Origin of the sequence: Cypionkella psychrotolerans, assembly GCF_001294535.1 — a bacterium.
Classification (GTDB): domain Bacteria; phylum Pseudomonadota; class Alphaproteobacteria; order Rhodobacterales; family Rhodobacteraceae; genus Cypionkella; species Cypionkella psychrotolerans.
Map to the genome: position 1 here is coordinate 112,147 of NZ_LGIC01000073.1, position 55,135 is coordinate 167,281.

A 55,135-nucleotide genomic window follows, 5' to 3' on the forward strand; every position below is an offset into this window, starting at 1 on the left:
TGTGACGGCGAGATTGTCGAGGTTGCGGGGCAGGTTCGGGACGCGTTTGCGCGGGGCTTGAGTTTGGCGGTGGCGGCGCGGGCTAAGGTGGTCTGCGGGTCGATCACGGCGGCGAATGCGGCGGTGGCGGCGGATGCTGCAGCGTTTGTTTTGGTGGTGTCGGATCGGGTGGCAGCGGGGCGGGGGTTGCGGATTTTGGGCGGGGTGACGCTGGGGGGCGATCCGGTGGAGCCGGGGTTGGCTCCGGTGGCGGCCATTCGGGCGGTGTTGGATCGGGCTGGGGTTTCGGCTGAGAGGGTGGCGGTGGCGGAGATTATGGAGGCCTATGCGGTGCAGGCGATGGCTTGTGTGAGCGGGGCGGGGTTGGATGTACGCCGCGTCAATATCGGCGGCGGGGCGCTGGCGCGCGGGCATCCGATTGGGGCCTCGGGGGCGGTGCTGGCGGTGCGGTTGTTTTATGAATTGCAGGCCGGGATTGGCCTTGCCGCGATCGCAGCGGCGGGGGGGATTGGGACGGCTTTATTGGTGGAGAGATAGGTGTGTCCACGCGTGGACAGAGAGGCGGATTATGTGATTTCAATGGGTTATGGGGGGATCATTAGGGTTTTGTTAAGCTATTCACTTGCGCCATGTAGCTATGCTGGTACGGGAGTTTATAGCCTGATCTGAGTTTGTGGTGGGCAAGGCAAGCCCGAATCAATGCGTGCCTCGTCCCATGATTTTTGACAGAGCGCCTAAAGTGGTATCCGTTTTATCTGACCCAGAAGCCTCACAATGCGCGCAGCAGTTGGCGCGCAGGTCTTGGCGCGCAGTGTATGGGTCAAGATAAACGAGAAACCGCTCTAGGCATTGGCCACGCGCTTGGTGCTGGCTTGCGGTGTCAGGGCGAACCAACCCGGCGTGGCGTCAATCACCGCCCAAAGTTTTTCGGGGATGGCGAGGGCGGTGACGTGCTGGGGGTCGAGCGTGGTTTCGATCTGATCGGCGGGCCCGGTTTCAGCGAGTTCGACCCAATCGGGGTTCATGACCAAGCCTTGACCGACAGCCGCGACCGAGAGGCCGAGGGCCAAGGCTTGGCTGGCCTGTTCGGGCGTGCGCAAACCGCCCGCGGCGATCACCGGAATTCTGCCAGCGGCACAGGCTGCAACGCGCGCGGCAATCGTCTCGCCATTTGGATCGTTCATCGGGCGGTCGTTCAGCACGCTGGCGAGCGAGGTATGGATATAGTCGATGCCAGCGGTGATCAGATGATCCAGCAGCGCAAGGCTGTCGGTGACGCCGTAGTCATTCTCACCGGGTTCTTCGGGCGAAATCCGGTAGCCGAGCACGAAGAGGCGCGGGGCGTGGGCGGCGATCACGCGTTTGACCTCGGCCACCACCGACAGGGCAAAGGGCATCCGGTTTGCGAGAGAGCCTTGCCATTGATCGCTGCGCGGGTTGCTGGCGGGCGAGAAGAAATTCTGCAGCAAAAAGCCGCGTGCGCCGTGCAACTCGATGCCGTCAAATCCGGCCTCAATCGCGCGGCGGGTGGCTTGGCCGAAGGCTGCGATCAGGTCGTGGATTTCGGACTCACGCAGGGTGCGCGGCGTTTGCGTTGGGGCGAAGGGGGTGGGAGGGGCGAGGATGGCGCTGTTCGGCGTCAGGTCGGGCAGAGCTTTGGCCCCCGCATCGAACAGTGGCAGGGGCAGGCCCGCTGCCACTTTTGGTAGCCTCGGCCAGCTTCTTCAGGCTTGGCAGATAGCTGTCGTTGGTGGCGGCAAATTCGTGGCTGAAGCTGATACCGTTGGGCGTGACTTGGGTGCAACCGGTGATCACCAGACCGACTGCGCCTACACGGCGGCGGTAATAGACCGTCTCGGCGTCGGAAATCGTCAGATCGGGATTGGCGGCCCAAGTGGTCATCGGGGCGATGGCACCGCGGTTGCGCAGCGGCAGATTTGCAAGATGAAGCGCGTGGAAGAGCGGAGCGGCAGACATTGGAACCTCTTGGGCTGGTTTGGTTGAGGGCAACATAGACAGGCTGCGCTATGCGGATTGGCTGTTGAATATTGGCTGCGGTTAGAAGCGCTATTTCTGAATGGCGATGCCGAAGGACAATCTCAGCGATCTGCGCGCGTTTATTGCCGTGGCGCAGCTGGGCAGTTTTACCAAGGCGGCGGGGTTTGATGTCTCACAATCGGGGCTGAGTTCTACGGTGCGACTGCTGGGGGAGCGTTTGGGGCTGCGGCTGTTGGCGCGCACCACCCGCAGCGTGGCACCCACCGAGGCCGGGCAAAGGCTGATCGACCGGCTGGGGCCGCTGTTTGAGGATTGAGGCGGCGTTGAGCAGCCTGAAGGCGTTGCGGGCGCGGCCTGCGGGGAAGGTGCGGATTAATTCGGTGGAACATGCCTCGCAGGCGATTTTATGGCCCTCGCTGCGCGGGGTGATGGCGGAATATCCCGATATCGAGATTGAAATCATTGATGATTATCGGCTGGTGGGCATTGTGGCGGGGCGGTTTGATGCGGGTGTGCGGTTGGAGCAGCAGGTGGATCAGGATATGACCGCGCTGCGGATCGGGCCGGATTTTAGGCAGGTGATAGTCTGTGCTCCGGGTTATGTGGCGGCGCGTGGGCTGCCTCAGGTGCCGCAGGATTTGTTGGCGCATGACGCGGTGATGCTGCGCCTGCCCAGATCTGGCGGACTTTATCCGTGGAGTTTCGCACGCGATGGCCAAGAATTGACGGTGCGGCCAAAGGGCCGGGGGATTTTTAACACGGTGGCGCTGCTGCAGCAGGCGGCGATGGATGGTTTGGGTTTTGTGTCGCTGCCCGAGGATCTGGTGGCGGGGTTGATCGCCGAGGAGCACTTGGTGCGGATGCTGGCCGACTGGTCACTGCTGCGGCCGGGGTATCATTTGTACTGCCCAAGCCGCAGGCAACCCTCGCCCGCGTTTGCGATCGTGCTGGAGGCGTTGCGGCGGTTTCGCGGCTGAGGCGAAGGCGATTTTCGCGCGAAAATCAGGGGGCGTTCCCGCCCCCTCGGCCTGCGGCCCCACCCTCCTTTGGGATATGGGGGGCGGGACGAATTGGTGGGGGATTTGGTTTGGCGGTTTGGCGCTGTCACAGGTGTTTGGTGCGGCTTGGGGCCGGAAGTATCGCTGTGGTTGGTGGGGAAGCGGCGCAGATAGGCGCGCGCGGCTGGACGCGCGCGTCAGGCGGGTTTGAAACGAGCGGTGAGGATGACTGCGCCTTCAATGACCGCAACGCATACCCCAATGGCAGCTATGAGGGCGGCGTTTGTGGAGAGCACGGCTGCCAGCAATGCCCAAAGCGAGAAGACGACGGGCAGTTGGATGAAGGCGAGGAGAACGCTCATGAAGATTGCACTGGCACGCGACAATTTCAGCTTGCTGCCGCAGTTTGAGCAGGTCGTGCCGCCGCAATAGGCCTCCATGCGGTGTTTTAGGGTAAGGCTGCGCTGCTGGCAGTTTGGGCAGGCGCTGAAGCCTGCAGGAAACTTTGGCAGGGTTGGTTTGCTCTTGCGCGATTAAATCTGAAATGTGGACTCACAGTTGCAGAAATCTCCAATGCGGTGGGTGGTCTAGCATATCTGCGTTTGACCACAGCGCTCTGGTGCGAGGCCACTGGCCGCTTGCAGCAAGGTGAGGTCTGCGGCCTGACGCGCGCGTTCTTGCTGGATCAGCGGATGCGAGAGCAAGCGGGTTTCGGCGTCTTTGCTGTCTGGGAAGCCAAATGCCTCGATTGCGAGCTTGTCGGTGGCCTCGTAGCTGCGGCGCGCGGCCCAAGCAGCTTCTTGCGGGGTTGGATCAAGAAAACACTGCAACGCGTAGATAGTTGCCACAATGGCGTCTTCGCACAATGCGGCGGCTTGGCCGGGAATGTCGAAGATCAGCTCCATCATGGGGTCTAGCTGGGTCAGCATCGCCTTGACCTCGGCGCGGGCTGCGTGGGGCATGTATTGCGGTCAACAGGCCTTTGGTACGGGATTGGACAATGTGCAGGGCTGACGGATCAAGGCTTTCCGTCGTTGTGGCAAAGGCTTGGTATGATTTTATCAACCTTGCGGCAGCAGCCAATGCAAAGCTTACGCGTTGGGCACTTCCGAGCGTTTCCAGCGCGGCAAGGTTTAGCTTTTCATCATATCTGAGCAAAGCGACCTCGGTGTGGCAGCAAGCGACGGGGTGTATCCCGCCGCTCTGGTTCCGGCGCTAAGATCTACCCACGCGACAGCAGGGCTTCGGGGCGCATTTGGGCGATGGATTTGGTGATCAAAGCGGCGAGGGTGGCTTTGATCAGATCACCGGGCAGGAAGGCCACGGCAGCGAGAGCCATGTCGGGCAACGGTTTGTTCAGCATGATCGCCATGCCGGGGATGCCGAAGGCATACATCACGATGATACCGCCCAAGATGGCGCCTGCGAAGGCCGCCGGGAACAGTGCCAGCTTGGTGTTCTGGGTGATCAGGCCTGCAACAAAGGCGGCAATCGGGAAGCCGACGATATAGCCGATGCTGGGCGTCTGGATTTTCTGCCATGTCGTCATAAAGCCGGGAAACACCGGCACGATCAGGCCGACCACAAGGAACAAAATCACCGCCAGCGCGCCACGTTTGGCCCCCAACATGGTGCCGCACAGCATGATCCCCATGCTTTGCGCGGTGATCGGCACGCCTGCGGCGAGGTCCACTTTTGGCACCAGGCCCAAAACTGCGATCAAGGCGGCGAAAAGGGCGATGTGGGTGAGGTTCTTTTCCATTCGGGCTCTCCTGCTTGCGTCGCGGCAGTTAGGCTGCGGCTCTGGCAAAGGGCAACTGCTATTTTTGGACAGCCGGGTTCGGGGGTTGTCGGACATGGGGCGCTGAAATCTTGGTGCGGGCTGGGGTTCAGCCGAGGCCACCACGGGCGCGCAGAGCCTCGGCGGTGTGGGTCGCATCATCGAGGGCGGCGAGGGTGGTGGGCAGGAAGATCCGCCAGCCGGGGCGTTTGGGGGATCTGGCACGCCAGCTTTCCGTGATTTGTTCGGCGCGCATCAGCATGGTGGGGATGAAGCGGATGGTGAGGCCGATGGCCAGCGCGAGGGTTTTCGGGGCGATGATCGGGCTGAGCGGGCGGGCGAGGGTTTCGACGGTGCGGGTCATCTCGGTCAGTTTGCTGGTCATGGTGACGAAATTGGCGGCAGCGACGCCGATGATCATTCGGGTGATCAGGGTGATGCCAGCGGGGTCGCGCAGCCAGAGGTGCCAGAGTGCAAGGATCAGGATCAGCGGGATCAGGGGGCGGAGGTTTTTCAGGCTTTGCAGGGCGAATTTTGGCCCGCAGGACAGAATCAGGCCGGCGATGGGCGGGGCGATCAGCCATGGCTGCGGGGTGGCGAACAGCCCCACGGTGAGTGCCACGAAAGCGGCCATTTTGACGCTCGCGGGGATGCGGTGGGCGTAGGTCTCAATCGGGGAGGTGAGTGTCAGCATCTTGCTCTCCCAGTGTGGCCATCTCGGCGGTGAAGGCTTGCAGGGTTGGGCCGGGCGGGCCGTCGGCGCGGATTTCTCCTGCGTCGAGCCAGAGCACGCGGTCGCAAAGGGCCACGGCGGCGGGGTCGTGGGTGATGGTAATCAGGCGCTGCGGCAGGGCCGCGAGGCGGCGGGCGAGGCGGATTTGGGTGGGTAGATCAAGGCCCGCGAAGGGCTCATCCAGCAGGATCGTGCTGGGCTGCATAAGCAGGATCGAGAGCAGGCAGAGATAGTGGCGCTGGCCTTGGGAGAGGGTATGGGTGAGAGCTTTGGCCCAATGGGCGCGGGATTCTTGGGTGAGAAGCTGGGTGACGGCGGCCGCGGCTTGGGGTTCGGTTTGGCCTTGCTGGCGCAGGCCGAAGGCGAGTTCCTCGGCGACGGTGGGGAACAGGATCTGGTGGTCGGGGTTCTGGAACAGGATGCCGAGGCGAGGCAGGATGGCTTTGCGGTCGCTGGGATCAAAGCCGTCGATGCGGACGCTGCCGGTGGTGGGGGGGATCAGGCCCGCGATCAGGCGCAAGAGCGTGGTTTTGCCCGAGCCGTTGCGGCCGATGATGCCGATGCGTTGTTCGGTGAGGGTGAGGGAGAGGTTCGATAGGATGGCTTTGCCGCCGAGGGTGACGGCGGCTTGGATGAGGGTGATGCCTTGGGTGGTGGTCATGGATGCTCCCTGCTTCGGGAGGGTGATAGCGCGGGGCGGGGGAGGGGGGAAGGGGGTGAGGGTATGGCCGGGGGTGTCCACGTGTGGACAGGGGGGCGGTTTATGGGGAATCAAAGGGTTAGGCGGGTGGGAGTTAAGGATTGGTTGGGATTTGTCGTAGGCTGGTGGGCGCGGGATAGGGCAGAGTGACGGGTGGGAACGTCTGCCGGGTTCGGCATTCATTGGAATTGACACGGTCGGCAGATCTCAAATAAGTTGTATTATGCAACTTTATGGGATTGCCCTATGCCCAACGCTCCGGTCGCGGACTCTGTCGAAGCCATCCGCCGCGCGGCGCGGTTGCTGGTGCGAGAACTTGGGTTCATGGGCGGGGATTTCGCGGGGGGCGATCTGTCGCCCTCGGCGGTGCATGCTTTGATCGAGATTGAGGCGAGTGGGGTGACGGCTGGCGGGGTGACGGCTGGCGGGGTGACAGCGCGCGATCTGGGGTTACGGCTGCATCTGGAGAAATCCAGCGTCAGCCGGATGCTGCGCAAGCTGATTGCCGGGGGCGATGTGGTGGAGCAATCCGCCGAGGATGGCCGGGTCAAAATCTTGGCGCTGACCGAGGCCGGGCAGCGGCGGGTTGCGGCGATCCATGCTGTCGCGCGGGCGCAGGTGTCGGCTGCACTGGCGCGAATGCCACCGGGGCAGGATCGGGTGGTGCTGGAGGGGTTGCGGCTTTATGCCGAGGCCTTGGGCGCGCCTGTGCCGCCTGCGCCTGCGCCCGCGCTGCCTGCGGTCGAGATTGTCGAGGGCTATCGCTGCGGGTTGATCGCCCGGATCACCCAGATGCACGCGCTGTATTACGCGCAAAACGCGGGCTTCGGGCTGCGGTTTGAAGCGGTGGTGGCTGGCGGGCTTGCTGGGTTCAGTGATCGGCTGGACAGCCCGCGCAACGCGATCTGGGCGGCGCTGCGGGACGGCGAGATTGTGGGTTCCATCGCGATTGACGGCGAAGATCTGGGCGGCAACCTCGCGCATCTGCGCTGGTTCATCACCGATGCGGCGGTTCAGGGCACGGGAGCAGGCCGCAGGCTGTTGGCGGCGGCGCTGGGCTTTGTCGATGCGCAGGGGTTTGAGGCGACGCATCTGTGGACGTTCAGCGGGCTTTCAGCGGCGCGGCATCTGTACGAGGCACATGGGTTTGAGTTGGTGGAGGAGAGGCCGGGGCAGCAATGGGGCAAGGAAGTACTGGAGCAGCGGTTCGTGCGGAGGGGGAGATGAGGGGGGCGATTTGGTGAGGATGGGGGTAGATGGTGCAAATGATAGTTTTGCAATGTGGGCAAAGCTGGCATTGACGAAAAATGGGTTTCAGGGGACTGTCCGAGATCATGCAAAAGATCCTATGTAACTGCGTCCAAAACGCACCCGAAAGGCCAGAATATGCTACGGCCTTAAAGGCTTTGCAGCCTGTCTTGTATGATTTACCGCCTGTGATAGTTGCAATCGACGGCAAGTCTGGCGCTGGAAAGACTACCTTAGGTCGCTTCTTATCGTGGCGCTTCAACGTATCACTGCTTGAGTCCGATCTTTTTCTTATTCGGAGCGAACAGAAAATTAGTTATAGATATGATGATGTTAGGAATGTGATCCTGGCCAGATTAGACGGAAATAGGCCTATTATCGTCGAGGGTATCGTCGCTTTAGCTCTGCTGAAGGACACAGGTTTTGATCCAGAATTCCACATCCGTGTCGAGTGTGTGGAAGCTGATGTATCTGACATGGAGGAGTCGTGGGTTGGATACGCTGCCGAATGGCCAATGCAAGACTCACGATGCTTGGTTCTAGAGCTTCCAGTATTGCATGAAGCGCCCGACGAAACCCCCGGCGATTGTTGTTAGTGTTGTGCCAGCATTGGTCTGATTCAGGGCGCCTATTGGCAGCGCGTCACTTTCGGGACGGATCCTGAGTCCAAACCAAGCGAGCAAAACGAAATGGGCCGGAACGCTTCCGCGCCCCGGTCCAAAACATCTAACGAAAATCGGACCTTGACCAGTCCCGCTTACCCGACCCGCGCCGCCGCCACCGCCGCTTCCAGAATATCCATCGCCTCGGCGAAATGGGCGTCCGGGATGGTGATCGGGGCCAAGAACCGCACGACGTTGCCGTAGACGCCGCAGGTCAGCAGGATCAGGCCGCGTTTTTGCGCCTCAACCCGGACGCGGGTGGTGAAGCCTGCGTCGGGTTCGTGGTTGGTGGGGTTGGCGAATTCGACGGCGACCATGAAGCCGGGGCCGCGGATGTCCACGATCTCGGGGGTGACCGAGCGGATGGCTTCGAGGCGCTGTTTCAAACGACCCCCGAGTTCATTGGCGCGGGCGCAGAGTTGTTCTTCCTCGATCACGTCCAGCACGGCATTGGCGGCGGCGATGCCGATCGGGTTGCCGCCGTAGGTGCCGCCCAAACCGCCGGGGTGGGCAGCGTCCATCAGGCTGGCTTTGCCAGTGAGGGCTGCCAGCGGCAGACCGCCCGCCAGACCCTTGGCCATGGTGGTGATGTCGGCGCTTACACCGGACTGCTCCATCGCGAACATGGTGCCAGTGCGGGCAAAGCCGGTTTGCACTTCATCGGCGATCATCACGATGCCGTTGTCGTCACACAGCTTGCGGACGGCACGGAGCAGGTCTTTTGGCGCGGGGTAGAAGCCGCCCTCGCCCTGCACGGGTTCAAGGATGATCGCGGCGACGCGGGTTGGGTCGAGATCGGCCTTGAACAGCTTGGTGATGCCCGCCATCGCATCATCGGTTGTGATGTTGTGGATCTCTTGTGGGAACGGCACATGGTAGACATCGGGCATCATCGCGCCGAAGCCTTTTTTGTAGGGATCAACTTTGCCGGTCAGCGACATGCCGAGCAGGGTACGGCCATGGAACGCGCCGCCAAAGGCGATGATGGCGTTGCGGCCCGTGGCGATGCGAGCGACTTTCACCGCATTTTCAACGGCTTCGGCACCCGTGGTCACGAACACGGTTTTCTTCGGGAAATCACCTGGGACAAGGGCGTTCAGACGTTCGGCCAAGCGCACATAGTTCTCATAGGGCAGAACTTGGTGGCAGGTGTGGGTGAACTTCGCCAGTTGTGCGGTGACGGCGGCCATGACTTTCGGGTGGCAATGCCCGGTGTTGACCACGGCGATGCCCGCGGCGAAGTCGATATAGCGGTTGCCCTCGATATCCCAGACTTCGGAATTCAGCGCGCGATCGACGTAGATCTCGGTTTGCACGCCCACGCCGCGTGAGATGCTATCGGTGCGGCGGCGGGCGATTTCGGCATTTTTCATGGTGTTTTCCTCGGTAGGGGGCGCCCGGTTGCGTCGTGTGGGGCGGCGGATATCTTGGCAGTATTTGATCAAAGAATTGGGCGTGCGGCAATCGGCCCAGCGATGGTTTCGATAAGTCCAGATTGAGGGCGGGTTCAGTCCAGTCTGATTGGGCTTTTTGGTGATTCATCTGTTGTTAACCCTTGCCATTGCAGACTGCGAATCGTGAATGCGGCGAGGCGTAGATGGCGACGGGTCTGAACACACACCATAACCCCAGTTCCGCACCCTCGGACGCGGACCCGATGGCTTGGCTTCGCCTCATTCGCTCGCGTCGTGTGGGGGCAGTGACGTTTCATCGGCTGGTGGCGGATCATGGCGGGGTCGAGGGCGCGCTTGCGGCGCTGCCGGGGATCGCGCGGGCGGCGGGGGTGGAGGAGTATAGCCTGTGTCCGCTAGAGGTGGTGCGGGCCGAGATGGCGCAGGGGCGGCTTGTGCGGGCGCAGTTGCTGCTGTGGGGGCAAGCGGGCTATCCTCAGGCGCTGATGGATTTGGCGGATGCGCCCCCGGTGCTATGGGCGCAAGGTGATGTTGGCCTGCTGGCACGGCCGATGGTGGCGCTGGTGGGGGCGCGGAATGCCTCAAGTCTGGGGCTAAGGATGACGCGGCGGTTGGTCGAAGGGCTGGCGCAGGCGGGGCAGGTGGTGGTCTCGGGCCTTGCGCGCGGCATTGATGCCGAGGCGCATCAGGCGGCGCTGGAGACTGGCACGGTGGCGGTGCAGGCGGGCGGGGTGGATGTGATCTATCCGGTCGAAAATACCGAACTCGCGGTGGCGATTGCAGCGCGGGGTTGCCGGATTTCGGAACAGCCGATGGGGCTGGTGCCGCAGGCGCGACATTTCCCGCAACGAAACCGCATCGTGTCGGGGCTGGCGCGGGCGGTCGTGGTGGTTGAAGCGGCAGCACGCTCGGGCAGCTTGATCACCGCGAAAAACGCCTTGGATCAAGGGCGTGAGGTGCTGGCGGTGCCCGGCCATCCGTTTGATGCGCGCGCTGCCGGATGCAATATGTTGCTGCGCGACGGCGCGGTTTTGGTGCGATCCGCGCAGGATGTGTTGGAGGCGATTGGGGTGCAGGGGCATTTCCTGGCGCAAGTGCCACTGCCCGTTGAAGCGGTTGCTGTGCCTGATCCGCTGCCTGGCCCAGTGCCGCAGCGACGTGCGCTGGCTGATATTGCCGCCGTGCACAGTCAGATCTTGGCGCGACTTGGCCCCAGCCCCTTGGCTGAAGATCAACTGATCCGCGATCTGGCCTTACCGCCGGGGATGCTGTCGCCCGCCCTGATCTCGTTGGAGCTAGAGGGGCGGATTTTGCGGCAATCCGGAGGGTTGCTCAGTCGGGTAGATTGAGCGCTTATCGCTCCCTTGCGGGCGCTCTGCACTGCGGGTTTCATCTTGGCTCAAATATCCCCGCCGGAGGCTTGCTACGTCCGTGTCGGATGCCTCCGGCGGGGATATTTGAGCCAAGATGAAAGCGATAAGTACCCGCAAGCAAGCAACGCGCGCGGGCTTTGCCAATCGCCCCGGTTGACATCCCCGCACAAACCCCCACATGGTGCCTCGCCGCACATATGCCTGTTTTCAAGGGAATTTCATGCCCGTTGTCGTTGTAGAATCGCCCGCTAAGGCCAAGACAATTAACAAATATCTTGGCTCGGACTATGTGGTTTTGGCCTCTTACGGCCATGTGCGCGACCTGCCGCCGAAGGATGGTTCTGTCGATACCGAGAACGGATTCGACATGCTGTGGGAGGTGGCGGCCGACAGCAAAAAGCACATTCGTGCGATTGTTGAAGCGCTGAAAACCGACGATACCCTGATCCTCGCGACCGACCCTGACCGTGAGGGCGAGGCGATTTCCTGGCATTTGCAGGAGGCTTTGGCGAGCACGCTGAAGAAGGGCAAGAAAGTGTCTCGGGTGACGTTTAACGCCATCACCAAGGAGGCCGTGACCGAGGCGATGAAGCATCCGCGTCAGGTCGACCAACCCTTGGTGGACGCCTATCTCGCGCGGCGGGCTTTGGATTATCTGGTGGGCTTCACGCTGTCGCCGGTACTGTGGCGCAAACTGCCGGGCTCGCGTTCGGCGGGCCGCGTGCAGTCGGTCTGCCTGCGCTTGATCGTTGAGCGTGAGATGGAGGTTGAGGCGTTTCGGGCGCGGGAATTCTGGTCGGTTTCGGCGGTGCTGAACACGCCGAGAGGGCAGGAATTTGAGGCGCGGTTGACGGTTCTGGGTGGCCGGAAACTGGACAAATTCGACATTCCGACGGTGGAAGCGGCGGAGTTGGCGGTGCAAGCTGTCACTTCTCGAACATTGAGCGTTTTGTCGGTTGAAGCCAAGCCTGCCTCGCGCAACCCCTATCCGCCATTTATGACCTCGACCCTGCAACAGGAAGCCAGCCGCAAATATGGCATGGGCGCGAAGGCCTGTATGTCGGCGGCGCAACGGCTGTATGAGGCGGGCCACATCACCTATATGCGGACCGACGGCATTGATATGGCGCCGGAAGCGGTGACGGCGGCGCGCGCGGAAATTGGTAAACGCTTTGGTCCGGCCTATGTGCCGGACGCGCCGCGGATCTATAAGAACAAGGCGAAAAACGCGCAGGAAGCGCATGAATGTATTCGCCCGACCGATATGGGCGTCGCTCCGGCGGAGTTGCGGTTGTTGGAACGCGATCAGCAGAACCTGTATGAGTTGATCTGGAAGCGCACCATTGCCAGCCAAATGGCCGGCGCGCGGATGGAGCGGACGGTGGTGGAAATCGGCAGCGCTGATGGCCAAGTGGGCCTGCGCGCCAATGGCCAAGTGGTTCTGTTTGATGGATTTTTGAAGGTTTACGAAGAAGGCCGCGACGACGAAGACGAAGACGAGGGCCGTCTGCCGCAGATCATGCAGGGCGAGGCTGCTGCGCCGAAAAAGGGTGGCTTTGAGGCGGCGTTCAAAAAGCAGGCCGATGCTGCAGGCAAGGATGATTTCGATCTGATCGAGGCGAAATCGGCTTTACGTCGGGTGCCTTCGGCGGTGATCAGCCCGGATGGTGCTATTCTCGCCAGCCAAAGCCACACCCAGCCGCCGCCGCGTTATACCGAGGCGACTTTGGTGAAGCGGATGGAGGAGTTAGGGATCGGGCGGCCCTCGACCTATGCTTCTGTGTTAACGACGATTGTGGATCGCGAATATGTCCGCAAAGATAAGAATCGGCTGTTCCCCGAGGATAAGGGGCGCTTGGTGACGGCGTTTCTGACGAACTTTTTCCGCCGCTATGTCGAGTACGATTTCACCGCCGATCTGGAAAGCCAGCTGGATGACGTCTCAGTCGGTGAGCGGGACTATAAGGAAGTTCTGGCGCGGTTCTGGCGGGATTTCTCGGCGGCGATTGCCGAGACGGCGGATCTGCGTATTGGCGAAGTGCTGGATAAGATTGATGATTTCCTCAGCCCGCATCTGTATCCGTTGCGCGAAGATGGCTCTGATCCCCGGATTTGCACCAGCTGCGGCACCGGGCGGCTGCATCTGAAAACCTCGCGGTCTGGCGGGGCGTTTATCGGTTGTGGCAACTATCCAGAGTGTCGCTATACCCGTCCGATCTCGGGCGAGGAGGGTGGCTCGGTGGATGGCCGGGTTTTGGGCGTCGATGCCGATGGCGTGGAAATCAGCCTGCGCGCCGGGCGGTTTGGGCCCTATGTGCAGAAGGGCGAGGCGACTGAAGAAGCGCCGAAGCCGCCGCGTGCCAGTCTGCCGAAAGGGTGGGAATCGGGGGCTTTGACGCTGGAGCGGGCGATTGAGCTGCTGTCGTTGCCGCGCCAGATCGGGCCGCATCCCGAAGATGGCGTAATGGTGGAATCGGCGATTGGGCGGTTTGGGCCTTATGTCAAACACGGCACGGTCTACGCCAATATCCCGGATGTTGAGGAAGTCTTTACCATCGGGATGAACCGGGCGGTGGAAGTGCTGGCGCTGAAGGCGGCGGGGCGGCGTGGCGCTGCGGTGGCGGAGCCGCTGCGGGCGTTGGGCGAGCATCCTGACGGTGGGCCGGTGCAGGTGATGCCGGGGAAATATGGGCCCTATGTCAAATGGGCCAAGGTCAATGCGACCTTGCCGAAGGAGTTGACTCCCGAAGCGGTGACGCTGGAGGAAGCCCTTGCATTGATTGCAGAAAAGGCTGGGAAGTCGGGCAAGAAAGCCCCTGCGAAGAAGGCGGCTGCGAAGGCTCCGGCAAAGGCTGCGGCGGCGAAAAAGCCTGCGGTGAAGAAGGCTGCGGCTAAGGCCCCGGCGAAAGTGACGGCCGCGAAAAAGCCTGCGGCAAAGAAAACGGCGGCCAAGGCCGCCGCTTCTGAGGATGTTTTAGACAGCTGATCTAAGCGCGCGGGTTGATGAGTTTGGCCATCAATCCGGCGGCTCGGATCACGCCGATATGGGCACCGTTTTCGGTGACGTTCAGTTCCGGCTCGTCATTGCACAGCCGGGTCATCACGGTTTTGACGGGCATTTCGCAGTCAATCGACGCGCCGTCACAAGAGCCCGCCTGCATCACATCCCGCGCAGTCAGCACGCCGAGCGGGTTCATATGCGCCACAAAATCAGCCACATAGTCGCTGACCGGATTGGCGATGATCTCCCGCGCGGTGCCGATTTGCACGATGCGGCCACCCTCCATCAAAGCGATGCGGTTGCCGAGTTTGAAGGCTTCGTCCAAGTCGTGTGACACAAAGATGATGGTGCGTTTCAGTTTGGCTTGCAAATCAAGCAGTTCGTCTTGCAACCTGGCGCGGATCAGCGGATCGAGCGCCGAGAACGGCTCGTCCATCAGCAGGATCGGGGCTTCGGTGGCGAAGGCGCGCGCAAGGCCGACACGTTGCTGCATCCCACCAGAGAGTTCGCCAACTTTGCGCTCGGCCCATTGCGACAGGTTCACCAACGCCAGTTGTTGGTCAACCTTGGCGCGGCGTTGATCGACGGATTGCCCTGCGAGTTCAAGGCCTAAGCCAACATTATCCCGCACAGAGCGCCATGGCAGCAGGCCAAATTGTTGGAACACCATGGCGATTTTTGACAAGCGCAGCCCGCGCAGGGATTCGCCTTTGGCCTTGGTGACAGAGACCATTTTCGCGCCGTCCCAGACCCGGACTTCACCGCGCACGACGGGGTTCAGGGCGTTGACGCCGCGCAGCAAAGTGGATTTGCCAGACCCGGAAAGCCCCATCAAAACAAGGATTTCACCCTCGGCCACCGACAGCGAGCAATCGTGCACACCAAGGATCTGCCCGGTCTGGGCCTGAATATCACCGCGCGACATGCCCTGATCCATCAGGGGCAAGGCGCGGTCGGGGTGGTCGCCGAAGACAATGGAGACGCGATCAAATTCTACTGCATTTACCATGGCTTACACCTTGCGCTGGAAGGTGGCGCGCAGAGCGATGGCGACCACGACGATGACGAAACCGGACTCAAAACCCTTGGCAGCGTTGACGGAAGCCAAGGCGCGCATCACCGGCACGCCCAAACCGTTCGCGCCGACCATCGAGGCGATCACCACCATCGACAGCGACAGCATGATGGTTTGGTTCAGGCCCACCATGATTTGTGGCAACGCCCAGGGCAGTTCGACCTTCCACAGCCGCTGGCTGGGGGTGGCACCGAAGGCGGTTGCGGCCTCTAACAAGGCAGTGGGGGTGGAGGCGACGCCAAGCTCGGTCAGCCGGATCGGCGCGGGGAGGACGAAAATCACCGTGGCGATCAGACCGGGGACCATGCCGATGCCGAAGAAAATGATCGCGGGAATCAGGTAGACGAAGGTTGGCAGGGTCTGCATCAGGTCCATGACGGGCGACAACGCGGCGTTGAGTTTGGCGTTATGGGCGCAGGCGATGCCGATGGGCACGCCGATGGCCATGCAGACGGCGCAGGACGACAGGATCAGCGTCAGGCTCTCGGTGGTTTCTTTCCAGTAGCCTTGATTGACGACGAACAGAAAGCCAAGCCCGACGCCGACGCAGATTTTCCAATTGCGTTGCAGCACCCATGCGAGGGCCACAAAGATCGCGATGATGACGATGGGGTGAGGTGCTTGCAGCAACCACAGAAAGCCGTTGATCAGGCCTTCAAGAGCATCGGCGATAACGTTGAACACCGCGCTGAGATGGGTTTTCATCCAGACGAAAACCGCGTTTGCCCAGTATCCGATTGGAATCTTGTAGTCAGAGTCGCCCGTCAGCCAGCCTAGAAGTTCCATTCACCGTCCCCGTGTTGGATAGAAAAAGGCCCCGATCTTCCGCCGGGGCCTTGGTTTCGCTTATTGCAGAGCGGCCGTGACAGCGGCTTTGGCATCGCCACCGTCTTTGGTGGTGACACCATCCAGCCAGGGGCCGATCACATCGGGGTGGGCGGCCAGCCAGGTTTTGGCAGCCTCGCGCGGGTCGGTGCCATCATTCAGGATCGCGCCCATGATTTCGTTTTCCATCGCCAAGCTGAACGACAGATTCGACAAGAGTTTGCCGGTGTTCGCGCATTCTGCGACGTAACCCGCGCGGGTGTTGGTGGCGACGGTGGCACCGCCAAGGTTCGGGCCGAAGAAATCATCGCCGCCAGTGAGGTAGGTCATCTTGAAATTGGCGTTCATCGGATGCGGTTCCCAGCCGAGGAAGATGATCGCTTTGCCTTCATTATCGGCGCGGGCGACTTCGGCCAACATGCCTTGCTCGGAGGATTCCACCAGTTCGACCCCGGCGGCTTTCAGACCGAAAGCGTCTTTGTCGATCATATCAAGGATCAGCTTGTTGCCGTCATTGCCGGCCTCAATGCCAAAGATTTTGCCTTCGAGATCAGCGCTATGCGCGGCGATGTCTTTGAAATCCTTGATGCCGAGTTCAGCGCCTTTGGCGTTGGTCGCAAGGGTATATTTCGCGCCTTCAAGGTTGGTGCGCACGGTATCGACGGTTTTGGCATCGCGGTAGGGGGCGATGTTGCTCTCCATCGTCGGCATCCAGTTGCCGAGGAACACGTCAACGTCGCCGGACGCGAGGCCTTCATAGGTCACCGGAACCGACAGCACTTTGGTTTCGGTCTCATAGCCCAAAGCCTCTAGCACCAGCGAGGTGGCGGCGGTGGTGGCGGTGATGTCCGTCCAGCCGACATCCGAGAAGGTGACTTTATCGCAGCCCGCCGCGAAAGCGGAGCCAGCAAAGGCGAAGGTGACGGCGGACGCGAGCAGCGTCGATTTAAGAGTCATGTTGGGCTCCCTGTTTTTGTTGATTGACGAGTCAATAAACTTCAAGCTAGCTGCCTTTGGCAAGCATTATTATCAAGGGCCGCATCATGCCGAAGCTTGGAATGGAGCCTATCCGAAAGGCGGCGCTCGTCAAAGCCACGATTGTCGAAATCGGGCGGGTGGGGTCGTTGGACGTGACGGTCAGTCAGATCGCCAAACGCGCGGGGATGTCCTCGGCGCTGGCGCATCATTATTTTGGGTCCAAGGAGGAGATGTTCTTGGCGGCGATGCGGCACATTCTGACGCTGTATGGCGCCGAGGTACGCGGGGCTTTGGCGCTGGCCGAAGGGCCGGAAAGCCGGTTGCGCGCGGTGCTGGCGGCGTCGTTTAGCGCGGCGAACTTCCGGCGCGAGGCGGTCGGGGCTTGGCTGAACTTCTGGGTTTTGGCGCAGACCGTGCCCGAGGCGAAGCGGCTGTTGAAGGTGTATCAGGGGCGGCTGAGGTCGAACCTTTTGGCGGGGTTGCGGCCTTTGGCGGGGGATCGTGCCGAGCCGATCGCCGATGGTCTGGGCGCGTTGATTGACGGGCTCTACCTGCGCGAAGTGTTAAAATCAGGGCCACCGGATCGGGAGGCGGCCATTACTACTGCGTTGAATTATCTCAATTCTAAGTTGGAAGGGGCGCGCCCATGATGGCACAGCCAAAGGCCAGTCATTTCATAGATGGCGTCTATGTCGATGATACTGCGGGTGCGGTGATCGAGGTGATTTACCCGGCCACCGGGGCGGTGATTGCGCGTCTGCACGAAGCGACGGCGGCGGTCATCGAGCAGGCTTTGGCAAGTGCGGCGCGGGCGCAAGCTGCGTGGGCTGCGACGCGTCCGGTCGAACGCGCGCGGATATTGCGGCGGGCGGCGGATTTGATCAGGCTGCGCAACCCTGAACTGGCGCGGCTGGAGACGTTGGATACGGGTAAGCCCATTCAGGAAACGCTGGTCGCCGATTGGCCCTCGGGCGCGGATGCATTGGAATATTTCGCAGGGCTTGCCCCAAGCGTGGGCGGTGAGACAATCCCGTTGGGGCGCGATTTTGCCTATACGATCCGAGAGGCTTTGGGGGTGTGCGTTGGGATTGGCGCGTGGAATTACCCCAGCCAGATCGCCTGCTGGAAGTCGGCTCCGGCCTTGGCTTTGGGCAATGCGATGGTGTTCAAGCCATCGGAAGTCACGCCTTTGGGGGCTTTGAAGCTGGCGGAGATTTTCATCGAAGCGGGGTTGCCTGCGGGGCTGTTCAACGTCGTGCAGGGGCGCGGGGCGGTGGGCTCGACCTTGGTGTCTGATGCGCGGGTGGCGAAAGTCTCGCTGACCGGATCGGTGTCGACCGGGCGGAAGGTTTATGCGCTGGCGGCGCAGGGCGTGCGGCATGTGACGATGGAATTGGGCGGAAAGTCTCCGATTCTGGTGTTCGATGATGCTTCGGTCGAGGATGCCGTGGGGGCTGCGATGCTGGGGAATTTCTATTCCGCTGGGCAGGTGTGCAGCAACGGCACACGGGTGTTTGTGCAAAAAGGCATCAAAGCTAAGTTTCTGAAAAGGCTGGCGGAACGTACGGCGGCGATCCGGTTGGGCGACCCGTTGGATGAAGCCACACAGATGGGGCCGCTGGTGTCTGGGGCGCAGCTTGCGAAGGTGCTCGGCTATATCGAGACGGCTAAGGCCGAAGGTGCGACTCTGATTTGCGGCGGCGGGCAGGCGGGGGTTGAGGGCGCGTTTGTATTGCCCACCGTATTCGCGGATGTGACCGACGCTATGACGATTGCGCGGGAAGAAGTGTTCGGCCCGGTGATGGCGGTGCTGGATTTCGACAGCGAAGACGAAGCGGTGGCGCGGGCCAATGCGACCGAGTTCGGCCTCGCGGCGGGGGTGTTTACCGCCGATATCACGCGGGCACATCGGGTGATCGGCGCGTTGCAGGCGGGGACGTGCTGGATCAACGCATATAACTTGACTCCGGTCGAGATGCCGTTTGGCGGATCGAAGCTGTCGGGTGTGGGGCGTGAAAACGGCCATGCGGCGGTGGAGCATTATTCACAGCTGAAAAGCGTCTACGTCGGCATGGGGCCGGTGGACGCGCCTTACTAAGCGCGCCCCGACGCGCCTCCCAACCGCCCACCCCGGCGCGTCGGGGCGCTGTGGTGGTGCGGGTTTAAATGAAAGATGCGCCCGGTTCGGTCGGGCAGGAGAGAGATATGACGGCGGAATATGTGATCATTGGATCGGGGTCAGCGGGGGCGGCGATTGCGTATCGTTTGGCCGAGGCGGGCAAGCGGGTGGTGGTGATCGAGCAGGGCGGCAGCGATATCGGGCCGTTCATCCAGATGCCTGCGGCGCTGTCTTATCCAATGAATATGGGGATTTACGACTGGGGGTTTCAGTCGGAACCCGAGCCATACTTGGGCGGTCGGCGGTTGGCGACGCCGCGCGGCAAGGTGATTGGCGGCTCATCCAGCATCAACGGTATGGTCTATGTGCGCGGCCATGCGCGGGACTATGACACTTGGGAGGAGATGGGCGCGCAGGGCTGGTCCTATGCCGATGTGCTGCCCTATTTCCAGCGGATGGAGACTTGGCACGGCGAGGCGGATGGCGCGGCCTCGGGCGACGCGGCGTTTCGGGGCTCAAACGGCCCGCTGCATATAAGCCGGGGACCCCGGAAAAACCCGCTGTTCAACGCTTTCATCGAGGCGGGGCGGCAGGCGGGCTACCCGGTGACCGAGGATTATAACGGTCAGGCGCAGGAAGGTTTCGGCGCGATGGAGGCGACGATCTTTAAGGGCGTGCGCTGGTCGGCGGCGAATGCTTACCTGCGGCCCGCCCTGAAAACCGGGCTTGTGAAGCTGGTGCGCGGCTTTGCGCGCCGCGTGGTGATCGAGAATGGCCGCGCGGTTGGGGTTGAGATTGAGCGCGGCGGGGTGGTGGAGGTTATTCGCGCTAGTGTCGAGGTGATCGTGTCGGCCTCTTCGATCAACTCGCCGAAGATCCTGATGCTGTCGGGGATCGGCGATGCGGCGGCTCTGCGCGCGCATGGCATCGAGGTGGTGGCGGATCGGCCCGGTGTTGGGGCGAATTTGCAGGACCATCTTGAGATCTACATGCAGTTTCAGGCCGCCAAACCGATCACTTTGTATAAATACTGGAACCTGTGGGGCAAGGCGCTGATCGGGGCGCAGTGGTTGTTTACCGGCAAGGGCTTGGGCGCGTCGAATCAGTTTGAATCTTGCGCGTTTATCCGCTCGAAAGCCGGGGTGGATTACCCGGATATCGAGTATCATTTCCTGCCGATTGCGGTGCGCTATGATGGTAAGGCGGCGGCCGAGGGCCATGGTTTTCAGGTGCATGTCGGGCCGATGCGATCCAAGTCGCGTGGGGCTGTGACGTTGCGCTCAGCCGATCCGAAGGACGCGCCGAAGATCCTGTTCAACTATATGTCGGACCCATCGGATTGGGAGGATTTCCGGGCTTGTGTGCGGCTGACGCGGGAGGTGTTTGAACAGCCTGCGATGCGAGAGCATGTGAAGGCGGAGATTCAGCCGGGGGCTGGGGTGCAGACGGATGCGGAACTGGACGCCTTCCTGAAAGAACATGTCGAGAGCGCCTATCATCCTTGCGGGACCTGTCGGATGGGCCGGCGGGATGATCCGCTGGCTGTGGTCGATGAAGAATGTCGGGTGATCGGGGTGGAGGGGCTGCGGGTGGCGGACAGCTCGATCTTCCCGCAGGTCACCAATGGGAATTTGAACGGGCCGTCGATTATGACCGGGGAGAAGGCGGCGGATCATATCTTGGGTAAGCGTCTGGCGCGGTCGAATTTGCAGCCAGTGATCAATGAGAATTGGCGGGTGTCTCAGCGCTGAGGTCCCGGCGTGGACCGATTTGACTGTGTTTATTTATCAAAGGGTTAGATTTTTGGCTTAGGCCTTTCTTAACTGTTGGGGCTTGATCAAGGTCAAAGCTGTGGCGTGGCGTTAAGCCTAAGCTGGGGTAGTAATAACAGGAGAGACCCGATGACGCATACCCCGCATGGCTTGGCCGCCGAGTTCCCGGACTTCGCTGTGAAGATTTCCGCGATGAAGGAGAAAGACGCGCATTTTGCCAATCTGGTGGCCGAATATGACGCAGTAAATGGCAAGGTGCATCGCGCAGAGGCGCGGCTGGATCTGTTGACCGAGGCTGAGGAAGAAGTTCTTCGCAAGCAACGGGCGGCGCTGAAGGATCATGTCTGGATGCATTTGAAGGGGTGAGCGGGCTTTTAGATTTAGCAAAGGCGGGCTTTGGCCCGTCTTTTCATTTGGGGCCTGCCGATACGGCGGGGCGGTCTTGGCCGCCATCGAGGCGGCACGCGACCGCCGCTGCCGCGCGGTGAGTTTGAAATGGTGCGTTTTGGTTTGCTGTTGATGCCTCCGGCGGGGATATTTAAGCCAACGTGAAATTCTAGGTATTTCATCTTGGTCTAAATACTCCCCGCGGAGCGTTCAACATTTCTGCCCGTGCTGCGGTTAGGCTTAGTCGGCGATGTCGTAGGGCAGCAATCCGCGTTTGTCGGGATCGACTTTCAGGCGGCGCTCTAAGGGCGGCACCGAGCGTTGGTGGCAATTTTGCCGTTCGCAGATCCGGCAGGAGATGCCGATCGGCTCGAAGCGGCCCTTCAGGTCTAAGCCATCGGAGTAGACGAGGCTGGAGGCGTGGCTGATCTCACATCCCAGACCAATGGCGTAGCGGCGGACGGGGGCGAGGAAGGCTCCGCCGGGTTTCGAGACATCGCGGGCGAGGCAGAGGTAGCGCACGCCGTCGGGGGTTTCGGCCAGTTGGCGCAGGAAATGGCCGGGGGTCTCAAAGGCGCGGTGGACGTTCCAGAGCGGGCAGGCGCCGCCGAAGCGGGCGAATTGCAGGCGCGTGGCGGAGTGGCGTTTGGTGATGGTTCCGGCCTGATCGACGCGGACGAAGAAGAACGGAACACCTTTCGCGCCGGGGCGTTGCAGAGTGGAGAGGCGGTGGGCGACTTGCTCGATGGAGGCGCCGAACTGGTCGGCTAGGCGTTCGAGGTCGTGGCGGGTGGTTTGGGCGGCCTCCAAGAAGGCGCGGTAGGGCATCAGGGCAGCGCCGGCGAAATAATTCGCCATGCCGATTTTGGCGATGTCGCGGGCTTCTGTAGTTTGAAATTGCGCGAGATCGAGAGTGGCTTCGATCAGCTCGTTCTGGGTTTGCAGGGCGACTTGGTAGAGCAGTTGAAAGCGCTGGGTGGGGCTTGCGGCGCGGGCGGAAAGCGCAAGGGTCCGGGTGGTGGGGTCAAAGTGACGCAAGGGGCCAGTGTTGGAAAATTGAACATTGATACCGCGTTTGTTGAGCGCCTCGGTTGCGATGATCAGGGCGTCTTTCCCGATACATGCAGCGGTTATGAAATGTTCGGCGGCGCGGTCGACGGAATCGACGTAATTGTCGCAATAGTGAAAGAAATCGCGAACCTCCTCCCACGGGGAAGCGCGCAGGGCGGTGTCTTCGCGGCCCAAAGCCTCATCCAGCGAGGCAAGGCGTTCGTGGCTTTGGCGGTAGGCACGGTGCAGGTCGAGAAAGGCGCGGGCGAAGGCCGGGGCGTTGGAGGCGGCGAGGCGGAGATCGGCCAAGGGCGGGGTGGTTTTGGCGAACACCGGGTCGGCGAGGGCCTCGCGCATATCTGACACCAGCCGTTCGCCTTCGCCTGCGTTAAGTTCAGTGACGTCGAGGCCGAATTCTTGCGCGAGCGCGAGGACTACGGTGGCGGAAACCGGGCGGTGGTTGTTCTCCATCTGATTGAGGTAGGGCAGCGAGACGCCGAGTTTATCCGAAAAGGCGCGTTGGGTCAGGCTGAGGCGGCCACGGAGTTCGCGGAGTTTGGCACCTGCGTAGAGTTTTTGGATGGCCATTGCGCACTCCTTTGCAAAGCCCAAGGTAGGCTTTGCAAAGTCAGGCGGTCAAGCGGCAATCCCTAAGCTGCGGGCGCGGCGAATGACCGCAAGGATGCAGAGAGTGGAGAGTACGGAAGAGGCCAGCATCAACAGGATCAGCGGCATTTCGGTGGAACCGGGGGGCAGCACGGCTCCGGCCAAGGCGGCAAGGGCGGCACCGCCGCCAACCATGATCGCACCGCCCAGGCCCGAGGCGGTGCCTGCGAGGTCAGGGCGCACCGAGAGGATGCCCGCGTTGGCTGAGGGCAAAGCGATGCCATTGCCGAGCCCCATGGTGATGGTCAGGCTGAAGAAAACCACGGCGCTGGAGAGGTTCAGCGCGGCGACGAGCGCCAGCAGCGCCATGCCGAGCGTGGTGACAGTGGTGCCGATCAGCACCATTTTGTTCATGCCTAGGCGCACCGAATAGCGGCCGGCGAAGAAGTTCCCGGCCATGTAGCCGACGGCGGTGATGGCAAACAGCAGGCCGATACGGGACGAGGTGAGGTGGTAGACCTCGGTTCCGACATAGGGTGCGCCGCCGAGGAAGGCATAAAAGCAGCCCGAGGAGAAGGCGGCGGCTCCGCAATAGCCCCAGAAGCGGCGCGATTTCAGTAGGCTGGGGTAGCTGCGCAACTGATCCTTGAACGACCGGCGTTGCAGGGTGGCGGTCTCGCCCAGATCGGCCCAGCAGAGGGCCAAGACGATCAGACCGAGGCCGAGCAGCAGGCCGAAGTTGGCTTGCCAGCCGAAAGCCTCATCAAGGATACCGCCGATCACTGGGCCAATCATCGGCACCAGCGACATCCCCATGGTGACATATCCGATCATCGAGGCGGCCTCGGCGTCTGACACCATATCACGCACGACGGCGCGGGACAGCACCATGCCTGCGGCGATCACCGCTTGTGCCATGCGGAAGATTAGGAAAGTGGTGGCATTGGCAGCGGTGAGGGTGCCGACGGTGGCGATCAGGAACAGCACCAGCGCAATCAGGATGGTGTTGCGGCGGCCGTAGCGGTCGGAGATCGGGCCGATCAGGATTTGCAGCACGGCGGAGAGCGCGAGGTAGAGGGCTACGGAGAGTTGCATCAGCGCGTAGGGGGCGTCGAAATAGGCGGCCATGCCGGGCAAGGACGGCAGGAAGATGTTCATCGTCAGCGCCGAGAGGCCCGCGAGCAGGGTCAGGGTGAGAATTTTCGGCGGGGTTTGGCGGTTGAGGAAGATCGCCTTGGGGTGGGGCATTCGGGGCTTTCTGGGGTAGTGCGTGCGGATAGCGCGATGCCTCCGGCGGGGATATTTGGGCGCAGAGGATGAGCTAAGAGCGCGGCTTTAGGGAGGGCTCAGCTCCATTTGTGGAAGATGAAGAACGCGCCCAGTGCAATAAAGGCGAAGCCGAGGGCGTGGTTCCATGTCAGCGGCTCTTTCAGGTAGAACACAGAAAACACGGCGAAAACCGAGAGGGTGATGACCTCTTGAATGGTTTTGAGCTGGGCGCCGTTGTAGATGCGGGAGCCTACGCGATTGGCGGGGACCATCAGGCAATACTCGAAGAACGCGATGCCCCAAGAGATGAAAATCACCGTGATCAGCGCGGTGGATTTGTGCTTGAGGTGGCCATACCAAGCGAAGGTCATGAAGATGTTAGACAGGGTCAAGAGGCCGATGGTGATGAGAGGGACGGGAAGGGTGGGCATGGGGGGTCTCGGATGCAAATTCTGCTGGTCGGGGAGGTATATAGAACAAAAACCAAGTTTGCCATCAATGACGGTATTTGAGGCAGTTGGTCGCCACAGGCGTTTCTTAGGGTGCGGGTCGTGGGCTTAGGTGCCTGCACATATCAGTTTCGACCCTATAGCCGGTGTGCGGGTCTGCGTAACCAAGGCTGTGGGAGGGGGCTTTGGGAAGGCAATCGCGCCGCGAAAAAGTGACTGCACTTGCGCAAAGCGCCGCTGGGTCGGGTGAGGATGCAAGGAAATCGCTGCATTCCGGCGCGTTTTGCGCTAGGATTGCAAAAAAACAAAACGAGCAGGACTGATAAAATGACCCTCATCCGAACCGCGCGGCATCTTTTCGGTGCCGGTTTCGCACTCGCGCTTCTGGCAAGCTGCGGGCATAGCGAACTCGAATGTATGGAGCGGGCGATGTATTTCGAATCCAACCGCTCCAGCCGGGATGGCATGGTTGCGGTGGGCAGCGTGGTGATGAACCGCGTCGAGTCGGGGAAATATCCGCGCAATGTCTGTGGCGTGGTGGGGCAGCGCAAGCAATTCGCGCCGGGGGTGATGAGCAAGCGCATGAACACGCGCACCGCACCGCAGCTGCGCGACGCGGCGGAGTCGGTGTTGCTGGGCGAGCGGCATCCGCTGATCGGCCGCGCGCAGTTTTTCCATACGGCAACCTACAAGGCAGGCTACAACAACATGCAGTATGTGCTGACCACCGGGGGCAATGCGTTTTACGAACGCGTCGATCCGGCTTTGGTCACCCAGCCACTGCCATTGCCGCCGATTGAGGGCATTACCGGGAAGTGATGAATTTGCAGATTTGCAATTTGCATTTCTGACGCTTCACTGAGTTTGCATATTTTCGATGTTGCGCTTTGCGGGCGGGTTGTGGGGCGCTATGCTGGCCGCGATTTGAGGGGGAGCCTGCGATGAAAGATATCCTGCAACAGTTGGAAGACCGCCGCAATGTGGCGCGTTTGGGCGGCGGGCAGCGCCGGATTGACGCGCAGCACGCCAAGGGCAAGCTGACCGCGCGCGAGCGGATTGAGCTGTTGCTGGACGAAGGCTCGTTTGAAGAATTCGACATGTTTGTCGCCCATCGCTGCACCGATTTCGGCATGGAGGCGGATCGTCCGGCGGGGGATGGCGTCGTGACCGGCTGGGGTACGGTGAATGGGCGGATGGTCTATGTGTTTTCGCAGGACTTTACGGTGTTTGGCGGGTCTTTGTCGGAAACCCATGCGCAGAAGATCTGCAAAATCATGGATATGGCGATGCAGAATGGCGCGCCGGTGATTGGGCTGAATGACTCGGGCGGGGCGCGGATTCAGGAAGGTGTGGCCTCACTCGCGGGCTATGCCGAGGTGTTTCAGCGCAATGTGATGGCGAGCGGTGTGGTGCCACAGATTTCGGTGATCATGGGGCCTTGCGCGGGCGGGGCGGTGTATTCGCCGGCGATGACCGACTTCATTTTTATGGTGAAGGATTCGTCATACATGTTCGTCACCGGGCCGGATGTGGTGAAAACCGTGACCAATGAGGTGGTGACGGCGGAGGAACTGGGCGGAGCATCGACGCATACCAAGAAATCTTCGGTGGCGGATGGCGCGTTTGAGAATGATGTCGAGGCTTTGGCCGAAGTGCGCCGCTTGGTGGATTTTCTGCCGCTGAACAATCGGCAGAAGGCTCCGGTGCGGCCGTTCTTCGATGATCCGGCGCGGCTGGAAGCGAGCCTTGATACGTTGATCCCGGAAAACCCGAACCAACCCTATGATATGAAAGAGTTGATCGAGAAGCTTGCCGATGAGGGCGACTTTTTTGAAATCCAGCGCGATTTTGCTGCCAACATCATCACCGGCTTTGTGCGGATTGAGGGGCAATCGGTAGGGGTTGTCGCCAATCAGCCGATGGTTTTGGCGGGGTGCCTGGATATTGATAGCTCGCGCAAGGCGGCGCGGTTTGTGCGGTTTTGCGATGCGTTTGAAATTCCGATCCTGACGCTGGTGGATGTGCCGGGGTTCCTGCCGGGTGTAGCGCAAGAGTTGGGCGGCGTGATCAAGCATGGTGCCAAGCTGCTGTTTGCTTATGGCGAAGCGACGGTTCCGAAAGTGACGGTGATCACCCGCAAAGCCTATGGCGGGGCTTATGATGTGATGTCGTCGAAGCATCTGCGCGGCGATTTCAACTATGCTTGGCCGACGGCTGAGATTGCGGTGATGGGGGCGAAAGGCGCCACCGAGATCATCCATCGCGGCAAACCGCCGGAAGAAATTGCGCGGCTGACCAAGGAATATGAAGACCGTTTTGCCAACCCGTTCGTCGCCGCCGAGAAGGGCTTTATCGACGAGGTGATCATGCCACATTCGACCCGCCGTCGGGTGGCGCGGGCATTTGCAAGCTTGCGTGGTAAGAAGCTGGCGAACCCGTGGAAAAAGCACGATAACATTCCGCTGTGACCTAAGGAGAACAGCAATGCGTGCGGGCAGCGGAAAAGCGGGCAGTTGTAGGGTGGGGCGGCGATGACCGATCCGAATATAACGGACAGTGCAGAGGCGGTTGTGGTGGCGGTGCCCTCGGGGCAATGGGTGCGCTTCGTCGATGTGGTGATGAACGCGCCGGGACCGGACGGCTTGACCGCGCGGTTTCGCTTTGTCGCACCCGCGATAGCCAAGCAAACCGGATCGGTGGATTTCGAGGTGGCGGTGACGGATATGGAACATTTGTGCAAGAGTTTCGCTCTGCCGCGTATCGCCTCAACCGGGCCGCTGCCAAGCCAGATCGTGATTTCACTTTCCGACCGCGACGTGCCGTTTGGCGAAGCTGCTCCTGAGGCCACTCAATTCTTTGAGGCGTATCGTGTCGAGGGCGACGCCTGTATATGGGAGGCTTTTTGATGAAAGCACAAAATCTAGCGGCCCGGGCCGCTTTGCAACCGATGGCTGATGTAGCCTTGCCACAGCTTGGGGCATTTGACCAATTTGCGTGTCAATTCCGCAGTTTATCGGCTAGAGTTCATGTAGGCCGAACCCAAGCGGCCTTTCCTTCGCAGAAGGGGGCGGCACAAAGCACGCCTCCAGCAAATAAATGGAGTCGAGGATGTCGAGCACTAAGTTTACCGTACTGGCACTGTGCCTGGTCGCTTTCGTGGCAGGTTGCGCTAAGAAAGCCGAAGACGTGGTTTACGTGGACCAACCGGCTGTCACCACTGAGCCGACCTACACCGGCAAATACAAGTAAGACTAAGGGGCGGGCGCTTGTAGGCCTGACGGCTCAGCCCGCCCTTTTTCTATCTGTTGCAACGGCTTACGGGGCGTCGGCAACAACTGTCCTAGCGGGGGCGAACCGCTTTGCACTTGATCTGACCAGCACCTATGGTGCGAGCGTCATCAACGCTGCAAACTGGAGTATCCCATGCGTTCCGCAACAATCCTTGCCTTCATCGCGCTTAGCGCTTTCGCTGCTTGCGCTAAAAAAGAGGCTCCTATGGAGCCTGCGCCGGCACCAATTTCGGTTGAGCCGACCGAGACCGGCAAATACAAATAACAGCTATGGGCGGGGTTTCGGCTCCGCCTTCGCTCTCACCTCTGCGCAAGAGGTGGCATCATGCTGAAGCATCGCGGTTTTCCCGGCCGCCTGACCGGCACTGATTTCCAGTTTGTGATCCGGCGCGCCAATATGAAGCAGGGCGCGGCCAAGATCATCAAACGCGAACGTTTCGCAGATCGCAAAAACGCTGACCGGATGGCCGATAAGGGCTTTATGGCGGCCTTGTGGGCGCAGTTCGGCGAGGACGTTTTCGAGCGTGGCAATCTGGATGCGGGGCGGCTGTCGTGGCTGTTTGGCCGCGAAGTGGTGCCCGCCGAAGATCCCTTCAACCCGGCGTCTTATGATGCGCTGCTGAAGATCAACCTCAAAGTCGCGCAAGTCTCGTTCCCCGAGATTTTCGCCCCCGACGCCGAGCCTATGGACTTTGGCGATTGGGATGACGACGAGGATCAGGACTAGGCATGATTCCGCGCAAGCCTTTGGCATCTTGGCAGCAATTCGCGCAAGCCTTCGGGCGGGGCGAAACAGGCTTTGCGCCAAATGCTGGGTTGCGCGATGATCAATCTGTGCTTGGGGCGTTGCTTGCACCGCAATGCCTTGGGCAAGACTGTTACCCTTTCCCTACCCTCTGGCCTGACTCCTTCGGGGTCAGGCCTTTTTTTGCATCGGCTGCGGCTCCGCTTTGGCGGCTTGTTGCCAGTTGCGCGCGGGCGGGCTTTTTTCAGTTTGCATCGCTGCAAGATTCAGTAGAATCTGCGCACAGAACAACAAACAAAAGAGGCAGTTCAAAATGCGGAAATCTCTCCTTCTTCTTGCCATTCTCACCATGCCGCTGGCTGGCTGTCTGCAAGACCCGGCTTCGCGCGGGTTGGCAGGCGCTGCAGCTGGCGCAGCCATTGCCGATGTCACCGACAACAATGCGGTCACGGGTGCGGTCATCGGCGGCCTTGCGGGCGCTGCAACCTGCGGCGTCAACATCGGCCTGCCGCCCTGCTACTGATCTAATCGCCGCTTACGCGGCTAATGCTATGACGGCCAGTCGGGGTGTTCCCTCGGCTGGCCGTTTTGTTTTGTGCGTCCCGGCCCGGACGCGAAGGGGAGAGAGCTATGTTTAAGAAAATCCTGATCGCCAATCGGGGCGAGATCGCCTGCCGTGTGATCAAGACTGCCCGCAAGATGGGGATCAAGACGGTGGCAGTGTATTCCGACGCCGACCGGGGTGCCCTGCATGTGAAGATGGCGGATGAGGCGATCCATATCGGGCCGTCGCCTGCCGCGCAGTCTTACATCGTCATTGAGAAGATCATGGCGGCGGTGAAGGCATCCGGTGCCGAAGCGGTGCATCCGGGTTATGGGTTTCTGTCTGAAAACATGAACTTCGCGGCGGCGTTGGAAGCGGCGGGCGTGGTGTTCATCGGGCCACCTTCCCCTGCGATTGAGGCGATGGGCGATAAGATCACCTCGAAAAAGCTGGCGATGGCTGCGGGGGTTTCCACCGTGCCGGGGCATATGGGTCTGATTGATGATGCCGAACATGCGGTGAAAATCGCCTCGGAAATCGGCTATCCGGTGATGATCAAGGCTTCTGCTGGCGGTGGCGGCAAGGGGATGCGGATCGCTTGGGATGACGCCGAAGCGCGGGAAGGCTTTCAGTCTTCCAAGAATGAGGCGGCGGCAAGTTTTGGCGATGACCGGATTTTCATTGAGAAATTCGTCACCCAACCGCGCCATATTGAAATTCAGGTTTTGGGCGATAAGCACGGCAATATCGTCTATCTGCATGAGCGCGAATGTTCGATCCAGCGCCGGAACCAGAAGGTGATCGAGGAAGCGCCGTCGCCATTCTTGGATGAGGCGACGCGCAAGGCGATGGGTGAGCAGGCTTGCGCCTTGGCCCGCGCGGTGGGCTATACCAGCGCCGGGACGGTGGAGTTTATCGTTGATGGCAGCCGGAATTTCTATTTCCTTGAGATGAACACGCGGTTGCAGGTGGAACATCCTGTGACGGAGTTGATCACCGGGGTTGATCTGGTCGAGCAGATGATCCGGGTGGCTTATGGTGAGAAGCTGCCGTTTGCCCAAAGTGATCTGAAGATCAACGGCTGGGCAATGGAAAGCCGGCTTTACGCCGAAGACCCCTACCGCAACTTCCTGCCCTCGATTGGCCGCCTGACCCGCTATCGGCCTCCGGTGGAAGGCACCACCCCACGCGGCGGCATCGTGCGCAATGACACTGGGGTGTTTGAGGGCGGCGAGATTTCGATGTTCTACGACCCGATGATCGCCAAGCTGTGCACTTGGGGGCCGACGCGAGCCGATGCGATTGAGGAAATGCGGCTCGCCTTGGATACGTTTGAGGTTGAGGGCATCGGCCACAACCTGCCCTTTGTCGGCGCGGTGATGGAGCATCCGCGCTTTCAATCCGGCAATATCACCACGGCGTTCATAGCCGAGGAATATCCTGATGGTTTCCAGGGTGCCACGTTGGACGCGGATACACTGGCGCGAGCTGCGGCCTCTGCCGCCGCGATGAACCGGGTGGCGGAAATCCGGCGCACGCGGATTTCTGGCACGATGGATAATCACGAGCGCCGGGTCGGTGATGATTGGGTGGTGACGCTGCAAGGCGTTGAACATGTGGTGAAAATCGCCGCCGATCCGGCGGGCTCAACCGTGACGTTTGAAGATGGCCGCAGCCTGCGGGTGACCTCGGCTTGGGTGCCGGGGCAGGCTTTGGCCAGCATCATGGTTGATGGCGCGCCTTTGGTGATGAAGGTCGGCAAAATCTCGGGCGGTTTCCGGCTGCGGCTGCGCGGCGCTGATCTGAAGGTGCATGTGCGTACGCCAAGGCAGGCGGAACTGGCGAAACTGATGATCGAGAAGCTGCCGCCGGATACGTCGAAATTCCTGCTCTGCCCGATGCCCGGTCTGATCGCCAAGATCATGGTCGCGGTCGGTGATGAGGTGCAGGAGGGGCAGGCTTTGGCCACCGTTGAGGCGATGAAGATGGAAAATATCCTGAAAGCCGAGCGCAAGGGCGTGGTCAAAGCGGTGAAAGCGGTGGCGGGCAGCAGCCTGAAGGTCGACGAAGTGATCATGGAGTTTGAATAGGTGGCAGGTCGGGGGCGATCAGCGACAGGCGAGACTCGACAAATGTTCGTATTTTGTTCTAGTCTGATGGCTTGTTTACGCATCCCCGACTCGAGGCCAGATGTCCGCGCGCGTCTCCACCCTGTTCTTCGATATGAACAGCTTTTACGCTTCGGTCGCCCAGGCCGAGGAGCCTGCGCTGATGGGCCGCCCGGTGGGGGTGTTGACGGCGGATGCGCCGAATGCGGCCTGTATTGCCGCCAGTATCGAAGCGAAACGCTGCGGTGTCGGCATGGGCACAAGGCAAGACGAGGCGCGCGCGCTGTGCCCCGGCATCGTGTTTCGCCCGGTGAAGCACGATGTTTGCGTGCGCTATCATCATGCGATTTTGCGCGCGGTGGACACGGTTTTGCCGGTGCATCGGGTGTTCTCTATCGACGAATGTTCCTGCCTGTTGATGGGATCGCAGCAGGAATTGGCCAAGGCTGTGGGCCTCGGGCGGGCGTTGCAGGCGGCTGTGTTGCGGGACGTCAACCCGGCGTTGCGCTGCTCGGTCGGCTTGGGGCCAACGCGGCTGCTGGCGAAACTGGCGGCGGGGTTGGAAAAACCCGGCGGGTTGCACTGGCTGTTGCCGGAGATTTTGCCGGACCGGATTGCGCATCTCGGCTTGGACGATCTGCCGGGGGTTTCTTCGCGGATGCGGGATCGTTTGTTGGCGGCGGGGGTGCCGGATGTGCGGGCGTTTTATGCGCTGGACCCAAAGCGGGCCCGGGCGATCTGGGGCAGCGTTTTGGGCGAGCGGTTCTTGCGCGAACTCCGCGGCGAGGTGGTGGTCTGGCCAGAGACGCAGCGCGGCATGATTGGGCACGGGCAGGTGCTGACGGCGGGCAACAAGACAGCGGAGGGTGCGCGACTGGTGGCGCGGCGTTTGCTGGTCAAGGCTGCGGCGCGGTTGCGGCGCGAGGGTTTTGTGGCGCGCAGCCTGCATCTGTCTCTGCGGTTGCAGGAGGGCGGGCATCCCAGTGCCGAGGGCCAAATTCGTGCAACGCAGGATACGTTTTTTCTGCTGGAAACGCTGGACCGCTATTGGGCAAAGCTGCCGCGCGGACGGATCAAGGCGGTGAATGTAAGCTTGGGCGGTTTGCTGCTCGTGGGGCAAGCGACGGGCGATCTGTTCGACGCCCCGGTGGCAGAGGACGCGCCCGTGGGCCTCTGCCATGCCATCGACCGATTGAACCTGCGCTACGGTCAGAACACCGTGCGTTTTGGCGAATTGCCACCGCATTACGTCGCCTATACGGGGGCAAAAATCGCCTTTGGCCGCATTCCGGTGGCCGAGGATTTTCTGGAATAACCGCATTGCCCGCGCTGGCCCGCGTTGGCTGCAAGGGAGCAGAGCATGACTGATCTGAACGCATGGGCGGCTTTGGCCGCGAAAGAAATGAAGGGCGGCGACCCCGCTAGCCTGACGTGGGATACGCTGGAAGGCATCGCAGTGAAGCCGCTTTATACGGCGGCTGATGTTGCAGGCCTGCCGCAGATGGGCGAGATGCCGGGCTTTGCGCCGTTCACGCGGGGGGTGAAAGCGACGATGTATGCCGGGCGGCCTTGGACCATTCGGCAATATGCCGGGTTCTCGACGGCTGAGGCGTCGAACGCGTTTTATCGGAAAAATCTGGCGGCGGGGCAGCAGGGCGTGTCTGTCGCCTTCGATCTGGCGACGCATCGGGGCTATGACTCGGATCACCCTCGGGTCGAGGGCGATGTTGGCAAGGCTGGGGTGGCGATTGATAGCGTCGAGGATATGAAGATCCTGTTCGACGGGATTCCACTGGAAAAAGTGTCTGTTTCGATGACGATGAACGGCGCGGTGATCCCGATTTTGGCCAGCTTTATCGTGGCGGGCGAGGAACAGGGGGTGGATCGGTCCCTGCTGTCTGGCACCATTCAGAATGACATTCTGAAGGAATTCATGGTGCGCAACACCTATGTCTATCCGCCAGAACCTTCGATGCGGATCATCGCCGATATTATCGAATACACATCGGCGCATATGCCGAAGTTCAACTCGATCTCGATCTCTGGCTATCACATGCAGGAGGCCGGGGCGAATTTGGTGCAGGAATTGGCCTATACTTTGGCTGACGGGCGCGAATATGTGCGGGCGGCGCTGGCGCGCGGCATGAATGTCGATGACTTCGCCGGGCGGCTGTCGTTCTTCTTCGCCATCGGGATGAATTTCTTCATGGAGGCCGCGAAGCTGCGCGCGGCGCGGCTGCTGTGGCACCGGATCATGGCGGAGTTTGCACCGAAAAAGCTCGGCTCCTCGATGCTGCGGACGCATTGCCAGACCTCTGGCGTGTCCTTGCAGGAAGCCGACCCCTATAACAACGTGATCCGCACCGCTTATGAGGCGATGTCGGCGGTTTTGGGCGGCACGCAGTCCTTGCACACCAACGCTTTGGACGAAGCCATTGCTTTGCCTACGGAATTTTCCGCCCGGATCGCGCGGAACACCCAGTTGATCTTGCAGGAGGAAACCGGGGTGACGCATGTCGTCGATCCGCTGGCAGGGTCCTATTACGTCGAAAGCCTGACGCATTCTTTGGCGGAAGAAGCCTGGAAGCTGATCGAGGAAGTCGAGGCGATGGGCGGCATGACCAAGGCGGTGGCCTCGGGGATGCCGAAACTGCGGATTGAGGAATCGGCGGCGCGGCGGCAGGCGGCGATTGATCGTGGCGATGAGGTTGTGGTCGGGGTGAACAAATACAAACTCGCCAAGCAGGACGCGATCGACATTCTCGACATTGATAACGTGGCGGTGCGGCAAAACCAGATCGAACGGCTGCACGCCACGCGGGCGGCGCGCGATGAGGCAAAAGCGCAAGCGGCACTGGACGAACTGACCCGGATCGCGGGCCATGACGGCAATCTGCTGGCGGCAGCGATTGAGGCGGCGCGGGCGCGGGCAACGGTGGGGGAAATCAGCATGGCGATGGAGAAGGTGTTCGGGCGGCACCGCGCCGAGGTGAAAACCCTCGCCGGGGTTTACGGTGCGGCCTATGCGGGCGATGCGGGTTTTGCCGCGATTCAGGCGGATGTTGAGGCCTTTGCCGAGGAAGAAGGCCGCCGTCCCCGCATGCTGGTGGTGAAGATGGGGCAGGATGGCCATGATCGCGGTGCCAAGGTGATCGCGACGGCTTTCGCCGATATTGGCTTTGACGTCGATGTTGGGCCGTTGTTCCAGACGCCCGCCGAGGCCGCGCAGGATGCCATCGACAACGATGTGCATGTGGTGGGAATCTCGTCGCAGGCGGCGGGGCACAAGACCCTCGCGCCGAAGCTGGTGCAGGCGTTGCGCGATGCGGGCGCGGGCGAGATTCTGGTGATCTGCGGCGGGGTTATTCCGCAGCAGGATTATCAGTTCCTCTACGACGCCGGGGTGAAAGCGATCTTCGGGCCGGGGACGAATATCCCCGAGGCGGCGAAGGATATTCTTGATCTGATCCGCAAGGCACGCACATGAGCTTCAGTGCCAACCAGCGCGGGGTTTTGGTTGGCATGGTGGCATCGGTGATCTGGACGGCTGCGGTCTTCGCACTGGCTCCGGGCTGGATCACCCCCAGCGGCACGCCGTTGGAGCTGGCGGTGAAATGGCTGTGCCTGCCCGCGCTGGCGCTGCTGGCGATGATCGGGCGGATGGCAAATATGCGGTTTCTGGATGCCAGTTTGATTGACGGGCAGGACGGCGGCGCGGGCTCGGCGGCGGATCGGGCGCAACGTGTGCTGCGCAACACCACCGAGCAATGCGTGCTGGTGGCGTTGGCTTGGCCCGCGCTGGCGATCCAGTTTGCGCCCGCGCAGGCCGGGCTGTTTCCGGCGCTGGCGGTGACATTTCTGATCGGGCGGCTCGCCTTCACGCTGGGCTACGCGAAGGGTGCTGCGGGTCGGGCGTTTGGCTTTGGCCTGACGTTTTACCCGACCGTGGTGGTGGTGATCTGGGCCAGCTTGCGCGCGGTGCTGGGTTAGCTCGTCTTCCCCTTCAACAGCGCGAAGATTGCCATGGCATGGCCGTGGCCCAGATCAAACTCGGCCTTCAGCCAATCGGTGATCTGGGTAGCTTTAACGCCCGCAGCGATTCCATCAGCCGTGGCAAAGCCCTTCGCTTGCGCCAAGGCTTTGAAATCGGCGGGGGTTTTCCCGGTTTTGGCTTGGATATTGTCCAGATAGGCTTGGAACGACATTCACCCCTCCTGTTTTGCCGCCCACAAAAGCCCGCGCCGCATAAGTTCGCGGGCGGGGCCGTGGTTGATGACATCGGCCTGATGGCCCAAAGCGTTGTAATAGACCCGGCCTTGGCCCCAGAATTTCGAGAACACCACGGGCATCGCCACCGGGCCGTTCGGCGCATGAGGCCCGTCGACCACCGGGAAATCGCAGACCGCATGAACGTGCACGGCGGGGTCGACGTGCAGGTAGTATTGCTCGGTCGCTACATCAAAATCAGCGATCCCGGCCACCAGCAGATCGTCCGAGACCATCCGCACCCGGTAATTCAACCCGTCATTGCCCGGATGTGCCACCCATTGCGCCCCGGTCATGAACTGCCACAGCACGTCGGTACGAAAAGCGTCGCACATACCGCCATGACAGCCTGCCAGACCCACGCCCGCCGCCACCGCTGCCGCGACATTCTCGGATTGGTGCGGCTCAATGCTGCTCATCGTCCAGACCGGGACGATCAGGCTGAGGTCGGCCAAAACCCCCGGATCATCGAAACAGCCAAGGCTATTCGTGACCTCCACCTGCATCCCCGCCGCGCGCAGTTCCTCGGCGAAGAACGCCGCAACCTTATCCGGCTGATGGCCGTCCCAGCCGCCCCATGTGATCAGCGCTTTGGTCATGGTCATCCTCTGTGCTCAAATATCCTCGGGGGGAGGATTTGCCTGCAAATCCGTGGGGGGCAGACAGCCCCCCGACTTCGCCGCAGAGTTCCCACTGTTGGCAGGATCGTCAACCTAGAACCGTTGCGCTGCCGCTGGTTTATTGCCCATGATCGTCTCGATCTCGGCCATGACCTCGGGTGTCAGTTTGGCTTTATGCTGCAAAGCGGCGAGGTTATCGGTCAACTGGCTGGCACGCGAGGCCCCCAAGATCACAGTTGAGACACGCGGATTGTTCAGGCACCACAGCAGCGCCAGATGCGCCAGCGGTAGGCCTGCACGCTCGGCCAAATCGGCCAAGGCCCGGGTTTTCGCAAGTTTGTCCTGCCCCGCCTCCGAGGCCAGCATGTCCTTAAGCCATTCATAGCCGGGCAGGGTCATCCGGCTGTCGTTCGGGATCGCGGTGTTATATTTGCCGGTCAGGATGCCCGAAGCCAGCGGCGACCAGATCGTGGTGCCAAGGCCAACGCTGTCATACAGCGGCGCGTAATCTGCCTCGACCTTCTGCCGCTCAAACAGATTATACTGCGGCTGCTCCATCACTGGCGGCGTCAGACCCGCGGCGCGGGCGACCATATGCGCCTCGGTGATCTGCTGCGCCGACCATTCCGAGGTGCCCCAATACAGCACTTTGCCTTGGGTGATCAGGCTGTGCATCGCCCGCACGGTTTCTTCGATGGGGGTGTCAATATCGGGGCGGTGGCAGAAATAGAGATCAAGGTAATCGACTTGCAGGCGGCGCAGGGCGGCGTGGCAGGCTTCGGTCACATGCTTGGCGGAAAGCCCGCGCTGGGTGGGTTTCTCGCCGCCCCAGAACACTTTCGACGACACGACATAGCTGTCACGGGTCCAGCCTAGGCTGTGCAGGGCCTGACCCATCACCAGTTCAGAATTGCCCGCCTCATAGCCCTCGGCATTGTCGAAGAAGTTGATGCCTGCGTCATAAGCGATGGTCATCAAGGATTTGGCGTCATTGCCATCGATTTGTTTGCCGAAAGTGACCCAAGAGCCAAAAGAAAACTCGGAAACCTTCAGGCCAGATTTACCCAAGCGACGATAGTCCATGCGGATACTCCAAATGAAAATGCCCTGTGCAGGCGGTTTGCACAGGACATAAGGCATTTGCGATGGAATGTTAGGCTCAGACGCCTGCGTAAATCTCGGCAATCCGGGCGACGGCGGCTTCTGGCGTGAGTTCTTCCGAAACCCCGGTGCGGCGCGAGGTTAGTTCAACCAAGCCATTCGCCAAGCCTCTTGGCCCGACGGTGATGCGCCACGGCAGGCCGATCAGGTCCATCGTGGCGAATTTCGCCCCGGCGCGTTCTTCGCGGTCATCGTAGAGCGCCTCAAGGCCCTGCGCTTTGAGGGCCTTATAAAGGCCCTCGCAGGCGGCATCGGCTGCGGCATCGCCTTGTTTCAGATTGACGATGCCAACCGGGAACGGGGTGACGCCTTCGGGCCAGATGATGCCCTTGTCGTCGTGGCTTGCCTCAATGATCGCGCCGAGCAAGCGGGAGACGCCGATGCCGTGTGAGCCCATCTCGACCGGAACTTTCGACCCATCTGCGGTGACGACCGTGGCACCCATGGCTTCGGAGTATTTGGTGCCGAAGTAGAAGATCTGCCCCACTTCGATCCCCCGCGCCACCTTGCGGCGGTCTTCGGGGATGGCGTCGAACAGGGCTGCATCGTGGGTCTCATCGGTGCGGGCGTAGAGGGTGGTGAATTCTTTGCAGACGTTTGCGACTTCCTCGCGGTTGTCGTAATCGACCTCACGCTTGCCAAGCCGCAGCTCGGTCACGGCGCTGTCGAAGAATACCTCGGATTCGCCAGTTGCGGCCAGCACCAGAAACTCATGGGTATCCTCACCGCCAATCGGGCCGGAATCGGCGCGCATCGGGATCGCGGTCAGGCCCATGCGTTCATAGGTGCGCAGGTAGCTGACCATATGGCGGTTGTAGGCGTGCAAGGCGGCGGCTTTGTCGACGTCAAAGTTATAGCCGTCTTTCATCAGGAACTCGCGGCCCCGCATCACGCCGAAACGTGGTCGCATCTCGTCGCGGAACTTCCACTGGATGTGATAGAGGGTCAGCGGCAAGTCTTTGTAGCTGTTGACATGGGCGCGGAAGATGTCGGTGATCATTTCCTCGTTGGTCGGGCCATAGAGCATCTCGCGATCCTGACGATCCTTGATGCGCAGCATTTCCTGACCGTAGTCGTCGTAGCGGCCGGATTCGCGCCACAGATCAGCCGGTTGCAGGGTGGGCATCAGCAGGGGAATGTGACCCGCGCGCTCTTGTTCCTCGTTCACGATCTGTTGGATGCGGTTCAGCACCCGCAGGCCCAAGGGCAGCCATGAATAGATCCCAGCGGCTTGCTGTTTGATCATTCCCGCCCGCAGCATGTAGCGGTGCGAGACGATCTGCGCCTCGGCGGGGTTTTCCTTCAGGACGGGCATAAAGTAACGGGAAACGCGCATCGCGGCCTCATGAGATAGGGTTTGGGCTTTCCTAACGGGTTGAGGGGGGGCAGGCAAGCGGCGGGTTTGGGGGCGGGCTTTGCGGCGGCAAGCGGTTGTCCACGCGTGGACACGCTATCCGATTTATTGTTTTCAATGGGTTACAATGGCGTATTCAGAGTTTCTTTACCAATGGCCGCACCGCGTTTGGTGCAAACCGAAGGTGCCAAAAGGCGCTGTGCCGCTGGATCAGACCAGTGGAGGATCGCCGGGCAAGCCTTCGGCCAGCAAATCCTCGACGAAATGGGCGGCGAATTGGGCGCGGCCACTGATGCCAGCCTTGCCATAGATCGCGGAAAGCTGGGCGCGCACGGTGCCGGGGGCGGCGTTGCGGGCAGAGGCGATTTCCGCCACGTCGAGGCCCTTCAGCGCGAGATAGGCCACGTCGCGCTCGGCTTTGCTGAGTTGCCATGTATCAAACTGGCGCTGCACCACCTGATGCATTTCACCACTGGCCTTGGCGATGGTGGCGTCTTGGTCCTGCTGATGGTTAAGCGCGCGGCGCAGTTCCAAGGCACCCAAGGCCACCCCCAAGATCAGCGACAGTGTCACCAGCGTTTGCATCCACAGTTGCGGGCCGAAGCCATCTTCCCCCCATTCCGACAGGGCATTGGCGACAAAAAACACCGCCGCCGAGGTTTGCAACAGCACCACCAGCGCAAGCACGGCGGGGCGGCCGCCCTTGCTGTCTTTCAATCCGCTGAGAAAGGTCATCGGCTGCTTACTTCCCGAATTTATCTTTGCGGCGTCCCACCAGCATTGCTGGAACCAGATTGTGTCGCATCATCACGCTTTCCACGATCACGCCGCCAATATGCAGCGCCACCAAAAGCAGGATCAGGTTGGCGGTAATTTCGTGCACGTCTTTCACCCAACCAGAGCCTTCCTCCTCGCCACCCTCGCCTGCATCGGCGGTTTTCACAAGCTGCGACCAATCTCCACTGTCGATAATGGCTTGGCGTTCGGCCACCGCGAAGGGATTGGGGCCGGACATGGTCAAACCCGTCGCCACCATGACAGCGATGCAGGCCCATAAGGCATAGGCCATCAGTGCCCCGGCCGGGTTGTGTGAGGCGTAGCTGCGCGGTTTGCCCACAAAAAGCTGTTTTACATGGCCGATGGCGGCTAAGGGATTGGGCGGGAAGGCAGAAAACCGGGCTTCCGGGTTGCCTACGATGCCCCAAGCCATGCGCAACACCAGCAAGACCAGCCCGCCCCAGCCAAACCAGACATGCACCGGACTGCCGCCCTTGGTGAAGACCTCATTGGCCAGAATGACGATGACGATGCCCCAATGGCTGATGCGCACGATGCGATCCCACAGGATCGGTGGGCGCGGGGCCGGGGGGCGGGTGCCCCCCAGTTCTGCTTGTGCCATCAATCGTTGCTTCCTTTGATGGTCAGAATCGCGCCGTTGGCCGGGTCGATGGTGATATCCATCTTCTTGGAGGTGGCGGCGTCGGTGCAAATGGCTTCGATCTTGCCATCTTCGGATTCAAAGGCGTTGACGGGGCAGCCAGCTTTTTCCAGCGCAGCCTTGGCAGTGTCGGCGTTGGTGCCGACGATATCGCCCACGGCGGGCATCGCAGAGGCGGCAAACGGGGCAGCAAGCAGGGCAAGGGTCAGAAGCAAAGTGCGGGTCATCGGATCGTCCTTTTGATCGTGAATGTGCCAGAGATTGGCAAGCCCTTCGCCGCGGTGTTGCGGCTGGGGCATGGCCTGAGATGTCAGGCTCTGGCAGGAGATTCTATTGACCTGCGGCTTAGTCTTGCGGGCATAAGCGCGTGCTTATGGGATTTTTGGCGCGCTTAGGCTGGCTTGCAGCGGGGGAAAGCCTGCCGCGCCATGCCCGCCCCCTTGCAACGCAAGCCTCCAAAGGCGATATGTCTGGCGAGCGAAAAGGGGCGATGACATGGCACATCCGGTGCGCGAGCAGGTGAAATACTGGTGCATCGCTTTGCTGGTGTTGTTTGCGCTGCTGCTTTTGCTGGGCTCGGTGATGCTGCCTTTTTTGGTTGGCGGTGCGCTGGCGTATTTTCTGGACCCGGTGGCGGATAGGTTGCAGCGCTGGGGATTAAGTCGCGTGGCGGCAACCACGGTGATCACGCTGGTGGGCCTGCTCGCGATGGTGCTTTTGGTTTTGTCGGTGATCCCGACGCTGATCCAGCAAACCTCGGCTTTAATCAATGCGGCGCCCGAAATTGCCCGGCGTTTGCAAGGCTTTATGATCGAGAAATTCCCGGAATTGACCGATAGCACCTCGACCATCCGCACCACATTGGCCGAGATTGGCGCGGCTATTCAAGCCAAGGGCGCGGCTCTGGCGCAGGGGGTTTTGACCTCGGCGCTGAGTTTGCTGTCGGCGGTGGTGTTCATCGTCGTGGTGCCAGTGGTGACGTTTTATATGCTGCTCGACTGGGATCATATGGTGGCGCGGATTGATGCGATGCTGCCGCGCGATCATGCCCCGGTGGTACGGCGCTTGGCGGGGGAAATCAACGATGCGCTGTCGGCGTTTGTGCGCGGGCAGTTGACGGTGTGTCTGACCTTGGGCGCGTATTATGCCACCGCGCTGATGCTGGTGGGCTTGCAGTTTGGGCTGGTGGTGGGGGCGATTGCGGGCGCGATCACCTTTATTCCTTATATTGGTGCGCTGGTCGGCGGGGCTTTGGCGATTGGTCTGGCCTTGTTCCAGTTCTGGGGCGATTGGGTGTCGATTGGTCTGGTGGCAGGGGTGTTCGCCATCGGACAGTTCCTTGAGGGCAATGTGTTGACGCCGAAACTGGTGGGCAAATCGGTGGGGCTGCATCCGGTCTGGCTGATGTTTGCTTTGTCGGTGTTCGGGTCTTTGTTCGGCTTTGTTGGCATGTTGGTGGCGGTTCCGGTGGCAGCGGCGATGGGGGTGCTGATCCGGTTTGCAATTGCGCAGTATCAGGCGAGCCTGTTGTATCAAGGGGTTACCGGGCAGCCGGGCGATGAGGACGACGCGTGAGCCGTCAGCTCGCCTTTGACCTGCCCAGCGGCGAGGCGTTTCGGCGGGCGGATTTCTATGCCTCGCCCGCCAACGCGCAGGCTTTGGCTTCGGTAGAGGCTTGGCAGGATTGGCCGGGTGGCAAGCTGGTGCTGGTGGGGCCTGCGGGGTCGGGCAAGACGCATCTGGCGCATATCTGGGCGACATTGGCGGGGGCTGAGGTGATTTCGGCCGCCAAACTGCTGGAAACCGATCTGCACGATCTGGCGCAGGGCCCGGTGGCGGTCGAGGATGCGGACACGATTGCGGGCGACCGCGAGGCTGAGGTGGCGTTGTTCCATCTGCACAATCTGCTGAATGGGCGCGGGCTGTTGGTGACGGCGGCGAGTGCGCCGCGCGATTGGCGGCTGGGATTGCCGGATCTGCTGAGCCGGATGCAGGCGGCACCCGTGGCGCAGTTAAATCCGCCGGATGATCTGCTGCTGTCGGCGGTGCTGATCAAGCTGTTCGCCGACCGTCAGATCGTGGTGCCGCCGAACCTGATCTCTTACCTTGTGTCGCGGATGGACCGCTCGATTGCCGCCGCGCGCGAATGGGTGAAGTTTCTCGACGCCCGCGCGCTGGCTTTGGGCCGCCCGGTGACGCGGGCATTGGCCGCCGAGGTGCTGGACTTGGCGCAGGCGGGGTGAGACTATGTCACCGATGCGTTACCTTTGATCAGCATGAAGGCCCGATGACCCAATCCGATTTTCTAAAGCACGACTTCCCCGCCGCTGTTGAGGTGCCCGAGGCCGACATCACCGGCCCGCGTCGGTTTTTCAACCGCGAACTCAGCTGGTTGGCGTTCAACTGGCGGGTGCTGGATGAGGCGTCAAACCCCGCCGTGCCGCTGCTGGAACGGCTGCGGTTTTTGTCGATCTCGGCGACAAACTTGGATGAATTTTACACCGTGCGGGTGGCGGGTCTGCGCGCAAAGGTGCGGGCGCGGAACATGACTCCGTCGGAAGATGGTCGCTCGGCTGCCGAACAGTTGACGCTGATCCATGCCAATGCCCGGCGCTTGATGCACACTCAGCAGGCGGTGTTCAACAAGCTGAAAAAGCTGATGGATGTGCAGGGGATCACGCTGCTGACGCGCTCTAAACTGACAGTGCGCGATCTGAAATTTTTGGAAGATCACTTTCTGAACAAGGTGTTCCCGGTTTTGTCGCCCCTCGCGATTGACCCGGCGCACCCGTTTCCGTTCATCCCGAACACTGGGTTTTCGCTGGCCTTGCAGTTGGAGCGCGAGACCGATCATCGCAGCCTGCAGGCGCTTTTGCCGATCCCGCAGCAGATCGCGCGCTTCGTGCGACTGCCCGACAAGGATGGCGAATATCGGTTTTTGCCGCTGGAAGAACTGCTGCTGATCCATCTGGATATGCTGTTTCCGGGCTACACCGACCGCGGGCATTGCCTGTTCAGGGTGCTGCGCGATAGTGATCTTGAGGTCGAAGACGAGGCCGAGGATCTGGTGCGCGAGTTTGAAACTGCGCTGAAACGGCGCAGGCGCGGCGAGGTGATCCGGCTGAAGCTGTCTTCCGGCGCGCCGCCCGAATTGCGCGCGCTGATCATGGAAGAACTGGGCGTGACGCCCGATGAAATGGTCGAGGTGCGCGGGCTTTTGGGCGTCGCCGATCTGAAGGAACTGGTGCTGTCGTCTCGGCCTGATCTTTTGTGGCCACGGTTTACCCCAAGGGTGCCGGAACGAGTGCAGGACCATGATGGTGATCTGTTTGCGGCGATCAAGCAGAAGGATATTCTGCTGCATCACCCCTATGAGACCTTTGATTTGGTGATCAATTATCTGGAACAGGCGGCGCGCGATCCGAATGTGCTGGCGATCAAACAGACGCTCTATCGCACGTCATGGGACAGCCCGATTGTCGCCGCTTTGTGTGAGGCGGCGGAGGCGGGCAAGTCGGTAACGGCGCTGGTTGAGCTGAAAGCGCGGTTTGACGAGGCGGCGAATATCCGGCAATCGCGGCGGTTGGAGCGCGCCGGGGCGCATGTGGTTTATGGCTTTATGAACTACAAAACCCACGCCAAAATCTCGACCGTGGTGCGGCGTGAGGGCGAAAATCTGGTCACCTACACGCATTATGGCACCGGGAATTACCACCCCATTACCGCGAAAGTGTATACCGACCTGAGTTTCTTCACCTGCGATGCCGCTCTGGGGCGCGATGCGACGCGGGTGTTCAACTATCTGTCGGGCTATGTCGAGCCGCAAGGGCTTGAAAACCTTGCAATTTCACCGTTCACCCTGAAATCGCGGCTGCTGGAGATGATTGCCACCGAGGCGGATCATGCCCGCGCCGGGCGACCTGCGGAAATCTGGGGCAAGGTCAATTCTCTGATCGACCCGGATGTGATTGACGCGTTTTATGCGGCCTCCAAAGCCGGGGTGAAGATCAGCCTTGTGGTGCGCGGGATTTGCGGTGTTCGCCCCGGAATCAAAGGCTTGTCCGAGAATATTCGGGTGAAATCCATCGTTGGGCGATTCCTAGAGCACAGTCGGATCATCTGCTTTGGCAATGGTCATGGCTTGCCCTCCAAACAGGCGCGGGTGTTTATCTCCTCGGCGGATTGGATGGGGCGCAATCTGACGCGGCGGGTGGAAACCTTGGTGGAAATCCACAATCCAACCGTGCAGGCGCAGATTGTCGGACAGATTATGGCGGCCAATCTCGCCGATGAGACGCAATCCTGGGTGTTGCAACCCGGCGGCGCTTACAAGCGCGAGCAGGTGCCTGTGGACGGCAGCGCTTTCAACTGTCACCGTTTCTTTATGGAGAATCCTTCGCTGTCCGGCCGCGGCACGGCGGGCGCGAAGGATGTTCGAAACCTTGCCTGAAGCCTCTGCGACATGACGATTTGCGGCTGAATGACCTGAACGGAAATACCTATGACCGAAGACCATGACGACGATCACGGCCCGTTTGGCCGCCCTTTGTTTGACGACCCTTCGGCGCGGGCCTTAAGCCGCGTCGGGGTGGTTGATGTCGGATCAAACTCGGTGCGGATGGTGGTGTTTGATGGCGCGGCGCGGAGCCCGGCCTATTTCTACAACGAAAAGCTGATGTGCGGTCTGGGCAAAGGGCTGGCGGAAACTGGCAAGTTGAATCCAGAAGGGCGCAGGCGGGCGCTGGTGGCGTTGAAAAGATTCTCGTTGCTGGCCAAGGGAATGGGGATTGAAACGCTGACGGTTGTGGCGACGGCTGCGGCGCGTGAGGCGTCTGACGGCCCGGCGTTTCAGGCCGAAGTGCTGGCGCAAACTGGGTTGAAAATCTGGGTGGTGGACGGCGACGAAGAAGCCCGTCTGTCGGCGCAGGGCGTGCTTTTGGGCTGGCCGGAGGCGAAGGGGATTGTCTGCGATATTGGCGGCAACTCGATGGAACTGGCGAAAATCGGCGGTGGCACGGTGGGGCAACGGGTCTCTACGCCGCTGGGGCCGTTTCGGTTGCAGCAGGTGGGCGACACGCCGAAAAAGCGCGCCGCCCATATTGATAGCATCCTGAAAGACTGTCAGGCGCGGCTGAATTCGGAAGGCGAGCGGATTTTTCTGGTCGGCGGCTCGTGGCGGGTGATCGCGCGTTTGGATATGGAGCGGCGCGGCTATCCGCTGACAGTTTTGCACGAATATCGTATGCTGCCCAATGACTTGCTGGAAACGCTGGATTGGATTGCCGCCAGCGATCTAAGCCAGCTGCGCAGTAAAACCGGCACTGGGGTGGAGCGAATGGAGCTGGTGCCGCTGGCCTGCGAGGTGATGCGCGAGCTGATCAAGATGCTGAAACCGTCGGAGATTGACGTCTCGGCTTACGGCATCCGTGAGGGGCTCTTGTTTGAGCAGATGCCGGAAAAACTGCGCGCCCGCGACCCGCTGATTGAGGCGGCGCGGATGGCAGAGAAGCTCTCGTCGCGGATACCGGGGTTTGGCAAGAAGCTCTATGAATTCCTGCTGCCTTTGTTCGCCGAGGTGAGTGAGGAGCGGCTGCGGCTGATCAAGGCGGCTTGTTTGCTGCATGATACGACATGGCGGGCGCACCCGGATTACCGTGCCGAGGCGTGTTTTGACAATGCAACACGGACGAATTTGGGCGGTTTGGATCATCCGGGCCGGGTGTTTTTGGGGCTGGCGCTGCTGCATCGCTATAAAAACAGCCGCAACGGCTCGCGGATGGAGCCACTGTTCAAGCTGCTGCGCGAGGATGAATTGCAGGATGCCGAGGTCTTAGGCAAAGCAATGCGGTTTGGCGCGATGTTTTCGGTCGGCGATCCGGGGCGGGCGGGGCGGCTTGTCTGGCAGCCTGCGACGCGGCTGTTGGAACTGCAACTGACCGAAGAAGGTCGCGGGCTATTTGGCGAGGTGGCCGAGGCGCGGTTTATGTCGCTGGCGCAGGCGTTGAAGGCGCAAACCACTTTGGGGGTGAAGGCGTGATGCTTCAGTTTGATCATCTCGCGGTATCGGCGCTGGATTTGGCCGAAGGCGTGGCTGCGGTCGAGGCGGCTTTGGGCGTGGCGCTCGCGGGGGGGGGGCAGCACCCGCATATGGCGACGCATAATCGGCTGTTGGGGCTTGGCGATTTGTATCTGGAGGTGATCGCGGCAGACCCGGCGCAGGTCGCCCCGGTTTGGCCGCGATGGTTTGATTTAGACAATTTTCAAGGCGGTCCAAGGCTCACAAACTGGGTTGCATGTTGTGATAGTATAAGCACTGCGGTGGCGGCTAGCCCGGCTGGGGTAGGGATTCCGGTGGCGTTGCAGCGCGGCGATTACCGTTGGCAGATGGCGGTGCCCGCCGATGGCAAGCTGCCGTTTGACGGCTGCTTCCCGGCTTTGATCGAATGGGCGGGAGCTTTGCATCCGGCGCGGGCGTTGCCGGAAAGTGGCGTGCGGTTGCAGCGGTTTGAGATTGCGCATCCCGAGGCGCGGGCGTTGAAAGCTGCGCTTACGGGGGTGTTTGAGGATGCCCGCGTGGTGATCGTGCCGGGGGTAGCGAAGGCGATGCGGGCGACATTTACCACCCCGCATGGGCTGCGTGTGCTGGAATGATCCGGGCGGCTTTGCCGGAAGATGCGGCTGCACTGGCGGCTTTGTGGAACCCGTGGATCCGCGATACGGCGGTGACGTTCAACTCGGCCGAGAAGTCTGAGGCCGATCTTCTGGCGATGATTGCGGCGCGGGAGTGCTTTCTGGTTTACATCAACAATGGCGTGCAAGGCTTTGCGACCTATAGTCAATTTCGCGGCGGCCCCGGCTATGCCACCTGCATGGAACACTCGGTGATCCTGTCGCCCAACGCGCGCGGGATGGGCGCGGGGCGTGCGTTGATGGTGGCGGTGGAGGATCATGCACGGGCCGCTGGTGCGCATCAGATGATTGCGGGCGTGTCGGGAGAAAACCCAGAAGGCCAGCGGTTTCATGCAGCCCTTGGCTATCACGAGATCGCGATCATTCGCGAAGCGGGCTTCAAATTCGGCCGGTTTATGGATCTTGTGCTGATGCAGAAATTCCTGTCCTGACAGCCGCCAACGAAACCGATAAGCTGACCTCATGTCGATCTGGACCCGCATCACCGAAGCCATCGCCGCCCTTGCCTCGGGCGAGGGGTTGGCGGCTGTGTTTGACCGCTTGCGTGGCGGCGCGGCGCCGGAACGCTCGGTCGGTTTCACCATCGCGGTGATCGCTTTGGGCGCGAAGATGGCCAAGGCGGATGGCGAGGTCACCCGCGACGAAGTGGCGACGTTCCGGCGGATATTTTCGATCTCGAAAGCCGAAGAAGCCAACGCCGCACATGTGTACAACTTGGCGCGACAGGATGTGGCGGGGTTTGCCTCTTACGCCCGTAAGATCGCACTTTTGTTCAATAAACCTGGATTGCCGCTCTGTGCTGATGACCGCAACGTGCTGATCGACATTCTGGAAGGGCTGTTCCAGATCGCGATGTCGGATGGTGAATATCACCCGGCAGAGGATGCGTTTTTACGCGAAGTAGCGCAGATTTTTGGGCTGGATGACCGCTGTTTCCGCGTGCTGCGGGGGCGCTTTGTCGATGGCGCGCCGCGCGATCCCTACGATGTTTTGGGGATTCCGCATCAGGCTAGCCTCGACGATGCCCGCGCAGCATGGCGGGCGGCGGTGAAAGACAGCCATCCCGATGTGATGATCGCGCGCGGGGTGCCTGCCGAAGCGGTGCAACTGGCGACGCGGCGGTTGATCGCGATCAATGCGGCTTGGGACGAGATTCAGGCCAAGGTCGCGGCATGAGCGAAAGGCTCAGACTGGCTAGCTACAACGTCGAATGGTTCAACGCTTTGTTCGATGACCGGGGGCATCTGCTGGAGGATCGCGAGTATTCGGCGCGTTACAAGATCACCCGGGGCGAACAACTGGCGGCTTTGGGCATTGTGTTCACCGCTTTGGATGCTGACGGTGTGATGATCATTGAAGCGCCGGATACCAACAGTCGCAGGTCGACCGTGACGGCGCTGGAGAATTTTGCGGCGAAATATGGCTTGCGGGCGCGCAAGGCGCTGATCGGTTATGTTTCTGAAACCGAACAGGAAATCGCGTTTCTGTATGATCCCGACAAGCTCTCCGCGCGGCATGATCCAAAGGGCGATCCGGCCCCGAGCCACGGCGCGCCGGGGGCTCCGCGTTTTGACAGCCAGTTGCGGCTGGATATCAATGGCGATGGGGTGGAGGATCTGGTGCGGTTTTCCAAGCCGCCGTTGGAACTGGCGGTGACGACCGCATCGGGGGGCGAATTGCGGCTGATCGGGGTGCATGCCAAATCGAAGGCGCCGCATAGCGCCGACGATGATGCCGCGTTCACGCGGATTTCGATTGAGAACCGACGCAAGCAGTTGGCGGAATGTCTGTGGCTGCGCGCCCGGATTGATCGGCAGTTGGAGGCGGGCGATGGCCTGATCGTGATGGGCGATTTCAACGATGGTCCGGGGTTGGACGAATATGAAAAGCTGTTCGGCCATTCCGGGATTGAGATTGTGTTGGGGCAGGGTGGGCAGACCCGGCTGCATGACCCGCACGCCGAAATGGCGCTGACCCAGACCAATGCGCTGGCCCCGAGTTCGTCGCGGTTCTGGCTGCAACCGCAGAAGCGTTATTTCGAGGCCCTGTTGGATTTCATCATGGTCTCGCCCGATCTGGCGGCCGGCAAGCCGGTATGGCGGATTTGGCATCCGTTCAATGATCCCGGCGTGCTGGCGGTGCCGGAACTGGCGGATGCGCTGCTTTCCGCCTCTGACCACTTTCCGGTAACGCTGGATTTGGCATTGTGATTTGAAATGTGCCCTAAGCCGGGCATAGTCGGGGGATGAAACATCTCATCTTCGCCCTGATGCTGTTGCCTGTACCCGCTTTGGCGCAGACCCCACCGCCGTCTGATGCGGACAAGGGGCTGAGCCTGATGCAGCAGGGGGCGGAACTGTTGTTCAACCATATGATGGGGCAGGTCGAACCCAGCCTGCAAGATATGGCGCAGGCGCTGAAAGAGGCGCAGCCGAAGCTGATGGAAATTCTGGGCATGATGGATGATCTGAAGAACTATCACGCGCCGGAAAAGCTGCCGAATGGCGATATAATTCTGCGGCGGAAAACGCCGGCTGAGTTGAAGCTAGAGGCTTTGCCGGGCGCGGAGACTGAACTTTAGCGAGCCTGGTCTCTAAAATGCGTGCGACGTGGCGAGGTAAAGGTAGAAACGCGGCCCCGATCCGCGCCGCCCGCCGCCGCCGCCGGTGCTGTTCCAGACGCGGTCGTCGGCTTTGATATATTGGAAATGATCAACCAGATTGGCCTCCAGCTGGCGGGTGTGCCGCTCGGATGAGGATTGATAGATCAGATTCATGCGGGTGGTCTGATACTCGAGCTTTTTCTGATCAATCCGCCGCGCCAGGGCCGAATAATAGTCATAGCCGCTCGCGACACCGATGTAATACAGGTACACCGAGCGATCAAAGCGGCAGATTGCCGAGATTGAGCGCACCAGGGTGGAGAAAATCATGCTCGGGTGGCCGGTGAAATAGCTGTCGGTGATTTCGACGCCGCGATAGGTTTCCATGGCTGTAATCCGGTGTGCTAAAATGCCCGTTCAGGATGCCTGCAACCCAAGCGTGCGTCAAGTCTGCGGCGTCACACAAGCGTTCCTTGACCCTGCTGCTGTAACGTTGCAGTTTGGCGCGAAAAAGAAAGAGCAGCATCTTGGCCTCCACCTCTCCGTTCTCGCGCTTTGAATTCATGATTGCGTGGCGCTATTTGCGCGCCAAACGCGCCGAGGGTGGCGTGTCGGTGATGACTTGGATCAGCCTGATTGGCATCACTTTGGCGGTGTTCGCGCTGATCGTGACGCTGGCGGTGCGGTCGGGGTTTCGCACCGAATTGGTGTCGACGTTCCTTGGATCGAACGCGCATGTGACGGTGTATTCGGCGGGGCATATGGATGCTGATGGCCAGATGGTGAAGGGTTTTGCCGATTACGACGCGATTGCCGCGAAGCTGGCGGCGGTGCCCGGAGTGACCGAGGCGGCCCCCCAGATCAAGGGTCAGGTGATGTTGACGGCTGGCGAGGGGTCCAGCGGCGCCGAGGTGTTCGGGCTGCGGCTGGCCGATCTGCGCCGGATTCCGCGTATTGGCGATGGCGCGGATGCTTATGGCAATCTGGATGATTTCGACCAAGGCATCGCGATTGGCTCTGGTTTGGCGCGGACTTTGGGCGTGACGGTGGGCGACAAACTGCGGGTGATCTCGCCCTCGGGGGTGAAATCGCCGTTTGGGTCGAGCCCGCGGGTGAACGCCTATCCTGTGGTTTATATCTTCACCTCGGGCAATTATCTGATCGACCAAAGCCGGATGTATATGCCGTTCGCCGAGGCGCAGTCGTTCTTCAACCGTGACAATCTCGCCGATGAGTTTGAGGTGATGGTGACAGACCCCGAAGCCATCGACAACTACCGTGATGCGGTGATGGCGGCGGGGGGACAGGATGCGATGCTGTGGACCTGGATGGACAGCGCCGGAAGTTATCTCAATGCCTTGAAAATAGAAGACAATGTGATGTTCCTGATCATGTCGATCCTCGTGCTGATCTCGACGCTGAACATCATTTCCGGCCTGATCATGCTGGTGAAAAACAAAGGCCGCGACATTGGGATTTTGCGCACGATGGGCCTCACCGAAGGCTCGATCCTGCGGATTTTCTTCATCTGCGGCGCGTTTACCGGGGTGGTCGGCACGCTGATGGGGGTGGCGATCGGCTGTCTGTTTGCAACCTATATTGATGATGTGGTTGCGCTGATCAATCTGGTGACGGGCGGCGATGTTTGGGATCCGTCGATTAGGGGGATTTACGCGCTACCGGCTGAGCTGAAACTGGGGGATGTGGCCTCGGCGATGGCTTTGTCTTTGGGGCTGTCGTTTATCGTCACGATTTTCCCCGCGCGCCGTGCCGCCCGGATGAACCCGGTGGAGGCGCTGCGTTATGAGTGAGTTTGCGCTGGAACTGGCGGGCATTGAGAAATGCTACAATCGCGGTTTGCCGTCGGAAGTGATGGTGCTGCATGGCGCGACATTAGAGGTGAAACGCGGCGAGGTGGTTGCTTTGGTCGCGCCCTCTGGCGCTGGCAAATCGACGCTGCTGCATATCGCGGGGCTTTTGGACACACCGGATGAGGGCTCGGTGGCTTTGAGCGGGCGCAATATGGTGGGTTTGGGCGACAAGGCCCGGACCGAGGCGCGGCGCAATGACGTGGGCTTCATCTACCAGTTTCACCACCTTTTGCCCGAATTCACCGCGCTTGAAAACGTGGTGATCCCGCAGTTGGCCAATGGCGTGCCGAAGGCAGAAGCGGAAGCCCGCGCGCGCGATCTGCTCGCCCATGTCGGGGTATTGCCGCGCGCCAGTCACCGCCCGGCCGCGCTGTCGGGGGGCGAGCAACAGCGCGTCGCCTTCTGCCGCGCGCTGGCCAATAAGCCGAAACTGCTGCTGGCCGATGAACCCACCGGCAATCTTGACCCTGTCACCTCGGATCAGGTTTTCGCCGCTCTGATGGCTTTGGTGCGCGAAACCGGCCTGAGCGCGCTGATCGCCACCCATAATATGGAGCTTGCCGCCCGGATGGATCGTGTGGTGCGGCTGGACAAAGGCCGGGTTGTGACATCCTGATATAGGTCAAGGTAGACGCTTTGCATCTGTGCAAGAAAGCGTCCCACTGATCAGGAGATCGCCATGCACATCATGCCAGTTGTCACCGCCGTCGGGCTTTCTGCCTTGCTGTTCGCTTGCGTCGAGTATGGCAAACCGCCCGAGAAAACCACTGGGGCGCATGATTACAACGACTACTGTGCTGCCTGTCATGGCCCGACGGGCAAGGGCGATGGCGAAACGGCAGCAGGCTTGGGCAAAAAGCCCGCCGATCTGACCACCCTTGCCGCGCGCAACAAGGGCGCGTTTCCAACGACGAAGGTGATGGCGCAGATCTGGGGCTATGCGGGCAAAAAGGGCAAAGGTGTGATGCCCGACTTCGCGCCGCTGCTGGAGGGCGACACCGTGCCTTATGATGGCGGCGACGGCATTGCGACGCCGACGCCGATTCGGTTGGTGGAATTGGCGGAATACCTTAAGACGCTTCAGGTGAAATAGCGGTGGGCTGGCCGCAAGAGCTAACGATTTACCTAAAATTTGCTTTCATCTTGGCTCAAATATCCCACGGGGGTCTGGGGGTGTGAAACCCCCAGCGGCCTGCCGCAAATGCCGCACCTCAAGCCCATTCGCCGCGCCGGAACACCGGTTCCGCCGCGCCGTCCGCGCCGATACCGTCAATATCGACCTGCCCCGAGCCGATCATCCAATCGACGTGGATCATGCTGGCATTGCCGCCTTGGGCCGCGATCTGTTCTGGCGTCAGCGCCGCGCCGTTCAGGAAACACTTGGCATAACACTGGCCCAAAGCGATGTGGCAGGCGGCGTTTTCATCGAACAGCGTGTTGTAAAACAACAGCCCAGATTGAGAGATCGGCGAGCCGTGTGGCACCAGCGCCACCTCGCCTAAGCGGCGCGCACCCTCGTCGCTATCGATCAGCTTCTGCAAAACCGCCTCGCCCTTGGTGGCTTTGGCCTCGACAATCCGGCCCGCTTCAAAGCGCACCTGAATGTTTTCAATCAATGTGCCCTGATGCGCCAAGGGTTTGGTGGCGCTGACAAATCCATCCACGCGCAGCGCGTGCGGTGTGGTGAACACTTCCTCGGTTGGGATATTGGCGTTGCAGGTGACACCGTTTTTCGCGGTAGAGGCCCCACCTTGCCATTCATGGCCGTCTGCCAAACCCACGGTCAGATCGGTGCCGGGGCCGGTGAAGCGCAGGGCCGCAAAGCGTTTGCTGTTCAGCCATTTGGTCCGCGTGCGCAGGGCGGCGTTATGTGCACCCCAAGCCGCTACCGGATCGGGTTGATCAACGCGAGACGCCGCGAAAATCGCCTCGGCGAGTTTATGCACTGCGGCGTCTGCGGTCAGCTCAGGGAAGATTTGCTGCGCCCAAGCCTCGCCCGGATAGGAGCAAATCGACCAGTTGATATCAAAGCCCGCGATCTTCGCCAAAGCGGGCTGATAGGCGAGCGAGTTCGCCTTGCCTGCGCGGGCGACCTTTGTGGGGTCTTCATTGGCCAGCAGCATCGGGTTGTCGCCGACAATCGCCATCCGGGCGGCACCGTTGGCGAAGGCCTCGGCCATGCCGTTGTAGAGCCAGTTCGGGGCGGTGTCGAAACTGGCATCGCGCCCGTGCTGATAGCGCGCCAAGGCAATCGCCTCATCCGCGAAAATCGGCGTCACCACGCCCGCGCCCGCACGATAGGCTGCCGCCGCGATCAGCCGCACCAAGGGCAGGGCGGTCATCGGGGCGGTCAGAATCAGATCCTGCCCCGGCTGCAGGGCCACGCCGACATTCACCGCCACCTCGGCCAGTTTCGCCAGCTTCACGGGGTTAATCGAGGGGGTCATCGCGCCATCCTTTGCCTGTTTTGCCGCAGACCATAGCCGCAGGCCGGGCAGGGTCAACCGTTTGAGAAAAATCTGCGCCGCATCGCAACGGGCGTCTTGCGCGACGGTTCATAATTTGTCAGACATTTGGAATTGGCCCCACGTCACCCGACGCTTGCGGTCAAAATGCACCGGGCAGACTCGGGCATCCTGCCAATGAAAAGCCCACAAACGGGCGTCAACACGGAGGAATAGATGCGACAGTTCCTGAAACTCGCGGGGGCGCTGGTGACAGCCACGCTGCTGGCGACGACGCCCATAGCGGCGCAGACCACTGTATATAGTGCGGGGGATACCACCTCTGGCACATATATGGATTACATGAAAACCGTCTATGCTCGCGCGGGCAACCCCGAGATCATCCAGCTGCCGCTGACCAGCTTCGACAACGACTATGTGCTGAACCCGATGGCGGCTGAGTCGTGGACGCAATCCGAAGATGGCCTGACCTGGACCTTCAAGCTGCGCCCCGGTCTGGTGTGGTCGGATGGCGAGCCTTTGCGCGCCTCCGACTACATCTTCGCGCTGCAACGCGCCGCCACCACCGGCTATGATTTCGCCTGGTACTGGGGCTATGCCGGCGGGATTGAGAACTGGGATGCCGTGACCAAGGGCGAGAAAGATGTCGCAACCTTGGGCATCAAAGCCGTTGATGATCTGACGATTGAGGTGAAAACAGCAGCGCCGAAACCCTATCTGCCAAGCGTGGTTTCGCTGTGGTATCCGGTGCCGAAACACGTTTGGGACAAACTGGGCGACGATTACGCCGCCAATGTCGAGACGCTGGTGTCCTCTGGCCCGTTCATCGTCGAATCGTGGGAAAAGTCCAACAACAAGATGGTTCTGGTGAAGAACCCGACCTACACCGGGCCGTGGCAGCCTCAGGTGGATCGGTTGGAAATTGACCCGACTTTGGGTGCGCCAGAGGTCGGTCTGCCCGCCTTCATGGCAGGCGAGGCAGATTTCTCCTACCTGAACGCCGGTCAAATTCCGTTTGTGGAACAACGCTTTCCGGGCCAGATCGCCAAGAATGCGGTGTTTGCGACCTCCTACATCTCGTTTGGGCTGGACATGCCGCCCTTCGACAATATCAACGTCCGCAAAGCATTTCAGGCCGCGATCAACCGCGATGAGATGACCTCGACGGTGCTGAAAGACCTTGCCATTCCCGGCAAATCGCTGCTCCCACCGGGCTATCCCGGCTACAACGACGTAATCACCTCTCAGGCGGTGTTTGACCCGGAAAAAGCCAAGAAATTCATGGCCGATGCGGGTTATCCGGATGGCAAAGGCTTCCCAGAGGTCGAGATTTGGTATCGCGATCAGGGCGGCTATAACGGCGCAATTTCGGGCCCGATGCTGCAATATCTGCAAGCGCAGTTTAAGGATATTCTGGGAATCACCATGAATATCAAGATCCTGCCGCAGAAAGACTGGATGGCGGGCATGATGGAGAAGAAGAACAATCTGTTCCTCGCGCCCTATGAATACGACTATCTCGACCCGTCAAACTTCTACGGCATCT

At 60.9% G+C, this 55,135-nt stretch carries 55 protein-coding genes (2 of these 55 running past the window's edge); 32 read left to right on the forward strand and 23 right to left on the reverse strand.

The genetic code is table 11. From position 1 onward, the window contains the following. Nucleotides 1–537, forward strand: partial view of an acetyl-CoA C-acyltransferase gene (locus AKV04_RS17150; protein WP_054007639.1) — the final stretch only. It extends 537 nt beyond the left edge of the window; only the last 537 of its 1,074 coding nucleotides appear in the window; its start codon lies beyond the left edge, outside the window; the stop codon is at nt 535–537. A 305-nt stretch (nt 538–842) separates the two neighbouring features. Here the strand turns inward: AKV04_RS17150 and AKV04_RS17155 are convergent, their stop codons facing one another. Both AKV04_RS17155 and AKV04_RS27595 read right to left on the reverse strand, forming a co-directional pair. Beyond that, nucleotides 843–1,688: an oxidoreductase gene (locus AKV04_RS17155; RefSeq protein ID WP_268871804.1), complete on the reverse strand. Its 846-nt coding sequence runs from the start codon at nt 1,686–1,688 to the stop codon at nt 843–845. Continuing rightward, a complete protein-coding gene (locus AKV04_RS27595; protein ID WP_268871803.1) occupies nt 1,570–1,977 on the reverse strand; it encodes an oxidoreductase in 408 nt (135 codons plus the stop codon). The genes AKV04_RS17155 and AKV04_RS27595 overlap by 119 nt, the downstream gene beginning before the upstream one ends. 100 nt (nt 1,978–2,077) lie before the next feature. On the opposite strand from AKV04_RS27595, the gene AKV04_RS26700 reads away from it, so the two are divergent. Both AKV04_RS26700 and AKV04_RS17160 read left to right on the forward strand, forming a co-directional pair. Further along, nucleotides 2,078–2,314: a LysR family transcriptional regulator gene (locus tag AKV04_RS26700; protein ID WP_202905646.1), complete on the forward strand. Its 237-nt coding sequence runs from the start codon at nt 2,078–2,080 to the stop codon at nt 2,312–2,314. 7 nt (nt 2,315–2,321) lie between these two features. Next, nucleotides 2,322–2,975 carry a LysR substrate-binding domain-containing protein gene (locus tag AKV04_RS17160; RefSeq protein WP_202905647.1) on the forward strand — a complete coding sequence of 218 codons (654 nt, stop codon included), beginning with the start codon at nt 2,322–2,324 and terminating at the stop codon, nt 2,973–2,975. Nucleotides 2,976–3,193: 218 nt separating this feature from the next. Here AKV04_RS17160 and AKV04_RS17165 read toward each other — a convergent pair whose 3' ends face one another. The 5 genes from AKV04_RS17165 to AKV04_RS17185 all read right to left on the reverse strand — a co-directional run bounded on the left by AKV04_RS17165 (nt 3,194) and on the right by AKV04_RS17185 (nt 6,170). Then, nucleotides 3,194–3,436, reverse strand: a complete 243-nt coding sequence (locus AKV04_RS17165) for a hypothetical protein (RefSeq protein WP_054007640.1) — start codon at nt 3,434–3,436, stop codon at nt 3,194–3,196. Nucleotides 3,437–3,583: 147 nt separating this feature from the next. Beyond that, entirely contained in the window at nt 3,584–3,958 is a 375-nt protein-coding gene (locus AKV04_RS17170; RefSeq protein ID WP_054007641.1) for a hypothetical protein, read from the reverse strand. Nucleotides 3,959–4,218: 260 nt separating this feature from the next. Then, nucleotides 4,219–4,758: a biotin transporter BioY gene (locus AKV04_RS17175; protein WP_054007642.1), complete on the reverse strand. Its 540-nt coding sequence runs from the start codon at nt 4,756–4,758 to the stop codon at nt 4,219–4,221. Nucleotides 4,759–4,885: 127 nt separating this feature from the next. Next, the gene (locus AKV04_RS17180) at nt 4,886–5,470 is read right to left on the reverse strand and encodes an energy-coupling factor transporter transmembrane component T family protein (protein ID WP_054007643.1); all 585 of its coding nucleotides are present in this window, start codon (nt 5,468–5,470) and stop codon (nt 4,886–4,888) included. Then, nucleotides 5,445–6,170, reverse strand: coding sequence for an energy-coupling factor ABC transporter ATP-binding protein (locus AKV04_RS17185; RefSeq protein ID WP_054007644.1), 726 nt, complete (start codon nt 6,168–6,170; stop codon nt 5,445–5,447). Before AKV04_RS17185 ends, AKV04_RS17180 begins: the two co-directional genes overlap by 26 nt. A gap of 285 nt (nt 6,171–6,455) precedes the next feature. On the opposite strand from AKV04_RS17185, the gene AKV04_RS17190 reads away from it, so the two are divergent. Beyond that, nucleotides 6,456–7,436: a bifunctional helix-turn-helix transcriptional regulator/GNAT family N-acetyltransferase gene (locus AKV04_RS17190; protein WP_054007645.1), complete on the forward strand. Its 981-nt coding sequence runs from the start codon at nt 6,456–6,458 to the stop codon at nt 7,434–7,436. Between the two features lie 778 nt (nt 7,437–8,214). Here AKV04_RS17190 and AKV04_RS17200 read toward each other — a convergent pair. Beyond that, nucleotides 8,215–9,492, reverse strand: coding sequence for a 4-aminobutyrate--2-oxoglutarate transaminase (locus AKV04_RS17200; protein ID WP_054007647.1), 1,278 nt, complete (start codon nt 9,490–9,492; stop codon nt 8,215–8,217). A 284-nt stretch (nt 9,493–9,776) separates the two neighbouring features. Between AKV04_RS17200 and dprA the strand changes: the two genes are divergently transcribed. Then, nucleotides 9,777–10,880, forward strand: coding sequence for a DNA-processing protein DprA (gene dprA / locus AKV04_RS17205; RefSeq protein WP_082351704.1), 1,104 nt, complete (start codon nt 9,777–9,779; stop codon nt 10,878–10,880). 244 nt (nt 10,881–11,124) lie between these two features. Next, on the forward strand, nt 11,125–13,890 hold the full coding sequence (gene topA / locus AKV04_RS17210; RefSeq protein WP_054007708.1) for a type I DNA topoisomerase: 2,766 nt from the start codon (nt 11,125–11,127) through the stop codon (nt 13,888–13,890). Between the two features lies 1 nt (nt 13,891). On the opposite strand, the gene choV is transcribed toward topA, so the two are convergent. The 3 genes from choV to choX are packed head-to-tail and all read right to left on the reverse strand — an operon-like array spanning nt 13,892 to nt 16,762. Next, on the reverse strand, nt 13,892–14,914 hold the full coding sequence (choV, locus tag AKV04_RS17215; RefSeq protein WP_054007649.1) for a choline ABC transporter ATP-binding protein: 1,023 nt from the start codon (nt 14,912–14,914) through the stop codon (nt 13,892–13,894). Between the two features lie 3 nt (nt 14,915–14,917). Continuing rightward, nucleotides 14,918–15,766 carry a choline ABC transporter permease subunit gene (gene choW / locus AKV04_RS17220; protein ID WP_054007650.1) on the reverse strand — a complete coding sequence of 283 codons (849 nt, stop codon included), beginning with the start codon at nt 15,764–15,766 and terminating at the stop codon, nt 14,918–14,920. Between the two features lie 60 nt (nt 15,767–15,826). Continuing rightward, nucleotides 15,827–16,762: a choline ABC transporter substrate-binding protein gene (gene choX, locus AKV04_RS17225; RefSeq protein ID WP_054007651.1), complete on the reverse strand. Its 936-nt coding sequence runs from the start codon at nt 16,760–16,762 to the stop codon at nt 15,827–15,829. 86 nt (nt 16,763–16,848) lie between these two features. Here choX and betI point away from each other — a divergent pair, with 86 nt between their 5' ends. The 4 genes from betI to AKV04_RS17245 all read left to right on the forward strand — a co-directional run bounded on the left by betI (nt 16,849) and on the right by AKV04_RS17245 (nt 21,040). Beyond that, entirely contained in the window at nt 16,849–17,433 is a 585-nt protein-coding gene (betI, locus tag AKV04_RS17230; RefSeq protein WP_156317622.1) for a choline-binding transcriptional repressor BetI, read from the forward strand. Beyond that, the gene (gene betB / locus AKV04_RS17235) at nt 17,430–18,881 is read left to right on the forward strand and encodes a betaine-aldehyde dehydrogenase (protein WP_054007653.1); all 1,452 of its coding nucleotides are present in this window, start codon (nt 17,430–17,432) and stop codon (nt 18,879–18,881) included. The genes betI and betB overlap by 4 nt, the downstream gene beginning before the upstream one ends. 107 nt (nt 18,882–18,988) lie before the next feature. Next, the gene (gene betA, locus AKV04_RS17240) at nt 18,989–20,653 is read left to right on the forward strand and encodes a choline dehydrogenase (RefSeq protein WP_054007654.1); all 1,665 of its coding nucleotides are present in this window, start codon (nt 18,989–18,991) and stop codon (nt 20,651–20,653) included. A 150-nt stretch (nt 20,654–20,803) separates the two neighbouring features. Beyond that, a complete protein-coding gene (locus tag AKV04_RS17245; protein WP_054007655.1) occupies nt 20,804–21,040 on the forward strand; it encodes a YdcH family protein in 237 nt (78 codons plus the stop codon). Between the two features lie 261 nt (nt 21,041–21,301). On the opposite strand, the gene AKV04_RS17250 is transcribed toward AKV04_RS17245, so the two are convergent. The 3 genes from AKV04_RS17250 to AKV04_RS17260 all read right to left on the reverse strand — a co-directional run bounded on the left by AKV04_RS17250 (nt 21,302) and on the right by AKV04_RS17260 (nt 24,417). Then, a complete protein-coding gene (locus AKV04_RS17250) occupies nt 21,302–22,699 on the reverse strand; it encodes a helix-turn-helix domain-containing protein (protein ID WP_054007656.1) in 1,398 nt (465 codons plus the stop codon). A 48-nt stretch (nt 22,700–22,747) separates the two neighbouring features. After that, the gene (locus AKV04_RS17255) at nt 22,748–23,965 is read right to left on the reverse strand and encodes a multidrug effflux MFS transporter (RefSeq protein ID WP_054007657.1); all 1,218 of its coding nucleotides are present in this window, start codon (nt 23,963–23,965) and stop codon (nt 22,748–22,750) included. Nucleotides 23,966–24,063: 98 nt separating this feature from the next. Continuing rightward, nucleotides 24,064–24,417 carry a DMT family protein gene (locus AKV04_RS17260; RefSeq protein ID WP_054007658.1) on the reverse strand — a complete coding sequence of 118 codons (354 nt, stop codon included), beginning with the start codon at nt 24,415–24,417 and terminating at the stop codon, nt 24,064–24,066. Nucleotides 24,418–24,762: 345 nt separating this feature from the next. Here AKV04_RS17260 and AKV04_RS17265 point away from each other — a divergent pair, with 345 nt between their 5' ends. The 9 genes from AKV04_RS17265 to AKV04_RS17305 all read left to right on the forward strand — a co-directional run bounded on the left by AKV04_RS17265 (nt 24,763) and on the right by AKV04_RS17305 (nt 35,112). Beyond that, a complete protein-coding gene (locus AKV04_RS17265; RefSeq protein WP_054007659.1) occupies nt 24,763–25,254 on the forward strand; it encodes a cell wall hydrolase in 492 nt (163 codons plus the stop codon). Between the two features lie 122 nt (nt 25,255–25,376). Then, nucleotides 25,377–26,903: an acyl-CoA carboxylase subunit beta gene (locus AKV04_RS17270; protein ID WP_054007660.1), complete on the forward strand. Its 1,527-nt coding sequence runs from the start codon at nt 25,377–25,379 to the stop codon at nt 26,901–26,903. Between the two features lie 63 nt (nt 26,904–26,966). Continuing rightward, nucleotides 26,967–27,341, forward strand: coding sequence for a DUF6497 family protein (locus AKV04_RS17275; RefSeq protein WP_054007661.1), 375 nt, complete (start codon nt 26,967–26,969; stop codon nt 27,339–27,341). Nucleotides 27,342–28,050: 709 nt separating this feature from the next. Beyond that, nucleotides 28,051–28,452, forward strand: coding sequence for a hypothetical protein (locus tag AKV04_RS17280; protein WP_054007662.1), 402 nt, complete (start codon nt 28,051–28,053; stop codon nt 28,450–28,452). 331 nt (nt 28,453–28,783) lie between these two features. Continuing rightward, entirely contained in the window at nt 28,784–28,993 is a 210-nt protein-coding gene (locus AKV04_RS17285; protein WP_054007663.1) for a hypothetical protein, read from the forward strand. Nucleotides 28,994–29,100: 107 nt separating this feature from the next. Continuing rightward, nucleotides 29,101–31,104: an acetyl-CoA carboxylase biotin carboxylase subunit gene (locus AKV04_RS17290; protein ID WP_054007664.1), complete on the forward strand. Its 2,004-nt coding sequence runs from the start codon at nt 29,101–29,103 to the stop codon at nt 31,102–31,104. Nucleotides 31,105–31,204: 100 nt separating this feature from the next. Beyond that, nucleotides 31,205–32,437, forward strand: coding sequence for a Y-family DNA polymerase (locus AKV04_RS17295; protein WP_054007665.1), 1,233 nt, complete (start codon nt 31,205–31,207; stop codon nt 32,435–32,437). 45 nt (nt 32,438–32,482) lie between these two features. Then, nucleotides 32,483–34,609: a methylmalonyl-CoA mutase gene (gene scpA, locus AKV04_RS17300; protein ID WP_054007666.1), complete on the forward strand. Its 2,127-nt coding sequence runs from the start codon at nt 32,483–32,485 to the stop codon at nt 34,607–34,609. Further along, entirely contained in the window at nt 34,606–35,112 is a 507-nt protein-coding gene (locus AKV04_RS17305; protein WP_054007667.1) for an MAPEG family protein, read from the forward strand. The genes scpA and AKV04_RS17305 overlap by 4 nt, the downstream gene beginning before the upstream one ends. Here the strand turns inward: AKV04_RS17305 and AKV04_RS17310 are convergent. From AKV04_RS17310 to AKV04_RS17340, 7 genes are all read right to left on the reverse strand, one after another. Then, nucleotides 35,109–35,327 (reverse strand): DUF4287 domain-containing protein, encoded by a 219-nt coding sequence (locus tag AKV04_RS17310; protein ID WP_054007668.1) that lies wholly within the window; start codon nt 35,325–35,327, stop codon nt 35,109–35,111. The genes AKV04_RS17305 and AKV04_RS17310 overlap by 4 nt on opposite strands. Then, nucleotides 35,328–35,987, reverse strand: coding sequence for a ThuA domain-containing protein (locus AKV04_RS17315; protein WP_054007709.1), 660 nt, complete (start codon nt 35,985–35,987; stop codon nt 35,328–35,330). It lies immediately after the preceding gene. 114 nt (nt 35,988–36,101) lie between these two features. Beyond that, nucleotides 36,102–37,091: a potassium channel beta subunit family protein gene (locus AKV04_RS17320; protein WP_054007710.1), complete on the reverse strand. Its 990-nt coding sequence runs from the start codon at nt 37,089–37,091 to the stop codon at nt 36,102–36,104. A 76-nt stretch (nt 37,092–37,167) separates the two neighbouring features. Further along, nucleotides 37,168–38,505 carry a proline--tRNA ligase gene (gene proS, locus AKV04_RS17325; RefSeq protein ID WP_054007669.1) on the reverse strand — a complete coding sequence of 446 codons (1,338 nt, stop codon included), beginning with the start codon at nt 38,503–38,505 and terminating at the stop codon, nt 37,168–37,170. Nucleotides 38,506–38,733: 228 nt separating this feature from the next. Continuing rightward, complete coding sequence (locus tag AKV04_RS17330) at nt 38,734–39,258, reverse strand: helix-turn-helix transcriptional regulator (RefSeq protein ID WP_054007670.1); 525 nt, start codon at nt 39,256–39,258, stop codon at nt 38,734–38,736. 7 nt (nt 39,259–39,265) lie between these two features. Then, complete coding sequence (locus AKV04_RS17335; RefSeq protein WP_054007671.1) at nt 39,266–39,922, reverse strand: cytochrome b/b6 domain-containing protein; 657 nt, start codon at nt 39,920–39,922, stop codon at nt 39,266–39,268. Then, a complete protein-coding gene (locus tag AKV04_RS17340; protein ID WP_054007711.1) occupies nt 39,922–40,188 on the reverse strand; it encodes a PepSY domain-containing protein in 267 nt (88 codons plus the stop codon). Before AKV04_RS17340 ends, AKV04_RS17335 begins: the two co-directional genes overlap by 1 nt. 268 nt (nt 40,189–40,456) lie before the next feature. On the opposite strand from AKV04_RS17340, the gene AKV04_RS17345 reads away from it, so the two are divergent. From AKV04_RS17345 to AKV04_RS17385, 9 genes are read left to right on the forward strand one after another with little or no spacing between them, the layout of a single operon-like run. After that, nucleotides 40,457–41,536, forward strand: coding sequence for an AI-2E family transporter (locus AKV04_RS17345; RefSeq protein ID WP_054007672.1), 1,080 nt, complete (start codon nt 40,457–40,459; stop codon nt 41,534–41,536). Further along, nucleotides 41,533–42,204 carry a P-loop NTPase family protein gene (locus AKV04_RS17350; protein WP_054007673.1) on the forward strand — a complete coding sequence of 224 codons (672 nt, stop codon included), beginning with the start codon at nt 41,533–41,535 and terminating at the stop codon, nt 42,202–42,204. Before AKV04_RS17345 ends, AKV04_RS17350 begins: the two co-directional genes overlap by 4 nt. Before the next feature lie 44 nt (nt 42,205–42,248). Next, a complete protein-coding gene (locus AKV04_RS17355; protein ID WP_054007674.1) occupies nt 42,249–44,411 on the forward strand; it encodes an RNA degradosome polyphosphate kinase in 2,163 nt (720 codons plus the stop codon). Between the two features lie 51 nt (nt 44,412–44,462). Next, nucleotides 44,463–45,998, forward strand: coding sequence for a Ppx/GppA family phosphatase (locus AKV04_RS17360; protein WP_054007675.1), 1,536 nt, complete (start codon nt 44,463–44,465; stop codon nt 45,996–45,998). Beyond that, complete coding sequence (locus AKV04_RS17365) at nt 45,998–46,612, forward strand: VOC family protein (RefSeq protein WP_054007676.1); 615 nt, start codon at nt 45,998–46,000, stop codon at nt 46,610–46,612. The genes AKV04_RS17360 and AKV04_RS17365 overlap by 1 nt, the downstream gene beginning before the upstream one ends. Further along, nucleotides 46,609–47,082, forward strand: a complete 474-nt coding sequence (locus AKV04_RS17370; protein ID WP_054007677.1) for a GNAT family N-acetyltransferase — start codon at nt 46,609–46,611, stop codon at nt 47,080–47,082. The genes AKV04_RS17365 and AKV04_RS17370 overlap by 4 nt, the downstream gene beginning before the upstream one ends. Nucleotides 47,083–47,113: 31 nt before the next feature. Next, nucleotides 47,114–47,827 (forward strand): tellurite resistance TerB family protein, encoded by a 714-nt coding sequence (locus AKV04_RS17375; protein ID WP_054007678.1) that lies wholly within the window; start codon nt 47,114–47,116, stop codon nt 47,825–47,827. Beyond that, nucleotides 47,824–48,861 (forward strand): endonuclease/exonuclease/phosphatase family protein, encoded by a 1,038-nt coding sequence (locus tag AKV04_RS17380; protein ID WP_054007679.1) that lies wholly within the window; start codon nt 47,824–47,826, stop codon nt 48,859–48,861. The genes AKV04_RS17375 and AKV04_RS17380 overlap by 4 nt, the downstream gene beginning before the upstream one ends. 35 nt (nt 48,862–48,896) lie before the next feature. Further along, nucleotides 48,897–49,232, forward strand: a complete 336-nt coding sequence (locus AKV04_RS17385) for a GAT domain-containing protein (RefSeq protein ID WP_054007680.1) — start codon at nt 48,897–48,899, stop codon at nt 49,230–49,232. A 12-nt stretch (nt 49,233–49,244) separates the two neighbouring features. Here AKV04_RS17385 and AKV04_RS17390 read toward each other — a convergent pair whose 3' ends face one another. Continuing rightward, on the reverse strand, nt 49,245–49,640 hold the full coding sequence (locus tag AKV04_RS17390; protein WP_054007681.1) for a hypothetical protein: 396 nt from the start codon (nt 49,638–49,640) through the stop codon (nt 49,245–49,247). Nucleotides 49,641–49,777: 137 nt separating this feature from the next. On the opposite strand from AKV04_RS17390, the gene AKV04_RS17395 reads away from it, so the two are divergent. The 3 genes from AKV04_RS17395 (at nt 49,778) to AKV04_RS17405 (ending at nt 52,217) form a co-directional block, all read left to right on the forward strand. Next, the gene (locus tag AKV04_RS17395; RefSeq protein WP_407638465.1) at nt 49,778–51,064 is read left to right on the forward strand and encodes a lipoprotein-releasing ABC transporter permease subunit; all 1,287 of its coding nucleotides are present in this window, start codon (nt 49,778–49,780) and stop codon (nt 51,062–51,064) included. Then, the gene (locus AKV04_RS17400; RefSeq protein ID WP_054007683.1) at nt 51,057–51,740 is read left to right on the forward strand and encodes an ABC transporter ATP-binding protein; all 684 of its coding nucleotides are present in this window, start codon (nt 51,057–51,059) and stop codon (nt 51,738–51,740) included. The genes AKV04_RS17395 and AKV04_RS17400 overlap by 8 nt, the downstream gene beginning before the upstream one ends. Nucleotides 51,741–51,803: 63 nt before the next feature. After that, nucleotides 51,804–52,217 (forward strand): c-type cytochrome, encoded by a 414-nt coding sequence (locus AKV04_RS17405; RefSeq protein ID WP_054007684.1) that lies wholly within the window; start codon nt 51,804–51,806, stop codon nt 52,215–52,217. Between the two features lie 118 nt (nt 52,218–52,335). Here the strand turns inward: AKV04_RS17405 and AKV04_RS17410 are convergent, their stop codons facing one another. Further along, nucleotides 52,336–53,571 carry an aminopeptidase gene (locus tag AKV04_RS17410; protein ID WP_054007685.1) on the reverse strand — a complete coding sequence of 412 codons (1,236 nt, stop codon included), beginning with the start codon at nt 53,569–53,571 and terminating at the stop codon, nt 52,336–52,338. A gap of 234 nt (nt 53,572–53,805) precedes the next feature. Between AKV04_RS17410 and AKV04_RS17415 the strand changes: the two genes are divergently transcribed. Continuing rightward, nucleotides 53,806–55,135: the 5' portion of a peptide ABC transporter substrate-binding protein gene (locus AKV04_RS17415; RefSeq protein ID WP_054007686.1), read on the forward strand. It continues 275 nt past the right edge of the window; the window shows 1,330 of its 1,605 coding nt (coding positions 1–1,330); its start codon is at nt 53,806–53,808; its stop codon lies off the right edge, out of view.

Bases quoted from the DNA above. Each gene is read 5' to 3' on its own strand.
- AKV04_RS27595 (WP_268871803.1), bottom strand. From the start codon at position 1,977: ATGTCTGCCGCTCCGCTCTTCCACGCGCTTCATCTTGCAAATCTGCCG.
- AKV04_RS26700 (WP_202905646.1), top strand. From the start codon at position 2,078: ATGGCGATGCCGAAGGACAATCTCAGCGATCTGCGCGCGTTTATTGCC.
- AKV04_RS17165 (WP_054007640.1), bottom strand. From the start codon at position 3,436: ATGGAGGCCTATTGCGGCGGCACGACCTGCTCAAACTGCGGCAGCAAG.
- AKV04_RS17170 (WP_054007641.1), bottom strand. From the start codon at position 3,958: ATGCCCCACGCAGCCCGCGCCGAGGTCAAGGCGATGCTGACCCAGCTA.
- AKV04_RS17175 (WP_054007642.1), bottom strand. From the start codon at position 4,758: ATGGAAAAGAACCTCACCCACATCGCCCTTTTCGCCGCCTTGATCGCA.
- AKV04_RS17180 (WP_054007643.1), bottom strand. From the start codon at position 5,470: ATGCTGACACTCACCTCCCCGATTGAGACCTACGCCCACCGCATCCCC.
- AKV04_RS17185 (WP_054007644.1), bottom strand. From the start codon at position 6,170: ATGACCACCACCCAAGGCATCACCCTCATCCAAGCCGCCGTCACCCTC.
- AKV04_RS17190 (WP_054007645.1), top strand. From the start codon at position 6,456: ATGCCCAACGCTCCGGTCGCGGACTCTGTCGAAGCCATCCGCCGCGCG.
- AKV04_RS17200 (WP_054007647.1), bottom strand. From the start codon at position 9,492: ATGAAAAATGCCGAAATCGCCCGCCGCCGCACCGATAGCATCTCACGC.
- dprA (WP_082351704.1), top strand. From the start codon at position 9,777: ATGGCTTGGCTTCGCCTCATTCGCTCGCGTCGTGTGGGGGCAGTGACG.
- topA (WP_054007708.1), top strand. From the start codon at position 11,125: ATGCCCGTTGTCGTTGTAGAATCGCCCGCTAAGGCCAAGACAATTAAC.
- choV (WP_054007649.1), bottom strand. From the start codon at position 14,914: ATGGTAAATGCAGTAGAATTTGATCGCGTCTCCATTGTCTTCGGCGAC.
- choW (WP_054007650.1), bottom strand. From the start codon at position 15,766: ATGGAACTTCTAGGCTGGCTGACGGGCGACTCTGACTACAAGATTCCA.
- choX (WP_054007651.1), bottom strand. From the start codon at position 16,762: ATGACTCTTAAATCGACGCTGCTCGCGTCCGCCGTCACCTTCGCCTTT.
- betI (WP_156317622.1), top strand. From the start codon at position 16,849: ATGCCGAAGCTTGGAATGGAGCCTATCCGAAAGGCGGCGCTCGTCAAA.
- betB (WP_054007653.1), top strand. From the start codon at position 17,430: ATGATGGCACAGCCAAAGGCCAGTCATTTCATAGATGGCGTCTATGTC.
- betA (WP_054007654.1), top strand. From the start codon at position 18,989: ATGACGGCGGAATATGTGATCATTGGATCGGGGTCAGCGGGGGCGGCG.
- AKV04_RS17245 (WP_054007655.1), top strand. From the start codon at position 20,804: ATGACGCATACCCCGCATGGCTTGGCCGCCGAGTTCCCGGACTTCGCT.
- AKV04_RS17250 (WP_054007656.1), bottom strand. From the start codon at position 22,699: ATGGCCATCCAAAAACTCTACGCAGGTGCCAAACTCCGCGAACTCCGT.
- AKV04_RS17255 (WP_054007657.1), bottom strand. From the start codon at position 23,965: ATGCCCCACCCCAAGGCGATCTTCCTCAACCGCCAAACCCCGCCGAAA.
- AKV04_RS17260 (WP_054007658.1), bottom strand. From the start codon at position 24,417: ATGCCCACCCTTCCCGTCCCTCTCATCACCATCGGCCTCTTGACCCTG.
- AKV04_RS17265 (WP_054007659.1), top strand. From the start codon at position 24,763: ATGACCCTCATCCGAACCGCGCGGCATCTTTTCGGTGCCGGTTTCGCA.
- AKV04_RS17270 (WP_054007660.1), top strand. From the start codon at position 25,377: ATGAAAGATATCCTGCAACAGTTGGAAGACCGCCGCAATGTGGCGCGT.
- AKV04_RS17275 (WP_054007661.1), top strand. From the start codon at position 26,967: ATGACCGATCCGAATATAACGGACAGTGCAGAGGCGGTTGTGGTGGCG.
- AKV04_RS17280 (WP_054007662.1), top strand. From the start codon at position 28,051: ATGCTGAAGCATCGCGGTTTTCCCGGCCGCCTGACCGGCACTGATTTC.
- AKV04_RS17285 (WP_054007663.1), top strand. From the start codon at position 28,784: ATGCGGAAATCTCTCCTTCTTCTTGCCATTCTCACCATGCCGCTGGCT.
- AKV04_RS17290 (WP_054007664.1), top strand. From the start codon at position 29,101: ATGTTTAAGAAAATCCTGATCGCCAATCGGGGCGAGATCGCCTGCCGT.
- AKV04_RS17295 (WP_054007665.1), top strand. From the start codon at position 31,205: ATGTCCGCGCGCGTCTCCACCCTGTTCTTCGATATGAACAGCTTTTAC.
- scpA (WP_054007666.1), top strand. From the start codon at position 32,483: ATGACTGATCTGAACGCATGGGCGGCTTTGGCCGCGAAAGAAATGAAG.
- AKV04_RS17305 (WP_054007667.1), top strand. From the start codon at position 34,606: ATGAGCTTCAGTGCCAACCAGCGCGGGGTTTTGGTTGGCATGGTGGCA.
- AKV04_RS17310 (WP_054007668.1), bottom strand. From the start codon at position 35,327: ATGTCGTTCCAAGCCTATCTGGACAATATCCAAGCCAAAACCGGGAAA.
- AKV04_RS17315 (WP_054007709.1), bottom strand. From the start codon at position 35,987: ATGACCAAAGCGCTGATCACATGGGGCGGCTGGGACGGCCATCAGCCG.
- AKV04_RS17320 (WP_054007710.1), bottom strand. From the start codon at position 37,091: ATGGACTATCGTCGCTTGGGTAAATCTGGCCTGAAGGTTTCCGAGTTT.
- proS (WP_054007669.1), bottom strand. From the start codon at position 38,505: ATGCGCGTTTCCCGTTACTTTATGCCCGTCCTGAAGGAAAACCCCGCC.
- AKV04_RS17330 (WP_054007670.1), bottom strand. From the start codon at position 39,258: ATGACCTTTCTCAGCGGATTGAAAGACAGCAAGGGCGGCCGCCCCGCC.
- AKV04_RS17335 (WP_054007671.1), bottom strand. From the start codon at position 39,922: ATGGCACAAGCAGAACTGGGGGGCACCCGCCCCCCGGCCCCGCGCCCA.
- AKV04_RS17340 (WP_054007711.1), bottom strand. From the start codon at position 40,188: ATGACCCGCACTTTGCTTCTGACCCTTGCCCTGCTTGCTGCCCCGTTT.
- AKV04_RS17345 (WP_054007672.1), top strand. From the start codon at position 40,457: ATGGCACATCCGGTGCGCGAGCAGGTGAAATACTGGTGCATCGCTTTG.
- AKV04_RS17355 (WP_054007674.1), top strand. From the start codon at position 42,249: ATGACCCAATCCGATTTTCTAAAGCACGACTTCCCCGCCGCTGTTGAG.
- AKV04_RS17360 (WP_054007675.1), top strand. From the start codon at position 44,463: ATGACCGAAGACCATGACGACGATCACGGCCCGTTTGGCCGCCCTTTG.
- AKV04_RS17365 (WP_054007676.1), top strand. From the start codon at position 45,998: ATGCTTCAGTTTGATCATCTCGCGGTATCGGCGCTGGATTTGGCCGAA.
- AKV04_RS17370 (WP_054007677.1), top strand. From the start codon at position 46,609: ATGATCCGGGCGGCTTTGCCGGAAGATGCGGCTGCACTGGCGGCTTTG.
- AKV04_RS17375 (WP_054007678.1), top strand. From the start codon at position 47,114: ATGTCGATCTGGACCCGCATCACCGAAGCCATCGCCGCCCTTGCCTCG.
- AKV04_RS17380 (WP_054007679.1), top strand. From the start codon at position 47,824: ATGAGCGAAAGGCTCAGACTGGCTAGCTACAACGTCGAATGGTTCAAC.
- AKV04_RS17385 (WP_054007680.1), top strand. From the start codon at position 48,897: ATGAAACATCTCATCTTCGCCCTGATGCTGTTGCCTGTACCCGCTTTG.
- AKV04_RS17390 (WP_054007681.1), bottom strand. From the start codon at position 49,640: ATGGAAACCTATCGCGGCGTCGAAATCACCGACAGCTATTTCACCGGC.
- AKV04_RS17400 (WP_054007683.1), top strand. From the start codon at position 51,057: ATGAGTGAGTTTGCGCTGGAACTGGCGGGCATTGAGAAATGCTACAAT.
- AKV04_RS17405 (WP_054007684.1), top strand. From the start codon at position 51,804: ATGCACATCATGCCAGTTGTCACCGCCGTCGGGCTTTCTGCCTTGCTG.
- AKV04_RS17410 (WP_054007685.1), bottom strand. From the start codon at position 53,571: ATGACCCCCTCGATTAACCCCGTGAAGCTGGCGAAACTGGCCGAGGTG.